Raw genomic sequence first — 55751 nt, 5'->3', positions numbered from 1 at the left:
CCTGCTTGTAAGCGCAGGGTGACGAGACGTTGGGCTAGGTCAAAGGTCGATCGAATGTGGTGAATGGCGGCGTTGCGCTTGCCGTTAATGAACTTGCCTTGGGTATCGAGCAAGGCAAATTCCCGATCGCCCACTAAGGATCCAGCCGCCGTCAGGGCGACCCGATCGACCGCGACACCATCCAAGGACTTGATCGGAAACAGGGTGATGCGGGCCAGCCTCGGGTAGGTGGACATGGGGGAGTAGAGGGGTGATCGATGGGGCAACTGGCACTAGCTGGCCTGGGCAGACTGCTGATCGTAGCCGTAAAAATCGATCCGATAGTCAGCGATCTTGACCCCCGTTTGGGCCTCGATTTGGGCAATCAGCTCCGGTGGCAGGGTCACATGCACATCGACAATTCGGCCGCTGTCTAGGCAGTTGATGTGGCTGTGGGGGTCGCTGATGTTGCCGTACAGACGACCATCAGCCCGATCGATACATTCCACGATGCCGTTACGGGCCAAGGCTTCCAGGTTTTGGTAAACCGAGGTGTGGCCAATGTCTTTGCCCCGCCGATTCAGTCGGTCATAAATTTCCCGTGCCGATAGGTGCTCCTGATCGTCCCATAGCAGTTCCAAGATGAAGCGGCGCTGGCGACTGACGCGCATTCCCAGGGTTTGGCAGCGTTCTAGGGCATCATCAAGCGATCGAATGGGTTTCACGGGCGGCTTCTCAGCAGAACGGGTTAAACAACTGGGTTTGAGGGCAGGTTCAGGGACGGGCGAGAGCGCGGACGGTCTCTTGACAGCGGCGGGCCGTTCGATGCCGGGGGTGGCTGTCAGGGGTGTAAACCGCTGGGAGATGGGCGATCGGGGCTGGCGTTGTTGCGAGCTTCTACCACATCAGGGGGCTATCTCATACCCGGACTGATTTGATTTTAGCGCACCTCTTGGAAACAAGGGTTTGGTGCGAATGGAATGCTCCCATGGACTGTCTGGGCGGTTCAGTCGATCGCGCTGCTGATTAAACCGCCCATTGAGCCAAATCACTGGTGGTTAAGACTCCAGGGCACTGCCTGCGGGGCCGATCGCCGCCACGGCCGTTTCCAGGGCGATCGCCGCGTGGGTCCAGTGGGTTCCCCCTTGGAAATAGGCCACATAGGGCGCGCGCAAGGGCCCATCAGCCGACAGCTCTGAGGTGCTGCCTTCAATGAATGTGCCCCCAGCCATCACCACTTGGTCTTCATAACCGGGCATCACGGCCGGCACGGGATCCACGTAGGAATCGATCGGGGAAGCCTGTTGCACTGCCCGGCAAAAGGCAATGACCTTTTCGGCACTGCCCAGCTTCAGGGCCTGGATGATGTCGCTTTGGGCTGCGTCCGGAGCCGGATTCACCGGATAGCCCAGGTTGGCAAACACCCGCGCTGCTAGGTAATTGCACTTGAGCGCTTCTCCCACCATTTGGGGAGCCAAGAACAAACCCTGATAGAGCAGTCGGTGTTGGTCGAAGGCCGCCCCGCCCTCGGAACCAATGCCGGGAGCCGTTAACCGACAGGCCGCTTGCTCCACAAGATCAGCCCGGCCGGCCACATAGCCGCCAGCGGTGACGATTGTGCCGCCGGGATTTTTGATCAAGGAGCCGGCCATCAGGTCTGCGCCCACGGCGGTCGGTTCGTTGTCTTCCACAAATTCGCCGTAGCAGTTGTCCACAAAGCAGATCGTGCTTGGGTTCTGAGCCTTCACGATCGCCACGATCCGGCCAATGTCAGCAACGGAGAGGCTGGGTCGCCAGTCATAGCCACAGGATCGCTGGATCGTGACCATCTTTGTTTCTGGACGGATTGCTTGGGCCAGGGCTTCCCAATCGATCGTCCCGGCCGGAGTCAAATCCAATTCCCGGTAGGTGATCCCAAAATCCATCAGGGATCCCTGACCGCTGCCCCGCTTGCCAATCACCTCTTCCAGGGTGTCGTAGGGTTTGCCGGCCACGGACAGCAGCTCATCGCCGGGCCGCAGCACCCCAAAGAGGGCACAGGCGATCGCGTGGGTTCCCGACACAATTTGCACTCGCACGATCGCGGCTTCGGCCTGGAGGGCCCGGGCCATGACTCGATCGAGCGTGTCCCGACCTAAATCATCGTGGCCATAGCCCGAAACCCCCGCAAAATGGTGGGCCCCCACTCGTTCCGCCCGAAACGCATCCAGCACACGCTTCAGCTTGGCCTGCACCGCGCGATCGATTTGCCCGAATCGGGGCCCCAACTCCTCCACCGCTTGTTGCACCACCGCTGCCGCATCCACCGTGACACCGCCCTTGGTGGCCTGATTCATCTGAATCCCCATGACCGAACTAACCCCAAATGGCTTGAATTTTCGTAATTGCGCCCAAAAAATTGCCAAAATTAGGCAAGCTTTCCAAAATACCGCTTCGGTGCTCAATCAAGATCACCAACAACCCAAAATTGAGGGGCAAGGATGCGCTGATTAAGGTCAAAACACAACCAATCTGAGCCGGCCGATCGCCCCTGATCCCCAATGTTTTCAGGGATTCCTGACTTAGACTGGCGTTGATCCCCGGCTTGATCGCGATCAAAAGGTTTCGCGATCCCAAAAATTCCCTAAACCCCTGATCGCGATCGAGCCGCCCCTCTGCGGCTGCTGCCGATTCCTAGATTTCGCAGCGCCAACCCACACCACCGCTGAATTTCGGTCAACCTGGATGCTCAGTCCATTGTGAAGAAATTCAAATAGGAAATGATACGCTGATTTAGCGCATCGATGACATAGGTAATTGAATGACTGCCGCAACGTCCGCACAGAACTTGCGCCCAGACTGGGGCGTAATTATCTTTATGACGGCGATGCACATCGCAGCCGTCGTGGCATTTCTGCCGCAAAACTTTAGCTGGGCAGCCGTTGGCCTGATGATCTTCCTCCACTGGGTGACGGGCGGCCTCGGAATTACCCTTGGGTGGCATCGCCTCGTCACCCACCGCAGTTTCGAGGTTCCCAAGTGGTTGGAGTACTTCTTCGTGTTCTGTGGAACGCTCTCCTGCCAAGGTGGCCCCATTTGGTGGGTTGGTTTGCACCGCCACCACCACCTGCATTCGGACACGGATCCGGATCATCATGATTCGACCAAGGGTTTCCTCTGGAGCCACATCGGTTGGATGATGTACGAAGTGCCCGCCGAAAGCGAAATTCCCCGCTTCACCAAGGATATCGGCGACGATCCCTTCTATAAATTCCTCGATCGTTACTTCCTGCTGCTGCAAATTCCCCTCGCCGCCATTCTGTACCTGATGGGTGGATGGTCGTTTGTGCTCTGGGGCATCTGCGTGCGGATGGTTTCCCTGTGGCATTGCACTTGGCTGGTGAACAGCGCCACCCACAAGTTTGGCTATCGCACCTTTGAAGACTCAGGCGATCGCTCCACCAACTGCTGGTGGGTGGCGCTCCTGACCTACGGCGAAGGCTGGCACAACAACCACCATGCCCATCAATACTCCGCTCGCCATGGTTTGGCTTGGTGGGAAATTGATGCCACTTGGATGACGATCCAACTGTTGCAGTTCTTGGGCTTGGCGAAGAACGTCAAGTTGGTGAAGGCGGAATCGTAACTTGGGGTGAGCGGCCGTTCAGCCCCGATCGCTTGACAACGGTTTGAGGAAAATTCTGATTCAATCCCAGCTTGGCCCCAAAAGCTTCAAAGCTTGATTCAAGAATTGTCTTTAGTCGTTTCAACTCAACGATCTTTAAAACCAGTTGATTAGCCCTCTTTCGCTGTACGGTTGAAAATCCCTACCATTCAATTGCAAATTGATCGACGGGTTGGTTGATTTCTGTCGAACTCAACCCGCGATTAAGCTTTCAGTCTTAAAGCAGTACCCATGGGAGTGCTGCTTTTTTGTTGCCCATGAATTGGGTTGACATGAATTGGGTTGATGGGTTGTTCATGAAGCCATCCTCAAAGGAACTCAACCAGCCGCCATGAGATCGCCGGAGATTAATAGCCGCTGCCGGGCGCACCCGTGCCCCTATTTGATCCGCCTGTTCGCCAATTGGCAAAAAAATCCCGCCTCAAGGGCGGGATCTAATCTTTTGCGGATCTAATTTTGAGTGAAGATTAGATCCAGGTTTGAATGCGCGGCTACAACGATTCCCTGAACCATGCCCGGGACAAGGGTTGTGGGCGAGACTTAGTAGTCGAAGTCGCCGCCGCCCATGCCAGCGCCAGCGCCAGCAGCTTCCTTCGGTTCGGGCTTGTCAACCACAATGCACTCGGTGGTCAGCACCATCGCCGCGATCGAGGCAGCGTTTTGCAGGGCCGATCGGGTCACCTTGGCGGGGTCAACGATCCCAGCTTCAAACATGTCTACGTATTCGCCGCTCGAAGCGTTGTAGCCCACGTTGAAGTCTTTTTCCATCACGCGCTCAGCGATCACCGCGCCGTTTTGACCGGCGTTTTCAGCAATCCGCTTCAGGGGAGCCGTCAGGGCACGAGCCACGATCAGTGCGCCGGTTAGCTCTTCGTCCTTCAGGTTGGCATTTGCCCAGTCGGTCAGGCTGGGAGCCAAGTGCGCCAGGGTCGTACCACCACCGGGCACGATGCCTTCTTCAACGGCCGCCTTGGTGGCGTTGATCGCATCTTCCAGACGCAGCTTGCGATCCTTCATTTCGGTTTCGGTGGCCGCGCCAACCTTCACCACTGCCACACCGCCGGCCAGCTTGGCCAGACGCTCTTGCAGTTTTTCCTTGTCGTAGGAAGATTCAGTTTCTTCCATTTGACGGCGGATTTGCTCGCAACGGGCCTTCACTTCGGCTTCGTTGCCATCGGCCACGATCGTGGTGGTGTCCTTGGTGATCGTGATCCGGCGGGCTTGACCCAGTTGCTCCAGCTTGGTGCTGTCGATCTTCAAGCCAGCATCTTCGGTGATCAGTTGACCGCCGGTCAGGATGGCGATGTCTTCCAGCATGGCCTTGCGGCGATCGCCGAAGCCAGGAGCCTTCACAGCAGCCACGTTCAGCACGCCGCGCAGACGGTTCACCACCAAGGTAGCCAGGGCTTCCTTCTCGATGTCTTCAGCGATGATCAGCAGGGGCTTGCCAGCGCGAGCGGCTTGCTCCAGGATCGGCACCAGGTCTTGCACCAGGGTGATCTTCTTGTCAGTCAGCAGGATGAAGGGGTTATCCAGCACTGCTTCCATCCGCTCGGTGTCGGTGGCAAAGTAGGGCGAGATATAACCCTTGTCGAAGCGCATCCCTTCGGTAACTTCCAGCTCAGTCGTCATCGACTTGCCTTCTTCCAGGGAGATCACGCCTTCTTTGCCCACTTTGCTCATGGCATCGGCGATCATTTGGCCAACTTCTTCGTCGTTGCCGGCGGAGATGGCTGCCACTTGCGAGATGGCTTTGGAGTCGTTTTCGGGGACTTGGCGAGCGTGGGCCTTGATTTGATCCACCAGGTAAGCGACGGCCTTTTCAGTACCGCGCTTCAGGGTGATGGCATTAGCGCCAGCGGCCACGTTGCGCAGACCTTCTTTAACGATCGCGTGGGCCAACACGGTGGCGGTGGTGGTTCCGTCGCCCGCTGCATCGTTGGTTTTGGAAGCGGCTTGGCGAATCAGGGCCACGCCGGTGTTTTCCACGTGATCTTCCAGTTCAATTTCTTTGGCGATCGTCACACCATCGTTGATGATTTGAGGTGCGCCAAATTTCTTTTCGAGCACGACGTTGCGACCCTTGGGACCCAAGGTGACGGCCACGGCTTCCGCCAGGATGTCCATACCGCGCTCAAGGGCACGACGGGCGTTTTCGTTGTAGATAATCTTCTTAGCCATGATCTGCCTGTTGGAGGTTGAAGAATGAGGAGTTTTGCGAAACCCAGGATTGGGCTGGTTAGTCCGGTTTGACGATGGCTGGTTTGGCGATCGGCTTAACCGGGGCGATCGAGCCGAGGAACCGTCAACCCTTGAAGAGCAGCCCTTAAAGAGCAGCGGTCGATCGGGACGGCTCGGGCCATGGCTTAATTAGCCAACAACCGCCAGGATGTCTTTTTCAGAGAGCAGGACGTAATCTTCGCCGCCCAGCTTGATATCCGTGCCAGCGTACTTGGAGTAGAGAACTTTGTTACCAGTGCTGACTTCGGGAGCTTGGCGGCTACCATCATCGTTGCGCTTGCCAGGGCCCACAGCGACGACTTCGCCAACTTGGGGCTTTTCTTTGGCGTTATCGGGCAGGAGAATACCGCCAGCGGTCTTTTCTTCAGCGGCGGCGACTTTGACCAATACGCGATCGCCCAAAGGAGTCACGGTCGATACGCTCAACGATACGGCTGCCATACAGAATCTGTCTCCAGAGGTTTGAAGTGAAAAGCTAGACCAATGGTGAAGCGGATAGGCGAAAGGCTGAAAACCCGTGGTTACGCAGTGCTGACTGCGCGGTGCTGACAGGGTGTCTGTCGCAGCCTGACCAACGGCTTTTAGCACTCTCTCCATCCGAGTGCTAATTTACTGGAGACCATGGGGCCTGACAACAGACCCCTCTGTACGGGTTTCCGAACTGGCAACCAGGGCGTAACTTGGAAAGATCTCGATCGCCCCGCCCAGTACGTCACCCGCCGCCCGACACACCTTGCCAACCACCCTCAGCCCCACCGCATTGCCCCATGGCAACCCCATTGCATTCTTCCCTTGCGAACCCAGAGGCCGATCGACCCGATCCCGATCTCGATCCCGATGCCTTAACCCCTTGCCCCGTCGAGGCCCAAACCAATTCCCCAACCGAGGAGGCCCGATCGCTCCTGCCCGTGGTGCGGACATTGGGAATCGATCGCATCGAACGCCACGTTTTCATTTGCGCCGACCAAACCAAACCCCTTTGCTGCCCCAAGGATGCCAGCCTGGAATCCTGGGACTATCTGAAGCGGCGATTGCGAGAACTGGGTCTTGACGGAACCGGCCCAGGCAACCCCTCCGGTGCAGAATTTTCCCCATCCTCCGTGGTTTTTCGGACAAAAGCGAACTGTTTGCGGGTTTGCACGGAAGGGCCAATTCTGCTGGTTTATCCCGAAGGCGTGTGGTATCGACGCGCCACCCCAGCCGCGATTGAGCAGATCATTCAGGAACATCTCATTGGTGGGCGTGTTGTGCAGTCCTTGGCTTTCTTTGAGCGATCTTTGCCCCAAATGGCTCCCTGAGCGGCGGAACTGGGCAGCCGTTGCACTCGGGAATCAGGACTGCCTAGCGAAATTACTGGTAGCACTCAACACCAGCATTGCCCTAAACTAGGAGGCAGGTTAAAAAAATACCCATCAATCCTGTCCGTAGCTGGTTAACTTGTCCAGCCGTGGTTGGTTTTTCGGATTTCCTGCCCGTGGCCCAACGACCACGACCCTAAGTTCATCCTAGTCGTATGATTACGGCGCATTCCTGCGGCGGATTGCGACAAAGTTTTGGTGAAATGTTGGTGAAATGGCAGTGAAGTGGTTGTGAACAATTGCGGTGAATTTAATTTTCCCCTTAAATTCCCGACCCGTAGGCTATGCAGTTCCTTGGGCTATGCAGCTCCTTGAGCAGCTCATTCAACGGGACTGAAATTAACCTGAGTGATTAAAAAGGTAGGCGATCGCACTCGATCGTGCTAACTTCCGCTCTTCCTAAAGATCTTTTCGCTTCCTATGAGAAGAAGCAATCTTGGTATTCAAAAACGAATCTTACTCATCGATGACGATCCAAATCTGATTTTGCTCGTCAAAGATTATTTGGAATTTCACGGATATGTGGTGATTCCGGCGAGCAACGGTCGCGAGGCCCTGGAACAGCTTGAGCAAGATTTGCCGGATATGATCATCTGCGATGTGATGATGCCGGAAATGGATGGCTACAGCTTGGTGAAATCCGTGCGCCAAGACCCGCGAACGAACTGGATTCCGGTGCTGTTGCTGTCGGCAAAGGGCCAAAGCCAGGATCGAATTAAGGGGCTGACCACGGGGGCCGATATCTACATGACCAAGCCCTTTGAACCGGAAGAATTGGTGGCCCAAGTTGAGTCTTCCTTAAAACAGGCTTCCCGGTTAATTCGTTACCAAGCCAAGGGAGATCGATCGCCCAAATTCAAAGTGCCAAAAGATGTGGAACTGACCCCCACGGAGTCGCGGGTGGTGCAGTTGGTGGCGCGGGGCATGGCAAATCGAGAAATTGCTGAATTGATGAGCGTCAGCCAACGCACGATCGAAAGTCACGTTAGCAATATGTTGGGCAAAACGGGACTCAGCAACCGCACAGAACTGGCACGCTGGGCGATCGAAACTCGAATGGCGTTATAACCAAAAACTTAAGGAAAACACTAAGCAAAAAAATAGATCAGCGATAGACAAAATGCTTAAGCAAAAAATAAGTGAACAGCTTAAGCCAACAACTCAAAAGCAAAACCTCAAACAGAAAATCAAACGAAACCTTAATAAAAAAAGATGGGCGATCGCCTGAATTGGCTAAGATCGCTCATCGCAATTGATATTGATTGAGTGGTGAGTGATGGTCTAGCTACAGCAATCTTGATTGATGGCTTTGGGCGGGCGGTCAATCTGCGATGATCGAATAATCGCCAGCCCATTGGCCACCCGAAAAATCCTAGACCGCAGCCAGCTCGCGAGTGGCGGGGTTCTTGCTGTTGCGGATCCCTTCGATCGCGGTGGCATAATCCGGGGCGTTGAACACCGCCGAACCGGCCACAATCGCGTTTGCACCCGCTTCGAGCACTTGCCAGGTGTTGTCCACCTTCAGGCCGCCATCCACCTCAATCCAAGGATCGAGACCGCGCTCATCGCACATTTGACGCAGCTTGCGAATCTTCGGCAACACACCGGGGATGAACTTCTGGCCGCCAAAACCGGGGTTGACGCTCATGATCAACACCAGGTCGCACAGTTCCAGCGTGTATTCAATCAATTCCAGCGGGGTCGAAGGATTCAACACCACGCCAGCCTTGGCACCCGCTTCCTTGATTTGGGCGAGGGTGCGGTGCAGGTGGGGCGAGGCGTTGTGCTCTGCGTGAACCGTGATGTGGTCAGCGCCGGCCTTGGCGAACGCATCCACATATTTTTCCGGCTCGACGATCATCAGGTGGACATCGAGGGGCTTTTGGGTGTGAGGACGCACGGCTTCAACGATCAGCGGGCCGATCGTGATGTTCGGCACGAAGCGACCATCCATGACATCAACGTGGATCCAATCAGCACCGGCAGCATCTACGGCCCGAATTTCTTCACCCAGGCGGCTGAAATCGGCGGATAGAATGGAAGGGGCGACGACGATGGGCTTTTGGCTCATGGTGGGTGCGTCCTCTGGGGGCGGGCAAGGGTAGAAATTGTATTTGTTTTAACAGAATATGAACAATATTTGTTAAAACTTGCAGGTTTTTCAGGGTTTCTTGACGAGCGATCGCGCTACAACCCAAACAGCATCCCCGATCTATCCACGATCAAGACAGGATCAGGATCTGTTCGCCCAAGATTTGCCCAAGATTCGTCCAAAATTCGCCCAAAATCTGTTCGTCGCCTTAATTGAGCCAGCAATTTGGTCAGCTTTCATCAGCTATCAGTGAGGAGTTATGGGTCGATCGCGCCATTTGTTTTCCCTCCGATTCGATCGCCTCGGCCAAGCCCTGATTCGGACTGGGCGCTTGGTGTTGTTAGGGGCGATCGGCTGCTCGATCGCCACGACCGCCAGCGCCACTTTGCCCGCCGTGTTGTTGCCGCTGTCCACAGGGCCCGATGGCATCGATTCTGATCGACTGCACCAAGCGCCCTACAACATCACCGGCCGCAAAATTGGCATTGGCCAAGTGGAAATTGGTCGGCCCGGTCGTTTTGGCTACGACAAAGCGGCGGGGAATGCGGATGATTTTCGAACTGCGGGCCTGTTCGTTTTGGAAGAGCGGCCAGGGCCCGATGAATATGTGGATGGCCATGCCCACAGTGTGGCGGGGGTGATGATTGGGCGATCGGGGAAATTGGCGCGGGGCGTGGCTCCTGGGGCCATGCTTTATTCCGCAGCCACGGGCCCATCCGAAGGCAATGGCCAAATTGGGGAATGTTTAGCTAGCCAGTCCGTGGCCCTGCAAAACCATGGCGATGTGCGAGCCATTAACTTCAGCTTTGGCGAACCTCTCAGCCAGGATCAGCGACTGAACGCCATGTTGGATGGCAATTCCCTGCTCACCCTTTGTGTGGATTGGTCGGCGCGGGCCCATGACGTGCTGTATCTGATTGCGGGCAATCAGGGCGATGGGGGCATTTCAATTCCCACGGACACCTTCAACGGCATCAATGTGGCCTTTACCCGGCGGTTTCGGGGGCAGTTTTCCAAGTTGGATTTTGCCAACCTGGGGAACGTGGTCACGGGGGTTGGTCGGCATTTGGTGGGCTTCGAAAGCAATGCAGGGTTGCGGCGGTCGATCGGGCTGGTGGCTCCGGGGGCCGATGTGGGGCTGTATGAACTGAGCGGCCAGGTGATCTATGCCAGCGGCACGAGTTTTGCCACCCCCCATGTCACCGCCACCGTGGCCCTGCTTCAGGAATGGGCCGAGCGGCAAATTGCCGGAAAGCAAGCCCGTTGGAGCAAAGATGCCCGTCGCCACCAGGTGATGAAAGCGGTGTTGATGAATTCCGCAGACAAGGCCAAGGACGCGGGAGATGGCAACCGGTTGGGCATGACGCGGGATGTGTGGCGCGAAGACGAAAAAACCTGGCTCGATTCCGATGCCGCCAGCGATCCGACGATTCCGCTCGATGAGCAAATTGGCGCGGGCCAACTGAATGCCTACCGGGCCTATCAACAGTTTGCACCGGGTCAATGGCAGCCGGGCGAGGCTGTGCCCTTGGTGGGCTGGGCGTTCCAGTCCTTGGCCCTGAAGGACGACCAACCGGCCGTTCACGACTACCCGATCGCCCAACCGCTCCAGGGCGGCAGCTTTGCGGCCTTGACCCTCACTTGGAGCCGCCATGTGGAATTGCTCGATCGCAATAACAATGGCCGGTTCGATCGGGGTGAAGGTTTTGTGAACAAAGGCCTGAGCGATTTTGATCTGTACCTGATTCCGGAAGGGGAAACCGTGGCCATCACCACTAACCCCTGTCGATCGATCAGCTCCGTGGACAGCGTGGAGCATGTGTTTTGTGAAGTGCCCAAAACCGGCCGCTATCGGGTGCGCGTGGCCCTGAAGGAGGCGGCTGTGGGCCAAAGTGATGAGTATGCCCTCGCTTGGTGGACGAAGGGAGCCAACTAGATGCACCAGCCGCCCGAGGATGTGCCGCCCCTGATCGATCGCACCGAGCTGGGGGTGCGCGATCGGGATCTCGACCCGATCGGCTCCCGGCTGCGGCTTTATCTCTACTACGCACCGATCGCCGGTTGGTTGCCGGCCTTGCTGGCCCTGCGGCGATCGGGTTTGGATGAGCGGGAATTTGTGGCGGCCAAGCGATCGGTGCAGTTGGCGATCGGCTGGGCGATCGGGCTGGCCGTGGGCAGCACGGTCAGCGAACAGCTCGCTAACCCCAGCCTCAGTTTTTTGTTGCTGCAAAGCGCCTGGACAAGCACCTATTGCCTAATTTGTGTGGGGCTGATGGTGTCCGTGTGGCGGCGACGCTCCTGGGCGATCGGGCCGGGCCGGGGGCGATCGGGCGATCGGCCGGATTCTGGCTGAGATCGATTGGGTTGATGTGCAAAAAACGGTAGCCCAACTTCTGCCAACTTGACGATTTTTCGTACCTCTCAACCTGATGCAGCCACTTAAAGTTTAGGATGTTAATTAAGGTTCACAAAAACCGTATTGTGCGACCCCATCAATGGGATAAGTATTGTTTTGCGCTATCCTAATCTCAGCCACTTGCGAGAACAAAGGCTCACTCAAGCAGCAGCCTTTGTTCTCGCAAGTATTCTCTGAATCTTTAAACCGATCTCAATTGGTTGGAAATACCATGGCTCAATTGGATAGCAATCAGATCGCAGCTTGTCAGAATCTCCAGGAATCCGTTGAAGCCATTGTGCATCTGGTTGAGCAAGAGTCAACACTCCAAAATCAAGATATTACGTCAGTTCATACGTCTCTGCGTAAGGCGATCGCCCCGACTTTTGAAGTGGCCTTTGTGGGGGCTTTCAGCGCTGGCAAATCAATGCTAATTAATGCCCTATTGGGTCGGGAATTGCTCTATAGCGCTGAAGGCCATGCCACCGGAATTGAATGCTACATCGCCTATGCACCAAGCGATCGGGAACGGGTTGTATTGACCTTTGCTAGTGCGGCTGAAGTTCACGAAGAAGTGCAGGTCTTGCTGGAGCGGCTGGGGGTTTCTTCGGCAATTGATCTGAGCCGAGAAGAGACCGTTTCAACGATTCTCACCGCCTGCGAAAAAATGATCGAAAAAGAAGGCGGCGAGTCCAAATCTGAACGGGCTAAACAAGCAAAAGCTCTCAAGTTGCTGATTGAAGGCTGGTGGACTAATCGCGATCGCATCCATCCCACCAGCAACACCACCTACTCAATGGAGCAATTTAATTTCACCAACCTCAAAGATGCAGCAGCCTATGCTCGCCGGGGCAGCAACAGCGCTGTGCTCAAACGGGTGGAATATTATTGCTGTCATCCGTTGCTGGAAGATGGCAATGTTCTGGTTGATTTGCCAGGAATTGATGCCCCGATCAAAAAGGATGCTGCCCTCACCTATAGCAAAATTAGCAATGAAGATACATCGGCTGTGGTGGCAGTGCTGAAGCCAGCCGCAGCGGGTGACATGACGAAAGAGGAAACCGAACTCCTGGAAGCGATGCGCAGCAATTCGGGAATTCGCGATCGGGTCTTTTTCGTCTTCAATCGTATTGATGAAACTTGGTACAACGTTCAACTGCGGCAACGCCTAGAGTCTCTGATTTCCAGTCAGTTTCGAGATGGACAGCGGCTCTATAAAACCAGTGGGCTGTTGGGGTTCTATGGCAGCCAGCTCCGAGAAACCAGTGCGGGCGATCGCTTCGGTCTCGATAGTATTTTTGCTAGCAGCATTAAAAGTGCAGAAATTGCCGAAGAAACGCCGCAGTTTGTCTATGAATTCAATCGCTATTGCTCTAGTTCTGGCAAATTACCGGCTAATCGGTTTCGGATCTCGGTTAATAACTATGAAAGCCAAAACGAAAACTATGTTCGAATTTTGAGCGAATATGGTTCACCCCTGGTGGATCAACTGATTCATGACAGCGGCATTGAAGTATTTCGAGAGGGCATCACGCGCTATTTAACGGAAGAAAAGCGGCCGCAACTCTTCTCGACTTTGGCCAATGATTTACAGCCCCTTTGCGTGGCCCTGCGTCGGTTGTATAGCGATCGCTACCGAGAACTCGATAGCCAGCCCACGGAACTCGAAGGCATTAAAAGCAATCGGCTCGATCGCCTCAACACCGATCTCAAGCGCCTAGCTGAAAACTTTGCAGATCATTTGAAGCGCGAAATCAACGAGATTGTTACTAATCAATGTGTCAGCTTTGAAGATGATTTCCGCAATTTGCAGGTGCGGATGCAGGGCCGGATGGGTGAGCTGCTGAATGGATTTTCCGTCAAGCAAGCCTATCAGCGGGCTACGTTAGCTCATCCACGCAATTCCACCGCTCCTTTGTTGGCGATTTTGGTTGAGGCATTCTATTACTTAGCCAATGAATTGGAAGAAGTGCTAACTGCGGAAATTGAGCGGGTGATTCGGCGGCTCTTTTCATTGTTGATGGATCGAATTCGCCATCAGGATTATTATCGGGAGCTATGCCGATTGGTGGGAGATGATGCGGGGCTAGAAGATCGATTGAAGGCGATCGAACAATCCGTGCAATTAGCCCTCCGCAGCGAGGCGAGCACTGAGTGCGATCGCTATGTGCGCGAAAGTCCCGATTTCTATCAAGAAGGCTCAGTTTCGCTCTATCAGTTTCGGGAAGTGTTGCGCCAAACTTCTGTGGGCTATGACTTTTTGCCGATGGTGGAAGCGGAACCCGCCATTCGCCAATTGCTAGAACTCGACTTTGCACCCAAGGTTAAGCGCACCGTGACAAGCACCTTTCGCCAAGCGGTGAGCCAAACTCTGAAGTCGCAACTGTTGCCCATAGCGGTGGAATACGAAGAGGTGATTTTGCAGCAATACACGATTGCCCGTAACCACCTAGAAAAAACGATCGAGAAGGAAGCCCAGGAGCAACTGGAGCAACTGGCTGAACAAAAGTCTGCTTTGCAGGAGCAAATTGCGACTTATAACCAGGCAGTGGAGGCGATCGATTCCTGTTTGCAATCCATGGGGTGCGATCGCTACCAACTCCCGATCGTTGAGCTAGTGACTTAACCCCAACCGTGTTTGGCAGCAAGGGGCTTGAGCATCTTGTCTAGGGACAGAAACCAAGATTTTTGAGGCATTTTTGAATGACTGAGCCAATTGTTTATCGTCTTGATGCCGAGGATGTCATTCGATCGGATGATGGCAACTTGCCCTTTGTGGAAATTTCGACTTGCTTGGCTACGGATATGACTGCCAACTTGGAAGAAACCTACGATGAGGACTTAGAAAAGGCTGCTTTTTCGGATGGTTTTCCCTGTAGGGTTTTGCGTCCTGGTCAAAAACAATGGCTGTCAGGGAAGGTGCGTTTCTTTCTGGAAATTGAGCTTGATCCAGATCAAGAAGAAGAGATTACTAACCCCGAAGGATCCAACTCGACGTTGGATGAGCTACGTAAGCTGGCTGGGGAATAGGGTAGAAGTAGAACTGTAATCTTCAAGAGGTTATTCATCATGGATTTTTCTAAAATGCAAGAACTTTTGCCCAACGAAGTGGTCACGATGGAGTATGGCTACTATATCAATAATCGTCCCACTAGCCAGATCTCAGAAATTCAAAAAATTATCAATGATCGCCTTGGTGGGGATCTTAGAATTTTGTTCTCAGAAGAAGGACTGAAATGCCAAGTTTTAAGACTAGGCGCACCAAAATGGAAATCTGGACGACTGCGGCTAACATTGCTTTTTGAGACAGATGAACCAGACGAAGTAGAGTCCTTGACTGGTAACCCTGATCAGCCTCTAGATGAAATTCGTAGATTGGCGGATGGATAAAGTTGATCCGGAGTCTTATCCTTAGTCAGGACTTGTTAAAACCATGCCCCAGGAATTTACATCTCTCAAACCACATGAAGTGATCTCATGCGAAATGAGATATCAAATTGGCTTAAAAAACCCAACCTCTACAGTTCAAGAATTCCTACAGGTTATTGCCAATGCACTGCAACACTATTCCGGCTATAACATATCCACTATTGAGTGGAACTCCAACCGCCGTTTATGGTTTTCTACAGAAGGCATCAGGGGAGAAGCTCTGCGATATGGAAAAAAAGGGTGGCAGTCGGGGCGGTTGAGGTTGTCGATCGAGTTTTGTCCTGATGAACCGGAGCCAGAACCAGAACCAGAAACGCCAGAATTGCCCTTATTAGAAGCCAGCATTGAACCGGCTGATTCTCCGTTAGATGAAATTCGGCGATTGGCAGAGGAATAGCAATGGCCAAAACACCTCGCACTAAAATTGACTCGTAGCGTGACAGTTACGAATTTGATTAATCTGTAAGTTGAGTTGTGGTGCAAAATTCAGCGCCAAAAAGATTCGTAAGAATCTAATTCTCTTGGCACTATATTTGGAGGTAGTCAGAGTGGAGAATCATCAATTAATGAAGCTAGGTGAGGTGATCTCCATCTCTACTGCTCAACACATCAGTATAACCAATGAAACCTGCACAGTTAAAGAGTTCATGAGAGGACTCTCTAGTGTGGTTGAGAATTATGTAAGGGGTTATGGCAACTATCGTTGGACTGAAGGGCGGGGGCAGTGGTTCACTGAAGAAGGCGTTGAAGGACAAGTGTTGAGGTTTGGGCAAAATGAGTGGGAGTCAGGAACTTTGCGATTAAGGATCGAGTTTTGTCCCGATGAACCAGAGCCAGAACTAGAAGCGCCAGAATTGCCCTTATTAGAAGCCAGCATTGAACCGGCTGATTCTCCGTTAGATGAAATTCGGCGATTGGCAGAGGAATAGCAAATGGCTAAAACTCCCCGCATCAAAATCGATCCAGCCGTTCGACAATTTGTACTCGATCGCGACAATCACCAATGCCAAAGTTGTGGCAGCCGCGATCGCCTAGAAATTGACCACATCAAATCCCTTGCCGCTGGTGGCTCCAACGACATTAGTAACTTGCAAACCCTTTGTCGCAGTTGCAATGCCCGCAAGCGCGATCGCTTCGATTCGCGGTTCGATCGCCGGTTTAATTGGTAATAATCGCCCTATTGCAATCACGGCGATCGGGCCCAGAGGATTGATCACAGGTCATGCGGATTTTGCTTGTGGAGGATGACGATCGGATCTTGCAGCCCCTGGCCGAGGCCCTGCGCGATCGCCACTACACCGTAGATCTGGCCAGCGATGGGCGATCGGGGCTGGAGTTGGCCCAATCCCTGGACTACGACTTGCTGATTTTGGATTGGATGTTGCCCCAACTCAGCGGGGTGGAACTCTGTCGGCAACTGCGAGCCGCTGGGCAAACCGTGCCGATCGTGCTGCTGACCGGGCGCGACACCAGCCGCGACAAGGTGGATGGTCTGGATGCGGGGGCCGATGATTATGTGGTGAAGCCCTTTGATTTGTCGGAGTTTTTGGCGCGGGTGCGGGCCCTGTTGCGGCGGGGAACCGTGGCCACCAATCCGGTGCTGAGTTGGGGGGCGTTGGCGCTGGATCCGCGATCGTGCGAAGTCACCTACCGCCACCAGCCGATCGCCCTGTCACCGAAGGAATATGCCCTGTTGGAATTGTTCTTGCGCCATCCGGGCCGGACGTTCGATCGCGCCAGCATCCTCGATAACCTGTGGAATTTTGACGAGCCACCCACCGAAGAAGCGATCACTGCCCACATCCGCCGCCTGCGCCAAAAACTGACCGAAGCAGGCGCACCCAAAACAGCAATCGAAACACGCTATGGCATGGGCTACCGACTTCATCCACAACTGCCGGAACTGGACGCGGGTTCTTAAGCGATCGCGCCCTGGAACGGCCCTGGCGGCCACGGAAGCCACCCAGTTTCGGGCCTTGCGGCGGCGGTTGTTGCTGTCGTTTCTGGCGGTGATGACGACGGTGGTGGGGCTGGGGTCGATCGTGGCGATCGAGTTTTTGATCTATAGCCTCTATCAGCAGGTCGATCGACAGCTTTTGGTGTTGGCTCAAGCGGCCGGCCACAGTTTGGAAGCGATCGAGGAAGCCCACGAAGAGCAATTTGACGACGACGGCGACGAGGACGATCGGCAGCAAGCAAAAGAGCGAGCAAAGCAGGAAAGAAAAGCCAAAAAAGAGCAAGAAAAGCAAGCGAAAAAAGAGCGAGCCAGGGAACAAGAATCAGACGATGAGGACGACGATAAGGATGAAGATCAGGACAAAGATCAAGCGAATCAAAATCAGGCAAGAACCCTCAATACCGATCGCCCCAATGCTGCCAACTTTTTAGACGATCGCTTTTTTGAAGAACGGGAAGAACTGCGGCCGCGCCTGGATAACGATGGGGACTTGGATATTCCCTGGCAAAGTTTGCAGCAACCAGATCAGGGGGTGGAGTGGTTTAATGCGCGGGGCAAGTTGTTGGCTCGCCAAGGTCGGATCTTTCCTGCCTGGCCCCTGGCCCCGATCGCCCAACCCCAAGGTGCGATCGCCCAAGATCAACAACTCCGCACTCTGACCACGCCGTTCTATGACGGGGAAAAGCAGCCCCCCAAACTCCGGGGCTATGTGCGGGTGACGGAATCGATCGACCCGATCAACAACGCCATCCAGCAATTGGGAACGGGCCTGGCGATCGGCTCGGGCCTGGCGATCGGGCTGAGTACGATCGGGGGTCTGTGGCTGACGCGGCAATCTTTGCGGCCGATCGAAGCCAGCTTTCGGAAACTGCGGCAGTTCACCGCCGATGCCTCCCATGAGTTGCGCGGGCCGCTGACCGCCATTCGCACCTCCGTGGAAGTGATGCAATCGCACCCTGAGCGGATTGACCCGACGGATGTGGCCAAGCTGGCGGCAATTCACAACGCCACCGGCCAAATGACCCAACTGGTGGAAGACCTGTTGCTGTTGGCACGTCAGGACACCCCCGGAGCCGCCGCCCACCCGCGCCAATCGATCGACCTGCCCGAATTGCTGGAATCCTTGATTGAGACCTACGCCGATCGGGCCGCCGTGCAGCAACTGGAGCTGACCGGTGAGCTGGACCCCGCCGTTGTGTTGGGCGAGCCGCTGCTGCTGTGGCGGCTGTTTGGCAACCTTTTGGATAACGCCCTCAAATACACGCCAGCGGGCGGCCGGGTGCAGGTGGTGATTCTCCCGATCGGGCGCGATCGGCAAGTGCGGGTCGAAATTCACGACACGGGCATCGGCATCGCCCCGGCGGATTTGCCCCAAGTGTTCGATCGGCTCTGGCGGGCCGATCGGGTGCGATCACACCGGGAAGGTGGCTCGGGGCTGGGCCTGTCGATCGCCCAGGCGATCGCCCGATCGCACCAGGGCCAAATCACCGTTCGCAGCCAACTGAACCAAGGCAGTTGCTTCACTGTCACCTTGCCGGTTGTTGCACCGAGCGGCAAAGTCTCCACCCCGTGAGTGGATGTCTGAAAAGGGTTTCCCGCAAAAAGTCGATCGCCGTTGTGTGACCCCAGTGGACAGATTTTCAAGCGGTCGCTGGATGGTTGATCGTCATTTTTTTGTCATTTTTTCTACCTAGCCTGAAAGGGGCAATGCTTCAGCAACTTCCGCCCCCTAATCAGGTTGGTTGTCCTTGAAATTTCTTGAGCATGGTGATGAATAACCTCAAACAATTACAGTTTTTTGCCGTTGGTGCGCTCACAACCTTGATGGTTTTGCCAGAAGCGGCCCTGGCTCGATCGCTGGCGGAATCTTCCCTGGAGCAACGGCAATCTTTCCAGAATTCAGCTATGGGGCAACGGCCTGCCGAACGCTTCACGAGTGGGCAAGATCGAACCAAAGATGATGACGATGACGACTGGGACGACGACAAAGATGATGATGACGACGACGACAAAGACGACGATGACGATCGGGTCATTCGCATTTCGGGCCGGGTCATTCGCTTTGGTGAGCGGGACGAAAATGAGTGGATTGTGGAAGCCAACAGCCGACGATATCGAGTAGATGCGGGGCCGCGTTGGTGGCGCGATTTACCTGTTTCCGTGGGCGATCAGCTCACCGTTGAAGGCGAGTTGGATGATGGCGAATTGGATGCATTTTGGGTGCAATTAGCCAACGGAGAAACGGTGCAATTGCGAGGGCGATCGGGGCCGCCGCCTTGGTCGGGGGGTCGCCGTCGATCACGCTAATAACCTTCTTCAAGAGAGACCCACAATCCCAACTCTGTGGCTGTCATGAGTTTGTCATTTTTGTTGGTTACGGTTTAGGTAATCGCTGAAAACGCGAGTTTTGCAATCCCGATCGCCCGACCGCTACCTCTCTTGGAGAATGTTCATGTCCTTGCTTCCCTTGGCTCGCTCATCTTCTGCACCGGCAAGAGTCCTGACCCGGGGACGTTTGGCCCTGGCCTTGGTCGCCGCCCTCAGCATTGTGACCAGCGCCGGTTGCAGTTCCCAAACCGCTGCCAACCCTGCGGCCAGCCCCGCCGAGTCGGCCGCCGCTAGCCCCGTTGAACCGGCCGCCAGCCCTGCCGCTAGTCCGGCGGCCGGCGGTGACCTCAGCGCATTGACCGCCGTGGTAACCAAAACCCGGGCGGCGGTGGAAGCGGGAGACGCAGCCAAGGCCAAAACGGAATTTGAGCAATTTGAAGCCGCTTGGAAACCCGTTGAAGATGGAATTAAGGAAAAAAATCCCAAGGCCTATGAGGCGATCGAGGAAGCGATGGACGGTGTGAGCGGGCAACTGGGCGGCAATTTGGATAAAGCCAAAGCCCTGACGGCTCTGAGCAGTTTGGAAGGGGCGATCGGGCAGGCGAAATAGGGCAAAATCAGCCAATTTCCTTGATTCTGATTGCTGGTGTTGTTGCTTGCGGATCAAGCCTGAACCGATCGCGTGATTTGCCAGGTTCAGGCAACTTGTTTCTAGAGGCTCGATCGCCCATGTTCAAAAATTTCCAAACATTCCAGAAATACCAACGCAAATATCATCGATTTCTGGCTCCCATTTTGCTGTTGCCCCTGATCTTGACGGTGATTACGGGCATGTTGGCCACCTTGGTGGAAGAATGGCATCTGCCCGGAATTAAGCGCAGCCTTTTGATGGATATTCATACGGGTGAAATTTTCCATCTGGAAGCGATTTATCCCCTCTTGGATGGGTTGGGTTTGTTGGCTTTAATCCTGACGGGTATCTCGATGTTGGGATGGTTTAAACCAAAGCGCAGCCCAAAGCCGTTGGAATAGGCTAAGGGATCGTCGGGTTGCTTCTTGATGTCAGCACCCATCACCCGAAATTTATGACCGATCGCTCTCCTCAACAGCTTCCTAGCCTCAATCTAGATCACCTGCTGAATCGTCGATTTCACGGCACACCCTGGCAAGCTTTCTGGCAGGAATTTTTGGGCAACAGTGGCCATTTCCTGATTCTGAAAATTTTGTCTGATATCGCCAAAGATGGCTGGTATGCCTCCATCAATGACATTGCAGATTGGTCTTTGATTGGGGCTTTTACTGTGCAATCTTGGTTTCTCAGCCAACGAAAAATTCATCCATTTTGGGGCAACTTAATTGGCCCTAGTTGCTACACGTTGGTTGATTTGCCGTTGGATGGTTGGGAATTTTTTGAAAACCCCAGTCATTGGATGCTTTGGGGGTTTTGCTCGTTGGTGGCCATTGCCCAGGGACTCAGGTTGGCCTGGAAGCCTGCTATCACTCGATATCTATTGCCCCTGGAAAGCATTGCCCGCACGGTGATGGTGTGGGTTGCCTATTTGATTACGACGGCGGCGTTGCACCAAGAGCCGGTGACGTTGACTTATATTCAAATCTTTTTTACGGGCGCAAGCCACGAATTTCTATTTTCAGCGCTGGTGTTTTTGGGGGTGTTGTTGGGGTTGCAATCGCTGCAACTGGCTCAGCAACAGCAACAAACTCAGGAAACTGCGGCCATTTTGCGCAATTTGGCCCAATGGGGTATGGGCAATCATGTGGTGACTTCAGCGATCGCCAATCCGTCGGCCCTGACCTTTCAGCGGGTGGAACGGGCGATCGTGTTTATGGATATTCGAGGGTTCACGACTTGGTGTGAGGCGGCGCGGCCGGAGCGGGTGGCGCAGGTGCTGAATTGTTACTACCAAGTGGTGGAACCGGTGGCGACGGTGCATCGGCCGCTGCGGGTCACGTTCACGGCGGATGAGGTGATGGTGATTTATGCGGATTTGCCCCAGGCGATGCGAGCGGCGGTGGCGATGCAGCGGGCGGCGCGATCGGTGCTGTCGGCGGAAGGGTTGGGGGCGGGCTGCGGATTGCACTACGGCCCGGTGGTGGAAGGGTTGTTTGGTAGCGACGGGGTGCGCACTTACACGGCGATCGGGGACACGGTGAACACGGCCAAGCGGATTGAGGGAGCCACGCCTGCCCATCAACTCTACCTATCGGATGCGGCCTATCAACAACTCCCGATCGAGCTACAGATTCACTGCCAAGCATTGCCGTCGATTCAGGCGAAGGGCAAGCGTGTTCCTGTGGCGTTGTGGCACTGGCAGGGCGATCGCGGTCAGGTAGCGATTCCCTAGGCCTTGGGGCGAAACAGGGCAAAAACGGAGGTGTAACCGTGAATAAAGGTTGTGCCACCCACGGGGCCAATTTCACCGTTGCAGAAAAAGCCCGCCACGGGCATCAGACCCAAATATTTTTGCAACAGGCAGGAATCAAAATTGGCTTTGTTATACAGCCCTTGGCCACGACCCACACAGGCAAACATCAAGGCCCCGATCGGGTCGGGCTGTTCCGATGGGCGATCGCGCAAATACCGTTCCAACAGGGCGCGTAGGTCTTCGGCGGAGGTGTCCGCGTCTCGCAAATGAAACTGAATCCGTTGGCCCCGGCGGATTCGATCGCCGATCGCGATCGCGCCGCCGCTGGGATCCACCCCCAACAGGTTGCGAATTAGGAAATCGCCGGGTTCCAGGGTTTGGCGAAAGGCATCGCGGGCCAAACCCACAAAAAGGGAATATTGCGCCAGTTCGCGATCCTTGTCGCTGAGTTCTTCAATTAGTTGCCGCAGGGCCTTGAGGGGGGCTTGGGGTTTGTCGGCGATCGTGTCTTTGTCCATCTGAATCGACACTTGCATCACGATGTTGCGCTCGCATTCCGTGACCCACAGGGGCTGACCGATCGGGCGGCAGCCTTGGGCCACAATCGGCTCAATCACCACATCGCCGCTGAGGGCCACCCCCACCGCGCCCGATCGATAGGCCCGATAGTCCGCAAAGAGTTGCTTGGTTTCCCGAAAGGAGTCCCCGCTGGCCAAGCCGCCCACGGTCACGGAGCCGGGATAGGCATAGTCCAGCCCTTGCAGCAGGTCGTTCATTTGCACCAACCCCGGATCCGCAAAGACCAAAAAGTTAGGGTTCGTGGCGGGATCTGCCCCGATCGCCTCAATCCAGGGTTGGGGCGGCCCATCCAAATCGGGCAGGGCCTCGCGATCGATGTGAAAGGTTTGGATGGTGACGTTGGGTAACCGAGCGGCCATCACGCAGAGGGCCGGATCATCTTCCACCTCTTCCACCTGTTGCGGATCCAGGTTGCCCACAACGCCGCTGCCCCCACAGCCCGCCATGGCCCGAGCAGGCAGGCGATCGCGCAGCAGGGGCATCAGCCGCGCATATTCGCTGCTAAAGGCCGATGAAATGAAGACCAGCAACAAATCTGGCGGTTGCCCCAAGGTGGCCAAAACACGCTGGCTGACCTCATCAATGGCCGCTTCTAGGGATGGTTGCTTGGAAACGGCGCTGACCCATTTCATTTGGTCACTCATGGGGGTTGTCCTCCTGCGGGCGCGGGTCGATCGCTCGGATCGAGTCGGATCAAGATCCTAACCCGGGAGCCTCTGGCCAAGGGCGATCGTGCAGCGAACTGTTGCAAATGAAGTGAGGAGCCGTTTGGATTTACACGGAGGTGGTTTCCCGGACTAATTTGTCCCAACCCAACTCCTTCAGTGCGCCGTTACGACGCAAGGGGCGCGTCACCAATTCCAAAATGTCGCGGGTGCTGCCAAAGCCGTGAATTTGGGCAAAGGTAAACTCCACCGACCACTTGGTATTAATGCCGCGTGCTTCCAAGGGATTGGCGTGGGCCATGCCGGTAATCACCAAATCCGGCTGCAAATCATAGATGCGCTGAATTTGATTGTAGTTGTCCGGCTTTTCAACAATTCGGGGCAATTCCACCCCCATTTCCTGACAGGTTTTGGTTAACAAATCCAGCTCGGCCCCTTGGTAGCGTTTGTCCATGTAGGGAATGCCAATTTCCGGCACGGTTGCTCCACAACGAATCAGGAACCGCGCCATGGAAACTTCGAGCAAATTGTCACCCATGAAGAAAATCGACTTGCCGCGAATTAGTTGCACATAGTCTTCCACGCTCTGCCAAATTTGTGCTTCCCGCTCGGCCAGTCCTTGGGGTTCAATGCCCAACACAGCACAGATTTTTTCGATCCAAGCGCGAGTGCCATCGGGCCCGATCGGGAAGGGTGCGCCAATCAATTTGCACTTGCGCCGCCGCATGAAGGCTGTGGCCGTGCGCGAGAGGAATGGATTCACCCCGGATGCGTAGTAGCCTTCGGCCAAAGCGGGCAATTCTGTGTAGCGTTTGGCGGGCAACCAGCCGGCTAATTTAATCCCTTGGCGCTTCAGTTCGAGGGTCAATTGCGTGACGATCGGGTCAGGCACTGAGCCAAACAACACCAGCGGTTGATGGTTCACATAGCCCGCTTCGTCTTCCTGGATTTCTTCTTTCTTTTTGCCAAAGTTCAGCAACTTTTGAATGGCGTTGCGATCGTCTGCGGCGGCGGGCGTTTGTTGGGTGGCATCGGGACAGCGCTGCACCATGGCCGCCAGCACCGTATCTTCCCCTTGGGTAAAGGCATAATCCAGCCCATTGGCGCGGGCCACCACGATCGGGATGCCGATTTCTGCTTCCAGTTTGGGGGCGATTCCTTCCAGATCCATCTTGATGATTTCGGTGGTGCAAGTGCCAATCCAAACAATCACCGACGGGTTGCGATCGCGCTTGATATCTTCACAGAGTCGCTTCAGTTCTGCGTAGTCATTCAACTGAGCAGAAATATCCCCTTCTTCGAGTTCCGCCATGGCATAGCGTGGCTCGGCAAAAATCATCACACCCATGGCATTTTGCAAGAAATAGCCACAAGTTTTCGTGCCAATCACTAAGAAGAAACTATCTTCAATTTTTTGATAGAGCCAAGCGACGCAACTGATCGGGCAAAAAGTGTGATAATTGCCCGTTTCGCAGTCGAATTGGAGGGCGGGGGTGTTGGGTTCGATCGTGGCGGTCATTGGCTGTTCCTCACAGGTAAAACGGTTGAGTTTTGGGGGATGAATCGGAGGGGCGTATGGCCGTACGTCCTGATCCAGAAGTTTGACTGCAACCCGCTACCCTGACCGCGATCGAACCCTGAATTTCGCGGAATTTCGCTGAACTTAAAAGGTCGATCGCTCCCAAATGGGAATCAGCTCAGCATCGCGGGTGCGGCCATTGCAGTCGGTTTCCTCAAGCTGTTCGATCGGGGGTTGGGCAAACTCGATCGGCGCAGGATCGCTGGCGGGTAACAGGATGGCGGGACGGTTGCGGCGTTCGCGGGCGGCGGCCTTGGCGGCTAACTCCAATTCCTGATCGGGGTCAAAGTCCAGCCCCAGCGCTTCGATTACCCGATCGGGATCGCTGCTGAGATCCACCAACAGCGGCATCAACTCCGTCACTCGTGGTTCCAGCACCGTCGCCGTCGCCAACAAAAAACTCGACAGGGGGCGGCGGTGGCCCAACTCGCTTTCTGTCCAAATGGCCATGCGGGCCAACCAGGAACGGTTATCGCGGTAATAGTCCAGCCACTTTTGACGGAGCGATCGGCGCAACTGTTCAACGTTCATAGGGCGGAAGATCGGTGGACTTTGGAGATATCAAACCTCGATCGAGCCTACCTGATTAATCCCTATCCGGGCGCAGCGGTTGCAGGGGAATTGTGGGGCCTTGGGCGGAGGGCGCACAGCGGTGCGCCCCTACGTTTTGCCTTGGTTTTGTCGATCGCCCAACCGATCGCCCGTCGCTGGGGGCAAGGGGCTTAAGCCCCTTGTCTGGACGCGGATTCAGCCCTTACACCATCATCAATTCGGGTTCGGGTTCCGTTGTCTTCGGTTCTTGCGGGTTCAGATAGAAGTCCGACAGCATCGAGAACAACTCCCGATCGGGCGATCCATCGGGAACCACGCCCTCCGGCATCGCCAACAGTTGATCGGCAATGTTCAAGTAATAGTCACAAACCGGCAGCAACGACGGGTCAGACTCCGCCATCTCAAACAGCGTTTTGCCCTTCACCCGCGACACGCGAATATCTTCAATCAGCGGCAAAATTTCCAGCACCGGCATCGGCACGGCGCTGACATATTTATCAATCAGATCCCGCTTGGAAGTCCGGTTGCCAATCAAGCCCGCCAGCCGCAGCTTGTGCGTCCGGGCCTTTTCGCGCACCGAAGCCGCAATCCGATTGGCCGCAAACAGCGCATCAAAGCCGTTGTCCGTGACGATCACGCAGTAGTCCGCATAGTTCAAGGGAGCCGCAAAGCCGCCGCAAACCACGTCGCCCAGCACGTCAAACAAAATCACGTCGTACTCATCAAAGGCGTTCAGCTCCCGCAGCAGCTTCACCGTTTCGCCCACCACGTAGCCCCCACAGCCCGCGCCGGCCGGCGGCCCGCCCGCTTCCACGCAATGCACGCCGCCATAGCCCTTGTGGATCACGTCATCGGGCCAAACGTCTTCGTAGTGATAGCTCTTGGCTTGCAGGGTGTCGATGATCGTGGGGATCAGGTAGCCCGTGAGCGTGAAGGTGCTGTCGTGTTTCGGATCGCAGCCAATTTGCAGCACTTTTTTGCCACGACGGGCGAGGGCTACGGAGATGTTGCAACTGGTGGTGGATTTGCCGATGCCACCTTTGCCATAGACAGCGAGTTTCACGGGGGAGTCCTCTGGGGAAATCTGGTTGGAACAGGACTGGAGCAGGAATGCAACGGGGATTTAGTCTCGGTCAAGCTCAATCAATCTCGGTCAACCTCGATCAAGCTCAGTCAGGTGGGGTCAATCTCGCTTAGTCTTCGCCAATCTCGGTGAGCTGCCCGAGTCCTGAACCGGCAGACCGAGCGCGATCGAAATGAGCGAGATGGCAAAAATTAAAACCGGAGCATTGAAGCCTGAGCAGAGGGGCCGATCGGGAATGGGATTAATCGCGAATGAAGCTCAGCGGTAACGAAAATCGGGAATGCAGCCAAAAAACTGAGTTGGGGGTGGGCAGCCCTGGAGCGATCGCGGTTGGTTGCCCCACCGATGGCATTATCAGCAGATTTTTCCCGAAAGGAAAGCAAGGCTAATTTTGTCCGGCCGCGCCAGAAGCCTAAGGGCTGATCCTAAACTCAAAAAATGGTTTTAAAGCTGATTAAAATCAAAAAAATGCGTTTTTAAGCTAAATTAAACAAATTTAGGGTCTAATTTTTATAAAAATAAAAACAAAACCAAAACACAACTTCTTAGACCAGCCCAGCCCTTAATTCAGAGCCTGCTCGACTCCCTCATCAGTTTGGGCTTTCCCAAAGGCGGATCCGAGGGCGATCGCACCCCCAAACAGCCGGGCGATCGAGAAATTTGGCGCTGTTTGTTAAGAATTCAATCAAAGCGGGGAGGGTTGGCAGAAAACCAGGCGGCGGGATCGATCGATCAGCTCACCCTTGGCAGCGATCCCCGATCGGGAGTTGCACCCACTCGTCAAGGAAGCCAGAATCGATCGGCCGCTGGCGAGTGGTTTGTGGCAAATTGGTGGCAGCATCGAGCCAGTTGTGTTACGCCATCTGGTGTTGCCCAATGGTGCAACGGCCCAAAACGCCTGCTGTTTTTGAAATCTCTCCGAGTCCTGTTGTTGCCGAGGGTTGCCCGTTATGTCTTTTGAGGTGTTGTTGATCTTGATCCTGGCGCTGATTTTTCTGTTGCAGTGGCTTGATGGACTCGATCGCGATCGACGCAAGGCAATTGAAGTGCGCCAAAAGGCTGAAGCGGATCTCCTCAATATGTTGATGTTGCGTAAATCCTTGGCAGATTTGTTGAAAAAATTGGCGGCGAACCCTGGCGACATGGGCTTGCAACAACAGGTTTTGGCCTCGATGCGAGTGCAGGAGGATGCCAAAGGAACCGGCCTGGGTTATGGCTCCCTGTTGGCGCTTTTTGAGGCGAACTCCGGTGATAAAACCCTGCGCAAAACGGTGCTAGAGGCGGGCCGGATTCACTACGGCAAGATTGCGGGCGGGGTGGCTTCGTTGGATGATGAACGCCGGGTCATGAACGATATTGCCGTTCGATCGTAGGAATGATCGCACGGGTGCTGAAGGTTGCTCCTCCGGGCGATCGCGGGGTGAGTTTTCCCCTTGGAGGTCAAAGCTTTTGGCAGTAATGTTTTTAAAGCTAGTAGGGTGGGCATCGCCCACCACCCTCTAGTCCAAGTAGCTAGTAGGGTGGGCATCGCCCACCACCCTCTAGTCCAAGTGGTATCCAGCCCCAAAGTCACAACTCCCCTCTCCCCAGTAGTGACCGGATTCATTGGGTGATGCGTCGTAGGTGGGCACTGCCCACCCTACAGGCTGAACTCATTCTTGGAACTGCCTCGGGCATCAGCCTCGAAAGTTTTGTTTGGGAAACTGTTTCTTCGATTCGCAAGCCGGGAAACCTGGTCTGAGCTGTTTATGGTTTTGTCAAACCCTGCCCTTAAATTGCCCGCTGCGATCGCCCTTGTCTGTGTCTTGACCGGTTGCGCCCAAAGCAAAGTAGCCCAGTGCAAACAATTGGTGACCATTGCCAACTTGGCCAACGAAACGGCCCGGGAAGCCGCCACCGGTAAACCGGAGGCCATGCGCCGTGCCGCTGAATCGTTCGATCGAGCTGCCCAGGATTTGGGCAAGTTGCCGCTCAGTGACACGCAATTAAAAGACCATCGATCGCGCTTGGCGGATATCTACACCGACACCAGCCGCAGCACCCGTGAATTTTTGAACGCCATTCAGCAAAAGGATCGCAACCTGGCTGAAATTGCGGTGCAATCGCTGGAGCAGTCCGCCAACAATGAGCGCAACCTGATCCAAACCATTAATCAAACCTGTCAGGTGGCTGAATCTGCCGCCAGCAATCCGACCCAGCCGAATCCCCCAGCGCCGTGAGATCCGTTCACCGCTGATTACTGCTGATTACCGCTAATTCCCGCTGAGACAACCCACGAAGCGCGGTTTTCTGGAGGCCGATCGCGAGACTCATGGCCCCGCGATCGACCTTTGCATTAGAACCAGTCGTCCTCATCGTCCCAATTGTCGTTGTAGGTCGATCGCCGATCGCGCGGTTGACTGCTGCCGCCAAGGTTGTTGTTGCGGGCTTCTCGTCGATCGCCCGATCGCCCTGACCCATCCCGAGGGGCCGGCCGGCTTGGGCGATCGCTGGGGCCGCCGTAGCCGCCGCCATAGCCCAAATCATAGGGATCGCGCGATGCCGGGCGGCTGGGTTCCCGGCGGCGATCGCCCTGGCCGTTCGGTTCATTCCAACCCCGATCGCCTCGGCCCGGGTCGCCGCCTCGGCCCAAGTCGCTGCCCCGGCCGTAATCGTTGCGGCCATAGTCGTTGCGCCCGTAATCATTCCGGCCGTAGTTGTAGTCCCGATCGTAGCGATCGCCGCCACCCAGTACCGCATCGCGCCCATCCTGGAAGGTGCGCCGAATGGAACCAAAGAAGTTGTCGTCATCTTCTTCGGCATAGCGATCGCGCACGTCCCGATTCAGGTTGTAGATCGCGTCTTGCAAGTCGGCCTGGGTGCGATCGATTTCGATGTCGTCGCTGGCGGCGATCGCCTCGCGCAGGGCCTTGACGGTTTTCTCGATCGCCCGCCGATGCACCTCCACAAACTGCATCCCAAAGTCGAGGGTCGCCTCCCGCAGTTGCCGCTCGGCCTGGAAGGTGAGCGCTTCGGCGCGGTTGCGCTTGTCCACCCGATCTCGCTGCGATCGATCCTGGTCGGCAAACTGCTGGGCCTCCTCGATCGCCTGGCGCACCTCCGCTTCGTTCAGGGTCGAAGCGTCTTGGATGATCACGCTTTGCTCGCGGCCCGTGGTCATGTCCAGCGCCGTCACCTGCAAAATACCGTTCGCATCGATGTCAAAGGCCACCCGCACTTGGGGCACACCACGCGGCGCGGGCGGCAAGCCCTTGAGGATAAATTTCCCGAGGGATTTGTTGTTGGCGGCCATTTCCCGCTCCCCTTGCAGGATGTGGATTTCCACCTGGGTTTGGTTGTTTTCGCTGGTAGAAAACATGTCCGATCGCCGCACGGGAATCGTCGTGTTGCGCGGAATCAGCTTTTTCATCACGCCGCCGGAAGTTTCCAGCCCCAAGGACAGGGGAGTCACGTCCAGCAGCAAAATATCTTTCACCTCGCCGCCCAGGATGCCTGCCTGGATTGCCGCGCCCACGGCCACCACCTCATCGGGGTTGACGTTTTGGCTCGGTTCCTTGCCCACGAGCGATCGCACCACGTCCTGCACAAAGGGAATTCGTGTGGAGCCGCCCACCAACACCACTTCATCGATCTGCGATGGCCGCAACCCCGCATCCACAAAAGCCCGCTTCAGGGGCGCGCGAATCCGTTCGATCAAGTCCGTGCAAAGGCCCTCAAACTGCGATCGGGTCAGGCGGGTTTCCAAATGCTTCGGCCCGTCCTCCGTGGCGGTGATGAAGGGCAAATTAATTTCCGTCGCGCCCACGCCGGACAGCTCGATTTTGGCCTTTTCCGCTGCTTCCGTCAGCCGTTGCAGGGATTGGCGATCGCGCCGCAAGTCCAGCCCCTCAGTTTCCAGGAACTGCTCCGCCAGCCAATCCACAATTTTGCGATCGAAATCATTCCCGCCCAACTGCGTATCGCCGCTGGTGGCCTTCACCTCAAAGACCCCATCACCCACTTCCAGCAGGGACACATCAAACGTGCCGCCCCCCAGGTCAAACACCAACACCGTTTGGCTACTGGCGCGATCGAGACCATAGGCCAAAGCCGCCGCCGTCGGTTCATTAATAATCCGCTTCACATCCAGCCCGGCAATCCGCCCCGCATCCCGCGTGGCCTGCCGCTGGGAATCGTTGAAATAGGCCGGAACCGTAATCACCGCGCCGGTCACGGGCTGGCCCAAATAGCGCTCGGCTTCATCGGCCAGCTTCCGCAAAATCATCGCTGACAGTTCTTCCGCCGGAAAGTCGCGCTGCAACTTGGGGCACACCACCCGCACATTGCCCTCCTCATTGCGCCGAATCGTGTAGGGGACGCGCTTTGAAGAAGGCGACAGCTCATCGTATTTGCGGCCAATAAACCGCTTCAGACCATAAAAAGTGTTTTGCGGATTCAACACCGTTTGGCGGCGAGCCAGTTGCCCCACCACCTTTTCGCCATCTTTGTTGAACCCAACGACGGACGGGGTGGTTCTCATCCCTTCGGCATTGGCAATGACGACGGGTTTCCCGCCTTCCATGACGGCCACGACGGAGTTGGTCGTACCGAGATCGATGCCAACGACTTTTCCCATTGCTTGGTTGCTTGTCTCTTGTTGCGGCTGCGAGTGGCTGAGGGGGCGATCGGGAAGGCCGTTCAGCCGAGTTGGATGAATGAACCAGCCCAATGACTGGCGCTTGAGATTGAGGGGCCCAGACAAGGGGCTTAAGCCCCCTGCCCCCCGGATCTCAAGGAATTTGCGGGGGACAGACTCAGCGCCCGATCGCGCGTTAAGAATCTTGTCGGCTTCATTCTATCCTGTGGCTTCCCATCCACCGAACCGAGGCGCGATCGAAACCGGGATCAACCTTGGCCAAAATCCTTTGCCAGAATGGAGACTGTTAGGCCGCAATGCCAGGAGCGTCGCCCCATGCTGCCATCCTTCCTAGAATCATTGCCCAACGCTGACGAACTCCCCGATTCTTGCGATATTCCCGTGGATAACGAAGACCAGAATTTTATTCCCAACGTCCTCTTGTTCCTGCTGGAATACATTTGGAAGCATCGGGAAGACTGGTTTTTTGCGGTTGATATGGGGGTTTACCACGCCACGGGGCCTCATCCGAAAGTGCCGGTGATTCCCGATGGCTTTTTGAGCCTGGGGGTCGATCGCCGCAAGAATGGTAAACCGCGCCGTAGCTACATCACCTGGACGGAAAACAACATCCCACCGATTTTGACTTTGGAGGTGGTTTCCTACACACCGGGTGAAGAATATGACGAAAAAATGGCAATTTACGCCCGACTGGGGGTGTTGTATTACGTGATCTACAATCCCGAATTTTGGCGGCGGGATGGTCACTTGCCCTTAGAGGTTTACAAGCTGGTGGAGGGAACCTATCAACTTCAGGTGGGTGAACCCTGCTGGATGCCGGAAATCGGCTTAGGGATTGGGCGCGATCGGCTGGTGGATGACCCGTTCGATCGAGAAGTCCTCACCTGGTACGACGCTCAGGGCCGACGCTATCGCAGTGAGGCTGAGGTGGAGCGCGATCGAGCCGCCGCCGAACGCCAACGGGCCGCAACCGAGGCCCAGCGAGCGGAACAGGCCGAGCAACGGGCTGACGAGGCCCAACAACGGGCCGATCGCCTGGCGGAGCAGTTGCGGGAGTTGGGCATTGATCCGGAGGCGATCGAGTCGGATTGATGGGGTTATGGCGGGTCTGGGGTGATCCAATCCGTGAGCGATCGCCCCAGGTAGGCTTCCAAAAAGGCTCGGGCGGCGGCGGGTTCGATCGCCTCTAGGGCTGCCACGATGGCTGGAATTGCGTCGGCTTGGGGGTCTTGGGTTTCGTTGAACCAATAATGCACGGTCGATCGGGCAATGCCCATGGTGACGGCGAGCCGGTTTTGGCTGATGCCGTAGTCTTGCAAGGTTTGTTTGAGTGCTTTTCCTGCTCGCGCCATGCCCCCAATGGTCTCAAAGGGGGGCTGATGGGCGCAATGATGAGATGGTTGCGAAACGGTTGATTTGTTCTCCCATGCACCGTGTGGATTGATCGCCACCCAACCGATGGTTATCGTTTGATTGAAACGCGATCGGTACGGCAATTTCACGAAAAACCGTAGGGTGCATGGGAGCAATCTCAAATTGTCATGAAATGTGCGGCTTGATCTCCCATGCACCGTGGATTGTGGCAACACAACCGATCGAAGATTCTCGGTTTGTTGCGGTTATTTGCGGTGCATGGGAGGGGTGGGGGAAATGATCGTTTCACGCCAAACGTTCTCCCATGCACCCTACGGTTCTTGGATTAGGGCTTGGAAGCGGGGATCTTGGCGGATAGGGGCGAAGGCGCTGTCGGTTTTGGCCCAATCCCGAGCTTGGGAGTTTAGCTTGATTGCTTGTCGTAGGTGGTCGATCGCTTTATCCACTTGACCTTGTTTGACATAACAGACAGCTTTGCCATACCAAGGGTAGTGGTAGTCGGGTTTGAATTGGATGGCTTTGTCGAAGCTGGCGATCGCCTCTTCATACCGCCCAATCCCTTTTAGCGCATTGCCTCGGTTGTTCCAGGTTCCGTGGCAGCCGGGTTTGAATTGGATGGCTTTGTCGTAGCTGGCGATCGCCTCTTCATACCGCCCGAGATTACCCAGCGCAACGCCTCGGTTGTACCAGGCTTCGTGTTTGTCGGGTTTGCATTGGAGGGCTTGGTCGAAGCTGGCGATCGCCTCTTCATACCGCCCGAGACTAAGCAGCGCATTGCCTCGGTTGTTCCAGGCTTCGTGGTAGTCGGGTTTGAATTGGATGGCTTTGTCGTAGCTGGCGATCGCCTCTTCATACCGCCCGAGATCATCATACCGCCCGAGATCATCCAGCGCAATGCCTCGGTTGTTCCAGGCAACGTGGTAGTCGGGTTTGAATTGGAGGGCTTGGTCGAAGCTGGCGATCGCCTCTTCATACCGCCCAATCCCTTTTAGCGCATTGCCTCGGTTGTTCCAGGCTTCGTGGTAGTCGGGTTTGAATTGGATGGCTTTGTCGTAGCTGGCGATCGCCTCTTCATACCGCCCGAGATTAAACAGTGCATTGCCTCGGTTGTACCAGGCTTCGTGTTTGTCGGGTTTGAATTGGATGGCTTTGTCGTAGCTGGCGATCGCCTCTTCATCCCGCCCAAGCTCGTTTAGCGCAACGCCTCGGTTGTGCCAGGCTTCGTGGTCGTCGGGTTTGAATTGGATGGCTTTAGAGATCGCTTTGCAATCGGGCCTCTCCAATGGACTGCTCCGGGGCAATATAACCCTTTGAACCCAAAAACAAACTGCGGGGATCTTGAATCAGTTGTGCTTGGCTATATTCCCCCGTTGCGACCTCTTTCACACCCCCAAAATCAATCAACACCAACTGGTCATCCGATCGCCGTCGAAGGATGTTATCGGGCTTGATATTTCGGTGAATCAAAGGATGCTGATGGACTACGGCTAATACCGACAGCAGATCAACCAAAAGTTGCACCACCGCCATTTCATCCCAGCGTTCTCCCTGGCCAATCTCCAAGCTGAGGGGTCGCCCATTGATGTGTTCCATCACAATAAAAAATTCGCCCCCTTCCTCAAACTTGGCAAACAAGGAGGGAATTCGATCATGGCGACCCAGGATCATCAGCTTGTCTGCTTCGCGATCAAAGTATTGTTTGGCAATCAATAAATCATCGGGCAGAATTCGGGAACCGTCGCGATCGAACTTGGGTTTGAAATGCTTCACCACACAATCTGGATGGCCGGGCAATTGCAAATCCTGGGCAATGTAGGTGTCACTAAAACCACCTTGCTTGCTCAGGAGTCGGTTAATCAGATAGCGATTTTGGAGGGTGCGGCCAATCATGAGGGGCAGTGAGCAGCGCTGGGAAAATGGTGGTCAGCCGCCTCTAATTTAGCCCCTAGTGTCAATGAAGCACCGATCGCCCCCGACGGCCGCCAGGGCTTGGCTACAATCCGATCGAGCTGATCGATCGCCCTGCTGATGGCTGCCTCATTTCTCTGCTGTGATCACCTGTAAATTTAGAGCCGCAACCGGGGGCGATCGCCACGAGGCGATCGGGTAAGACCCAAGGGCTTGAATTTTCTTAAGGGATGGCTGATCAGCGCGATCGCGTGGCTAGACTGAGCGGTGAGGATTTGGCTGGTTTGGACGAGGGAACCCCATGAGTGCGTTTGATTTTCAGCGATCGGGCGATCGCCCCCCCAGATTCAGCAAAGCGCCCAAGCCTCGGGAGTTGGGGTGGTCGGTGTTGGCTCCCTTGGATGATCGCGATCAGCACCCCTGTCCCATTTGTCGCCACGGACAAATTCAGCCGATGCCGATGATGGAGGATGCCTGGTCCTGCGATTTTTGTCGGCATCTATTCACGCTGGATTTGCAATCCCGGATTTTGCGGGTGGAAGACAGCACCCAGCCCTTGCAGTGGCGTTGGTTGGGGCGATCGTGGCAACCGGTGCGCTACAGCAATGAAGCGCTCACACCGACCATTTGGCTGCTGGCCGTGATTTTGGCGATCGGGCCGGTGGGGTTGATTGGTTTTTCGCAATACCTCTTTCCCCCTTTGCCCAGCTCCCGATCGGTGGGATTTGGCCAAGGGTGGTTAATTTCAGCGGCGATCGGGCATTTCATTTTGGCCGCCTGGTTGGTGCTGGAACATTACCAGTGGCCGCTCTATGTGTCGTTGAAGTTGCGCTGGCAAGATTGGCGATCGAACCGCTGATTGTCCTGATTAATCATCCCAATTTGACTCAATTGGACTTGATCTAAGTTGATCTGAATCATGCGGATCGAATCGGCGCGATCGGCTGAAGCGCGATGCATAGGAGCGATTAACCAGGCTGGCCCCACCCGCGACCTAGGCCACCAATGATCCGTGACAGGTTTGGTCTGCCAATTCCCGTTCCCACTGCTGGGCCTCTTGAATCGCCTGGGCTACCACCGCTTGGCAACTGTGGCCCGTTTCCACCTGCTGGAGCCACTGCTGGGCGGCATTGCCTTCCCGCAAAATGCGCTGCAAGGGTGACAAGAAGCAGCTAAACCCGCGCTCTTTGGCGATCGGGCGTAATTCTGCATAGAGTTGAGCGATCCAATCCCTGGCCTTGATGGTGCGGCCATCCTGCCAATGGCGTAGGGATGCATCCAAGCTGTGGCGAGCGACGGCCATTTCGTTGGCCAGAGTCAACGACAATAAATCGTCATTGCGGGTGGCGGCCGGCAACAGGCTCGCAGTGAGTGGATCTAAGCTGGGATCGTCCATCAATTGGCACAGCCGAGCCTCCAGTAGGGCCGTGATCGCCAGCAGGGCCAATGGATCAATCACCGGGTCACAAATCCGCATTTCCAATCGATTCAGGTTATAGGGTCGGCAATCGCCGTTGGGCCGCACGGAACTCCAGAGGTGGCGGACATTTTGCATGGTTCCCAGTTCTAATTGCTCTTCCGTCCAGCGAATGAAGTGCGCGTGGCTTTCAAACAGGGGCACTCGATCGGGCGTTTGGGGAAACAGATGCCAGCGGGTGGAATGGAATCCGGTTGGTTCGCCATCCAAGAAAGGAGAGGAAGCACTCAGGGCCAAGTAAAGCGGCGCTTCCACCCGCACCAGCCGACAGGCCCGCATCAACAGTTCTGGATCGGCAATGCCAATGTTGATGTGAACGCTGGCGGTGACGACTTTGGTTCCGTAGGTGCGTTCAATGTAGGCGTGGTAAGGGTTGGCCGGGTCAGATCGGTAGAAGCGATCGCTCCCGCCGAGGGCTAATGTGCCGCCGGGCACTAGGGTGTAGGGGCCCAGGGTTTTCAGGTATTGGCGCAGGCGCAACCGAGGAACGAGCAAATCGCACAGCAACCGCTCATAGCTGCACAGGGGAGCGGTGGTGTATTCCACGTTGCGGCTGTCGGGTTCACGCACAAAGCCATCTAGGTTGGCGGTAATTCGATCGGACAGGCCCACAATTTGCCCATCGTGGGTTCCGGTATAGATTTCAATTTCAAAGCCTTTGGACAGCATCATAGGGAGTTGTGAAGCAATTGTGCGCGTCGGTCTGCTCTGCCAGCCCGATTTCTATTGTCGCCTGCGGCGCGATCGCCCGAGGGCTGTTCTGCTGTTGCTGGGATTTTTTGGGTCTTGAAAGGGGCGATCGCCCGGCGGCTGTTCTGTCGGGTTCTGGCCTGGTTTTGTTGGATCTAGTTTTTGTTGGATCTGGTTTTGCCTGGCCGGTGGGCAATATGTTGCGCGATCGCCCTTGTGGCGCATCAGTGGCCCAGAAACCGTAGCAGCTCAGAGACCGTAGCACTGGGCGACCTGAGCCGCTGCTCGGTGGATGAGGGCATGGCGATCGACCAGGGCCGCCAAATCATCGCAGTAGCCGCCGCCGATCGTGCAGGCCACGGGATAGCCCGCCGCTACACAGGTGGTCAGAACCTGCATATCCCGCCGAAACAAGCCAGAATCGGTGAGGGCGAGCTTGCCCAGCCGATCGCCTCCGTGGGGATCCACCCCCGCATCGTAAATCACCAGATCGGGCCGCACTTGGGCGAGCAAATCTGGCAGGAAGCGATCGAGCGTTTGTAAATAGTCATCATCTTCCATGCCTTCTGGCAATGCCACATCCAAATCGCTGGCCTGTTTGCGGGCGGGAAAATTTGCCTCGCAATGCATGGAAAAGGTGAAGACCTGCGGTTCGTTGCGAAAAATCCAGGCGGTTCCATCCCCTTGATGCACATCCAAGTCCACAATCAAGACCCGATCGACCAGGCCTTCGGCCTGCAAAACCCTGGTGGCGATCGCCAAATCGTTGAAGATGCAAAACCCGGAGCCAAAATCGGGGAAGGCGTGGTGCGTGCCGCCCGCCAAATTGCAAGCCAGCCCATGGCGCAGGGCCAACCGAGCCGTCAGCACCGTGCCACCAGCCGCCACGCAGGTGCGATTGGCCAAGGCTGGCGACCAGGGCAACCCGATTCGGCGCTGGGCTTTTGGATCCAAAGTACCTTGGCAATAGGCTTCCACATAGGCGCGATCGTGCACCAGCTCAATCCAGTCCTGGGGCGGTCGATCGGGTTGGTGAAACTGTTCTGGGGTTGCCGTGCCATCGCTGCGTAACCGGTCATAGAGCCTTGCAAACTTTTGCATCGGGAACCGGTGGCCGGGTGGCAACGGCGCGACATAATCGGGGTGATAAACTAGCGGCACATTCATCGCAATCTTGGCTCCGCAATTTTGGCTCCTGGGGCCGACCTGCGGTGGGTCGCCGGTTCATCGCTGGTTCAAGTTGGGTTAACAAGCCTGGGATGGCGGGGCGATCGACCCGGTTCCCAACTTGGGGCTATGGGGCTAATCAACGGTTGATTGCTCCGGTTGATGATTCCCCCATGATTGTCCCCAAACGTCTTCCTAGGGTAACGCTCTCGCCTTCGTTGTGTGATTTGGGCGATTCGGATGATTTGACGATTTGGGTAATCTGGGCGATCGCCCCCCAACGGTTTAATGAACTGAAAATAATGAATTGAAAATAATTGAAAGATTAATTGTTCAATTAGTTCATGGGATTTTGAAACGGGATTTTGTCCGTGCAACCTTTCAGCGCAACTTGGCTTTACGGCAGCAACGATCCGGAGAATGCTGCTTATTTTGAAACGATCCGCCAATGGTGGGTGAGCTTGGCGGGCAAGTCCGTGACCTGGCGACAGCGCTTGCTCGATCGCGCCACGGATCCCCAGACCCTCGATTGGGACGCGGAGCGCTTCGACGATGAATTCACCATCCAAGGGCCAGAAGTGCGGGGCATCACGTTCTATTACAAAAAGCTGGGCAGCGACTTGGAACGCAACAGCACGCCCCAATCCTTGAAGCTGTCAGCCAATGGGCAATATCTCTACATCTATCCCCAATCTCAAAATGATGTGGTGATTCGGGTGGGGCAGCCGGAAGCTCGCTTGGAAACGATCGCCCTCAACAATCCCACCGCCACGGTCAAAACCGGTGGTGGCCAATGCATTCTCACGTTGATCGATCGCCCAGCGGGCCAAGCTGTGGAAGTGACGCTGAATGCAGAATCCCTGCTGGCCCTCAAAAAGCTGTTGCCCTAGATCTTGTGCCGAGATCTTGATCAGCGAGGGGCCCGTGCCATGAGCCAATGCCGCCGAGGGCGATCGCCCCTGCAACAGCTTTGGATCGCCAGTTGGGCGATCGGGTTAGTGGGTTGCGCCAGTGGTCGCACCCTCAGTTTCCCGTTCGATGCGGCCGGAGCCAACCCCAACAGCCTCAACAGCGCCTTTTCGGAAACCAGCCCGGCCGTGGCGGGGCGCTTTTTGGTGTTTGTGTCCGATCGTCGGGGCAGCCAGGATGTGTTGCTCTATGACCTCCAGGAACGACGGGCGATCGAGCTGCCAGAGCTAAACGCCTTTGACACGATCGCCGCCAGCCCCAGCATTTCCAGCGATGGCCGTTGGATTGCCTTTTCTGCCAGTCGCCAAGGTCGCACCGACATTTACCTGTACGATCGCACCACTAACCAGCTCCGCAACCTGACCCAAGCCCTGCAACTGGAAACCCGCAACCCGCAACTGAGCGCCGACGGCAGCCGCATCGCCTTTGAAATTGAACGGAGTGGCCAGTGGGATATCGCAATTTACACCCGTGACGGCCAGCCCATTAATATTCCCTAACTAATTTCCTCTCCCCTAATCTCCTAATAGTCAGCCCATTAATATTCCCTAACTAAGTTCCTCTGTCCTGATCTCCTGATCTCTTGATCGCGTAATCTTACCCTGGACTAGAACCAAGCTTCGATGATTGGTTTTTATGAATTCTGATCATGTGATAATTTCTTTTGATTCAAAGAATTTCGTGCCTTATTTTTATAATTTCAAGTCTCTAATTGATTTTTCTAGACTAAAAAATGAATCGATTAGCTCTTTGATTAAGAACTATTGAAAGAAATTTCAGTCTCTATCAAAAATATAAAGCTGATGTTTTGATTGCTCCATGAACTGACGAGCAAACTTATAACTGAAATAGTACTGACGAATTATATAGTTCCTTTATTTTATTCGGAGAAATGGCAATGACGAATGAGAACCAAAGAGTTTACAAGGTGGTGGTTAACCATGAGCAGCATTATTCCATCTGGCCTGTGGAGCGAGGAAATCCCTGGGGATGGCGGGATGCAGGCAAAGAAGGGCTGAAGAGTGAATGCCTGAAATATATTCAAGAAGTATGGACTTAATGGACTTATTAGTGTCTTGTTGCATGGACGCAATCAGGATGCTGGGATGCATAGGCAGTCAAGGGGCGGCCATTGGATAGGCGGCCATTTTGGGTTGCGGCCATTTTGGGTTGCGGCCATTGGGTATGCAGTCATTTGGGGTTCGCCATGTGGTGGTGCCATTCCGTGGAGGGGTTTGCCAGTCGATCTGGTCTGGTCGATCTGGTCTGATCGAGAGGTTTCAAGCCTCTGATCTGTCCTAGCTCCGTATTTTTGCGGTACGGGCTAAATCGGCGGTCGGGGGACGATCGTTGATAGCATGGTGGTAGTATTTTGCTCCCTTCATTCGATTTCACGATCGCCCTGCGACCCGATGGCTGAACAATATTTGCTCGATAAGCTGCAATCCGTTGAGCAAACCTTTAATGAGTTAACCCGCCGCCTTGCGGATCCTGATGTGGCCACGGATCCGACGGAATTTCAGCGAGTGGCCAAGGCGCGATCGTCCTTGGAAGAAACGGTGGCGACCTATGACGCATGGAAAACGGCCGTCAGCGACCTGGAAGGGGCCCGCGAAATCCTGAAGGAGTCGGGCGATGACCCGGAGTTGCGGGAAATGGCGCAACTGGAAGTTGAAGAGCTGAACGATCGGGTCGCCCAGTTGGAATATCAACTGAAAATTTTGCTGTTGCCCCGCGACCCCAACGACGACAAAAACATCATGTTGGAAATTCGGGCCGGCACGGGTGGCGATGAGGCCTGTATTTGGGCGGGCGATTTGCTGCGGATGTATTCCCGCTATGCCACCACTCAGGGTTGGAAGGTGGCGTTGGCGAGCGAGTCGCTGTCGGAGGCGGGCGGTTTTAAGGAAGTGATCCTGGAAGTGCAGGGCGATCGGGTTTACAGCAAGCTGAAGTATGAAGCGGGTGTTCACCGGGTGCAGCGCGTGCCGGCCACGGAAGCGGGCGGCCGGGTACATACTTCCACCGCCACGGTGGCGATTATGCCGGAGGTGGATGAAGTGGAAGTTCACATTGACCCGAAGGACATTGAGCTAACCACGGCGCGATCGGGCGGGGCTGGTGGCCAAAACGTGAACAAGGTGGAAACCGCCGCCGACCTGTACCACAAACCGACGGGCATTCGGGTGTTTTGTACGGAGGAGCGATCGCAGCTCAAGAACAAGGAGCGGGCGATGCAAATTTTGCGGGCCAAGCTCTACGAAATGAAGATGCGAGAGCAACAGGAGGCGGTGACTTCTGCCCGGCGATCGCAGGTGGGGAGCGGTTCCCGATCAGAAAAAATTCGCACCTATAACTACAAAGACAATCGCGTGACCGATCACCGTTTGGGCCAAAACTTCACCCTCACGGCGGCCCTCGAAGGTGACATTGACGAGATGATTCAGTCTTGCATCACCCAAGATCAACAGGCCCAATTGGAAGAACTGGCAGCCCAGGTTGGTTAACGTTATCCGTTGTTTGCACCCCTAACCATGTCCTGGCAACGTCCCGACGGTCGATCGCCCGACCAGCTCCGCCCCGTTCAGTTTCAGCGAAATTTCACCAAATATTCTGCCGGGTCTGTGTTGGCCTGTTGTGGTGATACGCAGGTGATTTGCACCGTGTCTGTGCAGTCCGGTGTGCCGCGCTGGCTGGCTGATTCGGGTCAGGGCTGGCTGACGGCAGAATATCGGATGATGCCGGGGGCCACACCCGATCGGCAGTCGCGAGAAACCTTCAAGCTGTCCGGGCGCACCCAGGAAATTCAACGGCTAATTGGCCGGAGTTTGCGGGCGGCGGTGGATTTGCGGGGCTTGGGGGAGCGTACCCTGACGATCGATGCGGATGTGTTGCAGGCCGACGCGGGCACACGCACCACGGCGATCACGGGTTGCTATGTGGCGCTGGTGGATGCGTTGCAATCGCTGGTGGCCGCTGGGGAGTTGACAACGTTGCCGATCGCCTCGCCAGTCGCTGCTGTTTCCGTGGGGTTGATTGAGGGGGCCGCCTACCTGGATTTGAACTACCCCGAAGATGTGGCCGCCGATGTGGACTTCAACGTGGTGATGAACGGCGAGGGTAATTTAATTGAAGTGCAGGGGACGGCGGAATCGGGCAGCTATAGCCGATCGCAACTGAATGCACTGCTGGATTTAGCCGAAAAAGGCATCGGTGAATTGATGGCGGCCCAAGCGGCTGCCCTTGCCGACTCCAATGATTAGAAATCGCAGTTCTTAGGCGATCGCATAGCCTGAAAAACGACGGAAATGAGGTGGATGAAACCCAATCACAATATCTTCTTTGGGAATACCTCGTTCAACCAAATTTTGAGCAATATCCAGTTCGGTATTGTTGACCTGAATCCAGATTTTTCCTTGCTTTAGGTCAAGGTGCATTGAGCAACCATAAATTCTTTGTTTGTTGTACCAGCCGATCGCCAAAACCTGATAGTGGTCATGCTCGCTGTCGAATAAGGTTTGAACTTCAATATCACCATAGGATGGTTTGTAAGCTGCATAATCTGTCAGAAGCTGCTTAATCACAGCTCGATAGGCTTGCAGTTTTTCTGTTTCCGAATTCAAGGCTGTCATCGGGTAATTAACCTCACTCAAAATGATTGAGATTCCATGGCAAATTACTTAAAAACCAGAATTAATTAACAGCAAATCCGTTATATTGACGCATAAATGGTGAGTGATACGCCAATACAATATCTGTTTTGGGAATGCCTTTTTCTAAGAGTTCATTGGCCACGCCCACTTCTGTTCCATCATATTGAATCCAAATCTTTTCCCCCTTGAGATCGATATGAATTAAAACGCCGTAGACTCGCTGTTTCTGAAGCCAACCTGACCGCATGACTTGATAGTGATCACGTTCATGGTCAAATATGGCTGCCATTTCAATCTCGCCATAGGCTGGCTGAATTTGGCTGTGCTCAAGCAAAATTTCTTGAATGACTTGGCGATATTGATTTAGTTTTTCCATGACAGCCACTCTCTCATCTTTAACATTTTAGATCCTCCAACACTGTCGTTAATGATCGTCCGGTGGTGGGGGCAAGGGGTTTAAACCCCTTGTCTGTTGATGGTGTCGCGGGGCGTGGGTGGATGCTGTGGCTGGCTGGTCAGTGGAACAATAGAAACCTGTTCGCGATCGCTGAGGACTTATGGCGCAGGTTTTGGTGCTGACGAATGATGACGGGTACGATGCGCCGGGGATTGCCGCGCTCGATCGCGCCGTTACGGAATTGCAGTTGGGTTCAGTGCGGTGGGTTGCGCCCGCAGCGGAACAGTCGGGCTGTGGCCACCAGATTACTAACCATCGGGTGCTGGCGGTGCAGGAGCGCGATCGCGGGTTCTCCGTGGCGGGCACACCGGCTGACTGTGTGCGGTTGGCCGTCAGTGAGCTGGTTCCCGAAGTGGGCCCGGTGCTGTCAGGCATCAACGCGGGCGGCAACTTGGGCACGGATGTCTATAACTCGGGTACGGTGGCGGCCGCTCGGGAAGCAACGCTGCAAGGCCGACGGGCGATCGCCCTATCGCACTGGATTCGACGGCCCTTGGAAATCGATTGGGACTGGGCAGCTCAACAGGCAGCGCGGGTGTTGCCCCTGTTGCTCGATCGCCCCTGGGAACCGGGCAGTTTTTGGAATGTGAATTTCCCGCACCTTGACCCCGGCGCTCCCGATCCCGAAATCGTGTTTTGTGAGCTGTCCCGTGACCCGGTTCCACCGATCTATCGGCGTACAGAGGAGGGCTATCAGTACAACGGCATCTATGGGGGTCGTCCCTACAAACCCGGAACCGATGTGGCCATTTGCTTTGGTGGCGCGATCGCTGTTACGCAGTTGCGAGTTTAGGGAGCCGATCGCGGGCGATCGCTAGAATTGAATCAGTTTGTCTCCCTCGTAAGGCTGGTTATGGTGCTTGCTGTCTCCCGCGATCGGGCCCTGTCGCTGGCTGAGTTTCTCGCATTGCCTGAAACTCAACCGGCCAGCGAATACATCAACAGCCAGGCTCATCAGAAGCCAATGCCACTTTGAAGTGAAATGGCTCAGGCAATCCATTGAAAATTAATAGGAAAACGACCTAATTCTTGGATGCTTCTAATTCTGCCTTCATGCGCTCCAAGGTGATGTGCATCTGATCAAACATCATTTGAGGAGTCATCCCAAATTGCGAGAGGTGGGTTTTCAGTTGCTCCACCTGCATTTTGGCCATGAAATCATCTGACAATTCAAATCGCTTCATGAAAATTCGATAGCGATCGAGCACGGTTTCCATCTGTTCGATGTAAAGTCGCTTCCCTTCGCGATCAAACTTGCCGTAGTCACCCCCAAGCTGCACTAGGGATTGATAAGTGCCAAAAATTTCCTTGGCTTCCTGTTGGACAATTTCAGAATCAAAAATGCTCATGTTTTATGCCTGGGTCATTGTTAACACCCATTTGTCTTTGATCTTAGCCGATTCTCCTCTGAGGCAAAACGCCCACCCAGTCGGGAGATCCGAACTTGAACGATCGGACTTTGCGCAGAGAAATTAGGGCAATGAACAGGGGCGATCAATGGCTGGTTTGCTCGGTCTGCGGTTCAATGGGTGTTCAATGGGTGTAACCGATGTTGCTTTGGCGCACGCCGCCCCTCGACCCGCCAATTTGCCAACTATCATGAACAATGGGCGCAACATCGCTGCCACCAACTCAGCCAAGGGAGTTCCAGACCGGTGCTGAGTCCCCAGAGTAGCCGAGGCTTGGTAACGGTCAACGCTCTATTGTGCGCCTGTTTTTCCTTGCTTTTTCTATGTTTCGTTGCTGAATCCGTTGTCTAACGAGTAACTTCCATTGCCAGCCAGTTAACTGAGGAGAGAACCATGACGGAAGTGGCAGGAACCTTAACCCGACCACGCAAGCGAACGATGGCCGTGGCCCTGGCCCTCACCTGTTTTGTGGTTCCCTTTGCATCGGGGTTGCACAAGTTTTATTTGCGGCAACGATGGTGGGGCGTGGCTTATTTTCTGTTTTTTTGGACAATGATTCCGCAAATTGCCAGTGCGATCGAGGCAATTTGGTATCTTTCCCAAGACCAAGAAGAGTTCGATCGCAACTTTAATAAAGAGCTACCGGCCGCCCAACGAACTGTCACGGTTACTGTGCAACCGGAGCGGGTAAATGCGGTGGGGGATGCCCTGCGAGAATTGGATCGACTTCGCCAAGAGGGATTAATTTCTGAGGCAGAGTTTGAACAAAAGCGCCGTCTGCTACTCGACCAAATTTAGATTGGCTGTCATCAATCTAAGTTTAAAAGATTAAAAAATTTGACCTTGGTTGCTGGGCGAACCATGACCTGATCTCAACTTTTGAGCACTGATTCAGATCTTGATCTAAGTTTGATCACAATCTAGTAGTCACTCAGGTTTAGCTTAACCGAAATTCAGTTAGCTAGAAGTTTCCAGTTAGTTAAATCACCATAATTTTTGTTGACTTCTGTGCCTCAGTTCTCTTCTCAAAATCCGTTATTAAGTTGGCTTCAAGCTCCCTTTCAGCCTGTGAACCCGGCTTTGAAAGCAGCTCGCAGCAAAATTGCGCGTGATCCATTTTGTCGGCTCAATTCTGCGTTGGAAGTGGCGGTGGCGGCCGAAATGGGCATTGCAATTGATGCTAATCGCGCCAGCATTGATGATTGGTTACGATTGCCAGGGTTATCGATTCGGCAAGCCACCTTGCTGACTCAATTGAGTGCGAGTGGAGTGGTGTTTTATGGATTAGAAGATTTGGCTGCTGCTTTAGGGGTAACAGTGGCACAGTTGGAGCCTTGGACACCGGTTTTACGGTTTTATTTTTACGATCCGGAGGCGGCTTCTTTTCAACGAACCTTGGATGCTAATCACGCCACGGTTGATGAACTGGAGCGGCTGCCGGGGGTTGATCGCGCCTTAGCAGAAAGAATGATTCGCGATCGCCAAGAGCGGGGTGCTTTCCGCAGTTTAATTGATTTAAAACGCCGCTTGAATTTATCTGGTGAGCTGCTTGGAGAATTAATGCACTATTTGCGATTCCCAACGTCTTAGATGATACGCATTGCAGGAAATTTAATAAAAATGTTATTGATATCAAATCTTTAAAAGAAAAATGTAACAGATGAGATTGATGAAATGAACTTAATTGATGATTGGCCAAAAACGACGGAAGCCGCCAAAAAAATTCAAAATCAACTGCGCGATCAAGTGATCTTGCAGGATCAATTTTCTGCCCCAAAATTGATTGGGGGAGCTGATGTGGGGTTTGAAGAAAATGGCGCGATCGCCCGTGCAGCCGTTGTGGTTTTGAGCTTTCCTGGCTTGGAGCGACTCGAATTTGCGATCGCTCGAATTCCCACTCCTTTTCCCTATGTGCCAGGATTTTTATCCTTTCGAGAAGTGCCAGTGATTTTGCAAGCTTTTGATCAACTTCAACAAAAACCAGATCTGATTTTATGTGATGGTCAAGGCTATGCTCACCCGCGCCGGTTTGGGTTAGCTTGTCACTTGGGATTGTTGTTGAACCTGCCGACCATTGGTGTGGCAAAATCCCACTTGATTGGAACCCACGAGCCGCTAGATTTGGCGAAGGGAAGTTGGCAACCTTTGATCGATCGCGAAGAAACCATTGGTGCAATTGTCCGATCTCGCCACAATTGTCGGCCGCTTTATGTTTCCTCGGGGCATCGAGTGAGTTTGCCCACGGCGATCGAGTTGGTTTTGAATTGCACCCCGCGCTACAGACTGCCAGAAACCACCCGCTGGGCCGACGCGATCGCCTCTCAACGGGGGGCTTTCAAGAACACTGAGCCTGGTAAGGTCAACCCATAGCTCAGCAATGGTCAATCAACCCTGATTCGATCCTGACTCAAGATATTGCTGCGATGCCAATCTGTTGCTTAGGTGTTGTTTTAGGCGCTTTTGCAGTGATGGACTGGCGATGAACGCAAGGGGCTTGCTTAGCGCTTTTTGAATTTCTGAGTCTAAACTTCAAACTAAACCTCAAACTAAACTTCAAACTAAATCTCGAATTTCAGTTCTCGTAAAGTTTGGCGAATTCGCTCCGCTTCCGGTGACTGCTGTTGATCATATAATTCAACGGCTGTCTTGAAGGCTTTCAGGCTTTCGGGCACATTGCCACCTTTCAAGAAAGCTGCGCCTAAATTTTGGTGAAATTCGGGCTTCGCCGGATCGAGTTCAATGGCTTTTTGATAATGCTCGATCGCCTCCAAAGTACGGTTCATTGCTCGCAGGTTTGAACCTAAATTGTAATGGGCGATCGCAAAGTTGGGATCAATGATCACTGCTTGGCGATAGCTCTCATAGGCCGCCTGTAGGTTTCCTTTTTGGCGATAAAGATTACCTAAATTGATCAAAGAACCTAATTTCAAAATTGGCAGAACTGGTTGGCGCAAAGCCGCACGATAATGGGCTTGGGCTAAATCGAGGTTCTGTTGTTGATTATAAAAAATTGCCAAATGATAGTGTAGCTCATATAAAACTTCGGTCATTTTCTCTTGTTCTGCCCGCTTGAGACCGGTTTTCAAGAGTGCGATCCCTTGTTCTGGTTCTCCTAAGTCGATCAGAAGGGCCCCCAACTTGCTACAGACGTAGGGATCCTCTGGATTTGCTTTCCAAAAAACTTCCATAGCAGCCTTGGCTCGATCGGCTTTGGAAGCACTGGCAATTCGATCGAGCCGATAACCATCATGATCGATGGCCGGCATTGAAAGAGACACAATTTTCCAGTGGGATTCCTGTTGCAAAAGCCTCACCACACTGTCATCAATAATGGCGTGGTAGGGGCGATCGAACTGAATTTCAGGATGCCGCCGAAACAAACGCGAGACCAAAGAATAGGGAGATTGCACTGCGCCCAATTCTCGACGCACCAAATTCACCACCAAATGCTCTGGATAGCTAACCGCTTCGCGAATCGGTTCGATCGCTTCCGGCAGCAACCACTCATCCGCATCCAACACCAACACCCAATCGCTCTCGATTTGGGCCAAAGCTGCGTTTCGAGCGGCCGCAAAATCATTGCACCAATCGAAAAAAGCCACCCGCGCCCCATGCGATCGGGCCCGCTCAACGGTGTCATCGGTGGAACCCGTATCTAACACTAAAATTTCATCCACACAGTCGCGCACACTGTTGAGGCAGCGATCGATCTGATGGGCTTCATTTTTGACAATGAGCGATAAACAGATACTCATGGCCGAAACACCGAGTGTAAATCTGAAGGGTAGATAATGCCGTTAAAATAACGAGATGATCGTTTGATCTTCGTCAATCTGAGCGCTGATCTGATGCTGATCTGATATTGATCGATTCCGGCTTGAACCAGATCTTAATCAGTCCTTAAATTGCGGTTTGTGCGCAATTCCCAATCACAACCTCCCGCTTTCATACTGGCTAAATCGTTTCCTAAATTGTCTCATCCTATGCCCCAAGACGTTCCACTCGGCTCAGTCATTCAAGGTTCCCTTAGCGAAGGGCTGGAGGTGCGGCTCCATGCCGATGTTTCTGTGGAAGAGATGCGAGTGGGCAAATTTTTGGTGGTGCGGGGGCGGCGATCGCACTTTTTTTGCATGTTAACCGATGTGGCTTTGGGAACCTCCAGCCAACGAATTACGATCGATCCGCCCCATCCCGATGATGATTTTTTGCGCGATGTGCTGGCCGGCAGTGGCACGTTTGGGACGATCGAACTCGCTCCCATGCTGATGTTTGTGCCCCAGGCAGAGATGGACTGGGAAAACCTGCCTTTACCCGATCGCTTGGCTCCAGAACCTGCCCGATCGGCCCGCAAAAACGGCAAAGCCAAGGACAAAAACGGCAACCAAGCATCCAGTAATTTAGCCTCCTTTGCTGCTAACCGCGATGCCAATTTGGAATTGTTACCCGTGAAAACCATTCCTAGTCACTTTTCGCAGGTCTATGAAGCGAGCGATCGGGACTTTCGGATCGTGTTTGGTTGGGAAGACGATCCCCAGCGACGCAATTTTGCGATTGGAATGCCGATCGATACCGATGTGCCCGTTTGCATTGACCTCGATCGGTTCGTGGAGCGCAGTAACGGCGTTTTTGGGAAATCGGGAACCGGCAAATCATTTCTCACCCGTCTGCTGTTGGCGGGCACAATTCGCAAGCAAGTGGCGGTGAACTTAATCTTTGATATGCATTCGGAATATGGCTGGGAAGCCATGCGCGAAGGCAAAGGAATCAACACCGTCAAAGGGTTGCGACAACTTTTCCCGGGGCAAGTGGAAATTTACACCCTGGATGCGGAGTCCACCAAGCGCCGAGGCGTGCGCGATGCCCGAGAACTCTACATCAGTTATGACCAAATTGATGTGGAAGATTTGATGCTGGTGAGTGCGGAGCTGAATCTTTCCGAAGCCAGCGTTGAAAATGCAATTATTTTGCAAAATGAATTTGGTAAATCTTGGATTTCACGGCTCCTCAGCATGACGAATGAGGAAATTCAGGATTTTTGCGAAACCAAAATGGGCAGCAAATCTTCGATCATGGCGCTGCAACGAAAGTTAAATCGTCTTGATCAAATCAAATATATGAGAAATGCTGGCTCGGATTATATCAAGCAAATTTTGGACTCCCTGGAAGCTGGAAAACACGTCATTATCGAGTTCGGTTCCCAATCAAACATGTTGGCTTATATGCTGGCCACCAATATTATTTCTCGTCGGATTCATGGCATTTACGTGCGCAAAGCTGAGCGCTTTTTGCAAACCAAGGATCCCAACGATAAGCCCCGCCAATTGATGATCACGATTGAGGAAGCACATCGATTCCTGGATCCCGCCACCGCCAAGCAAACTATTTTCGGCACGATCGCCCGTGAAATGCGGAAATATTTTGTCACCTTGCTGGTGGTTGATCAGCGTCCCTCGGGGATTGATAACGAGGTCATGTCGCAAATTGGGACTAGAATTACAGCCCTGTTGAATGACGAAAAAGATATTGAAGCTATCTTTACCGGTGTGGCAGGAGGACAAAGCCTGCGATCGGTTTTGGCCAAGCTGGATTCCAAGCAACAGGCCCTAGTTTTGGGCCATGCTGTGCCCATGCCTGTAGTGGTTAGAACTCGTCCCTATGACGAGAAGTTCTATGCGGAAATTGGCGACACCTTTTGGGAAGAACTGCCCGATGAAATCGCGATCGCGGAAGGGGACAAAGCCAAGGCCGATTTGGGATTTTAAAACGTGCTAATGAGACCTTGATGGGATGTTGATGGGATGTGGGGGGCGAAGGATTGATGTGATGGGCCGGACGCTTGATCGGGCGATCGCCCCCAGGATCCTGAGCACCTGAAACTTGAGTGTCCAAACTCTCTACAACAGCCGTGATTTTTCCTCAACCCCCAAGCGACCAGTTATGGCAATGTCCATGGTTGCGACTACGGCGATCAGGGGCGATCGCGCGGGCCCGCAAGGCTTAACAGTGGTGTGACAAAAACTTCGTATGACTGCCATGGCAATGTCGCACCCGCTGGCTATACCTAGACCATGATGCTGATCCTCGGAAGCGGCTGAAGGGGTTTCCAAAACCCCAACCCAGCGCACCAACCAAGTGCAGGGCGGGATACCAATCTTTCAGGTTCGGTTATTGCTCCCCAGTCTGTCGTACCCAATTCCAACTTTTGCGATCACTATGGAAAAAGAGTCGCGCTCAGAAACCTGAAAAAGCCTGATTCTTCATTCAAGTTTGTGGAGTGAATAACAGCCCAATTTCAGTGCTTCGGTATCTGTTTTGACTCTTAACGTTACCGATCGAGCTGAGATCTTGCTTCCGGGAGATTCACCAATGAACTTCAAGGAAACTGAATGCCCATAACTCCCTTCGTGATCACACTCCAATCCTTCTTGAATGGCTGATTTCCAGTGCATTTCTGGCTGATTCTGAACTGGTTTTGATGGATTCTGGCTGATTTTCGGTTGATTTTTGATGGATTTCCGGTTGATTTCTGGTTGGTTGCTGAATTTTCAGTTGTGACCGACTTTGACTAACTGAGTTTTGGCTGACTTTGGTTGCGTTTTTCGTGGTTTTGCGAAATTGTCGCCTAATGGCTCGCCGTAACTCTGCTGGGAACTGTTGCCCAAGGTTAATTTAATGAACTTTTTGCAATCCAAGACCGTCTAATTCTTTGTCCCTTTGAGTGTTGCCAGGTGGGTTTTGGCCGCTCTTGGTTTGTGGACTCTTGACCTTTGGATCTTCAGTGTAGATCCGAATTTGGAATTTGTGGGACTCGTTTCCCAGGGCGTTTTTTGAAACAGACTTGCTCATCAATGAACGCCGATAACGCTGACGAATAACGCCGACCCGCAAGCTCTTGTGCTCGCGTCTTTGTGATTGAAAATAGGATGCTGACCATGCCGACCGCTATGATTCGCCCCCAAACGCAGCGATCCAAGTCGCGAGAAGGTGACAGTGCCGATTTGGTTCGCGCCTATTTGCACGAAATTGGCCGAGTTCCGTTGCTGACTGATGAACAGGAAATTATTCTGGGCAAACAAGTGCAGCAAATGATGCGGCTCTTGGACATCCAGGAGAAGCTGATGGGCGAGTTGGATCGATCGCCCACGGAGCAGGAATGGGCCGCTGCCGCCCAGCTTTCGGTGGAAGATCTGCGCCAGCAGTTGCGGGTGGGCGATCGGGCAAAGAAAAAAATGATTGAAGCCAACCTGCGTCTTGTGGTTTCGATCGCCAAGAAATACCAAAAACGCAACCTAGAACTCTTAGACCTGATCCAAGAAGGCAGCTTGGGTTTGGAGCGCGGGGTGGAAAAGTTTGACCCCATGATGGGCTACAAATTTTCAACCTATGCCTACTGGTGGATTCGCCAAGCGATCACGCGGGCGATCGCCCAACAATCACGCGCCATTCGCCTGCCGATTCACATCACCGAAAAGCTGAATAAGGTGAAGCGGGTGCAGCGGGAGTTAACCCAAAAACTGGGTCGATCGCCCAAGCTCTCGGAAGTGGCGGCCGAGCTGGAATTGGAACCGGCCCAAGTGCGGGAATTCATGCTGATTTCGCGGCAACCGGTTTCCCTGGAGTTGCGAGTGGGCGACAACCAAGACACGGAACTTCAGGACTTGCTGGAAGATGAAGGCGATCTGCCGGAAGATTACGCCAGCCGCGAGGCCCTGCGCTTGGATTTGCAAGCCCTGTTGGCGGAGCTGACTCCTCAACAACGGGATGTGATTACCCTGCGTTTTGGCCTCGAAGATGGTCGGGAACTATCTTTGGCTAAGGTGGGCGATCGACTCAACATCAGCCGTGAGCGGGTGCGTCAGTTGGAACACCAAGCCCTGAAGCAACTGCGCCGTCGCACCGATGTGCGGGAATATTTGGCGAGCTAACGGCCGCCTTAATCCGCCTGCAACAAACCGATTGTGATCGACTAATTTCAACAAACCGATTGCGACCGACTGATTTCGACAAACGAATTGCAACAAAAAGCGGCGTTCCCGATCGGGTCGCCGCTTTCCAGTTCTAGTTGCGTCGTTTTAGTGCATCCGAGGAAACGGAAAATCTGTCGTGAGGCAAGCCGCGTCTCCCAAAACGCGATTGCATCAGGAATTCAATCTTCGCAGTGTGGTATCCGGTCGGATTTGCTTCGACCTGATTGTAGCTGAAGATACGAAAAATTTTGTAACATTTTTTTGCAAAATCTGGCAAAGATTCTGTAAAGAATTTGCAAAATCTCAAAATACCTGCCCCATCCCTCGTGTCTCCCAAAGCACCGGTAACGGCGATGGCTTTTGCAAGATGACTCTCCAACTCTCCCGATCGCTCCTGGAGCAACTGTGTCGAGCAGCGGAAGCAGCTTTGCCCTATGAATGTTGCGGCCTGTTGCTGGGCCGGCAAGTGCGCACCCCAGTTGAATTACCGATTGAATTACCAGCTGAATCACCGGTTAAATTACCGATTGAGTCACCAGTCGGCCCAAGGGATCCAGCCCCCGCAGGTTCCATGGGGGCGATCGAGGCGATCGCGGCGATTGTCTATGAGCTGTGGCCCGCCAATAACGATTGGGAGCAACTCACCGATGAACCCTTTCGCACCTTGGATCCAATCCCCGCTGGCGAAACCAGTCCTGAGCGTCGCTATGCGATCGCCCCGGCCACGATGTTGGCGGCCATGCGGGCCGGTCGTGCCCGTAACCTTGATATCATTGGGGTTTATCATTCACACCCGCAACATCCGGCCGTTCCATCCGAGTTCGATCGCGCCTGTGCTTGGCCTGACTACTCGTACCTGATCCTGTCGGTAAAAGGCGATCAAACCGTGGACTGGCAAAGCTGGCGACTCAATCTCGATCGCCGGTTTCAGCCCGAGTCGATCGTTCTTTGTGGATCCTGATTGTTGATCTCAACTGCCCCTGGCGCGCCCGGTTGCTTAGCCACTGCGATTCGTTGATTCCCCCCAAGGCCGATCGCCCCCCAAGGCGATGCCTGGACGGGAAACCCCTCACAGCGATCGAAGGCGCGATCGCCCCCCCGCGATCGGGCATCGAACCCAAACCACCTCGCAACCTATGCTGAATATCGATACCAGCAACACACAACTCCTAAAAGAAGAGTACGAACGCTACTCTCGACACCTCATCCTGCCCGAAGTGGGACTGGAAGGCCAAAAGCGCCTGAAAGCCGCCAGCGTGCTCTGCATTGGCAGCGGCGGTTTGGGTTCGCCCCTGCTGCTCTACCTCGCCGCCGCCGGCATTGGCCGGATTGGCTTGGTGGACTTTGACGTGGTGGACTACTCCAACCTGCAACGCCAAGTCATCCACGGCACATCCTGGGTTGGCAAACCCAAAATCGAATCCGCCAAAAATCGGATCCTCGAAATTAACCCCTACTGCCAAGTGGATCTGTACGAGGCGCGGCTCAGTTCTGAAAACGCCCTCGACATCTTCCGCCCCTACGACATCGTGGTAGACGGAACGGACAACTTCCCCACCCGCTACCTGGTGAACGACGCTTGCGTTCTGCTCGACAAGCCCAACGTTTACGGTTCCATCTTCCGGTTCGAGGGCCAAGCCACTGTCTTTAATTACGAAGGCGGCCCCAACTATCGCGACCTCTATCCCGAACCCCCGCCGCCGGGCATGGTTCCCTCCTGCGCCGAAGGTGGCGTGTTGGGAATTTTGCCGGGGATCATTGGCGTAATCCAAGCCACGGAAACCGTCAAAATCATCTTGGGCAAGGGCACGACCCTGAATGGTCGCCTGTTGCTGTACAACGCCTTGGATATGAAGTTCCGGGAACTGAAGTTGCGGCCCAACCCCGAACGTCCCGTCATTGAAAAGTTGATTGACTATCAACAATTCTGTGGGTTACCGCCCGTGGGCCAAGCCGAAGAAAAACCCGACGTGGCCGAAATGAGCGTCACGGACTTGAAATCGTTGATCGACAGCGGCGAAGACTTCCTGCTGTTGGATGTGCGCAACCCCAATGAGTTTGAAATTGGCCGCATTCCGGGATCGGTGTTGGTGCCGTTGCCGGATATCGAAAGTGGCAGCGGGGTTGGGAAGGTGAAAGACCTGCTCAAGGGCCGCAAGTTGGTGGTTCACTGCAAGATGGGCGGGCGATCGGCCAAGGCCCTCGGGATCCTGCAAAAGTCTGGCATTGACGGCATCAACGTCAAGGGCGGGATCAATGCTTGGAGCCAAGAAGTGGATCCTTCGGTTCCCCAATACTAGTTCTTGATCCCAGCTCAAAATCCCAGCTTGAAATCCCACTGAGTTGTGCGAATCTGGTTGGCGCAGATCTGGTTGGCGCAAACTTGGTTGGTGAAAATCTGGTTGGTGCAAAGCGGCGGTTAATCTTCATGAAGAGGGCCGCCGCTTTTGCATGGCTCAGTTTCCTGAGATCCTTGGGCAGAGGGCGATCGCCCGTTCCGGGACATGGGGTCGCCTAGACTTTTCAACCCCTTTGGATACAATGGAAATTGAACGGTTCAGTAAAAATTCCTAACTTCCATCGCTCGATTCGTCCATCGAGGGTGCGATCGTTCGGTGCTTTGGCCCTCCGGTCAGCATTGCCCAATCCCTTAACTTTCTTGGGCTAATTGGCTGTCCCTGCCTCAGTTCCGCTCGGTATTTCTGGTCGTCCAAATGCTCTGTCTCCAGTTGTGATGGCCCCCACAGTTCGCCAAGAAAAACATCAGTGGCGCAAGCTGAGTTTCCCTTCAACGCTGCATTTGTGCCCTGTTCTGGATTTGTTAGTGGAAGATGTCCCGGAGCCTTGGCGCTTTGAAGTGCGCCTTGGGTTACAGGAGGCTTTGGTCAATGCGGTGAAGCATGGTAATGGCCTTGATCCGGGAAAACGAGTGTGTGTTCACTTTTCTGCTCGCAGCCACCGCTACTGGTGGATGATTGCCGATCGGGGGGGAGGATTTAAGCCCCCTTGTTGTTGCCATGCGCCGCCGTTGCCACCTGTGGCCATGGATGCGGATCTGGATGATGTGACCATGGATTTGGATGCGGTGGAAGACCTGCTGCCGGGTAACGAGGGGGAATGCGGCCGCGGTTTGTTCATCCTGCATCAAGTGTTCGATCGGGTGGAGTGGCAAGAAGGCGGCCGCGTGTTGCATCTGTACAAGGAAACGGATCCGATCCGGGTCTCGAAACGGCAGCGATTGGCCCAAGCGGCCCAAGGTTTGCGGGCCAGTTTGCGAGAACGCTACGTGGCGCTAGTGCGTTAGCGGCCATGATCCGGGCAGGGCGGGGCGCTCACGGTGCGATCGAGCCATCCCGCCGCCTGCTGCAAATGCTCTAGGGCCATTTGGGGTTGGTCGCGCAACAGGGCCACCAAGGCCGCCGCCGCCTGTTCCCGGGCCCGGATCGATCGATTGCCCTTTTGTCGATGCCAATCCCCGTTGCCCAGCGCCAAACGCGATGCGAGCACCTGCGCCAGTTCTAAATCGGTCAGCTCTTGACAGGACTTGGCTTCCAGGGGGTTGGTAATCGGCTGGTGGGCAAAAAGGGAAGGTTTCATGGGTTGCTCGATCGCCCAATTGAAGCTGGGGGCAAGAAATCAAGAAATATTGCCTTCAGTGTGGCGACCTTTCCCAAAAAAATCAAATCTAATTACTGATCCCAACTATTGGATCCAAACCATTTGTCCAAGCTACCAGAGACAAGGGGCTTAGGGCCTGT

Annotated in this window: 61 protein-coding genes and 2 pseudogenes (1 of these 63 running past the window's edge); 40 read left to right on the top strand and 23 right to left on the bottom strand. The window is 54.5% G+C overall.

Annotated elements, in window-relative coordinates; all coding sequences use genetic code 11:
* The 3 genes from AMR42_RS11990 to AMR42_RS11975 form a co-directional block, all read right to left on the bottom strand.
* Nucleotides 1–236: the beginning of an MOSC domain-containing protein gene (locus tag AMR42_RS11990; protein WP_099533730.1), read on the bottom strand. The gene continues 586 nt to the left of window position 1, outside the view; the window shows 236 of its 822 coding nt (coding positions 1–236); it begins with the start codon at nt 234–236; the stop codon falls past the left edge of the window.
* Between the two features lie 36 nt (nt 237–272).
* Complete coding sequence (locus AMR42_RS11985) at nt 273–704, bottom strand: Fur family transcriptional regulator (protein WP_347278305.1); 432 nt, start codon at nt 702–704, stop codon at nt 273–275.
* 333 nt (nt 705–1037) lie between these two features.
* On the bottom strand, nt 1038–2285 hold the full coding sequence (locus AMR42_RS11975) for a methionine gamma-lyase family protein (RefSeq protein ID WP_099533754.1): 1248 nt from the start codon (nt 2283–2285) through the stop codon (nt 1038–1040).
* A gap of 494 nt (nt 2286–2779) precedes the next feature.
* On the opposite strand from AMR42_RS11975, the gene AMR42_RS11965 reads away from it, so the two are divergent.
* Nucleotides 2780–3604: an acyl-CoA desaturase gene (locus AMR42_RS11965; RefSeq protein WP_099533726.1), complete on the top strand. Its 825-nt coding sequence runs from the start codon at nt 2780–2782 to the stop codon at nt 3602–3604.
* A 579-nt stretch (nt 3605–4183) separates the two neighbouring features.
* Here the strand turns inward: AMR42_RS11965 and groL are convergent.
* The gene (gene groL, locus AMR42_RS11960; protein WP_099533724.1) at nt 4184–5824 is read right to left on the bottom strand and encodes a chaperonin GroEL; all 1641 of its coding nucleotides are present in this window, start codon (nt 5822–5824) and stop codon (nt 4184–4186) included.
* Nucleotides 5825–5858: 34 nt separating this feature from the next.
* Between groL and AMR42_RS20485 the strand changes: the two genes are divergently transcribed.
* A complete protein-coding gene (locus AMR42_RS20485; RefSeq protein WP_158234460.1) occupies nt 5859–6017 on the top strand; it encodes a hypothetical protein in 159 nt (52 codons plus the stop codon).
* On the opposite strand, the gene groES is transcribed toward AMR42_RS20485, so the two are convergent.
* Both groES and AMR42_RS21190 read right to left on the bottom strand, forming a co-directional pair.
* Nucleotides 6014–6325, bottom strand: coding sequence for a co-chaperone GroES (groES, locus tag AMR42_RS11955; protein ID WP_099533722.1), 312 nt, complete (start codon nt 6323–6325; stop codon nt 6014–6016). The genes AMR42_RS20485 and groES overlap by 4 nt on opposite strands.
* 168 nt (nt 6326–6493) lie before the next feature.
* On the bottom strand, nt 6494–6664 hold the full coding sequence (locus AMR42_RS21190; RefSeq protein ID WP_190404994.1) for a hypothetical protein: 171 nt from the start codon (nt 6662–6664) through the stop codon (nt 6494–6496).
* Between AMR42_RS21190 and AMR42_RS11950 the strand changes: the two genes are divergently transcribed.
* On the top strand, nt 6652–7182 hold the full coding sequence (locus AMR42_RS11950) for a ferredoxin (RefSeq protein WP_234406965.1): 531 nt from the start codon (nt 6652–6654) through the stop codon (nt 7180–7182). The genes AMR42_RS21190 and AMR42_RS11950 overlap by 13 nt on opposite strands.
* Nucleotides 7183–7662: 480 nt before the next feature.
* Nucleotides 7663–8310 (top strand): response regulator transcription factor, encoded by a 648-nt coding sequence (locus AMR42_RS11945; protein WP_099533721.1) that lies wholly within the window; start codon nt 7663–7665, stop codon nt 8308–8310.
* Between the two features lie 304 nt (nt 8311–8614).
* Here the strand turns inward: AMR42_RS11945 and rpe are convergent, their stop codons facing one another.
* Nucleotides 8615–9313 carry a ribulose-phosphate 3-epimerase gene (gene rpe, locus AMR42_RS11940; RefSeq protein WP_099533719.1) on the bottom strand — a complete coding sequence of 233 codons (699 nt, stop codon included), beginning with the start codon at nt 9311–9313 and terminating at the stop codon, nt 8615–8617.
* A gap of 280 nt (nt 9314–9593) precedes the next feature.
* Between rpe and AMR42_RS11930 the strand changes: the two genes are divergently transcribed.
* The 14 genes from AMR42_RS11930 (at nt 9594) to AMR42_RS11860 (ending at nt 21806) form a co-directional block, all read left to right on the top strand.
* On the top strand, nt 9594–11270 hold the full coding sequence (locus tag AMR42_RS11930) for a S8 family serine peptidase (protein WP_099533716.1): 1677 nt from the start codon (nt 9594–9596) through the stop codon (nt 11268–11270).
* Entirely contained in the window at nt 11271–11687 is a 417-nt protein-coding gene (locus AMR42_RS11925; RefSeq protein ID WP_099533714.1) for a hypothetical protein, read from the top strand. It abuts the gene before it with no gap.
* Nucleotides 11688–11961: 274 nt separating this feature from the next.
* On the top strand, nt 11962–14355 hold the full coding sequence (locus tag AMR42_RS11920) for a dynamin-like GTPase family protein (RefSeq protein ID WP_099533712.1): 2394 nt from the start codon (nt 11962–11964) through the stop codon (nt 14353–14355).
* Between the two features lie 77 nt (nt 14356–14432).
* Nucleotides 14433–14759: a KGK domain-containing protein gene (locus AMR42_RS11915; protein ID WP_099533710.1), complete on the top strand. Its 327-nt coding sequence runs from the start codon at nt 14433–14435 to the stop codon at nt 14757–14759.
* Nucleotides 14760–14798: 39 nt separating this feature from the next.
* The gene (locus AMR42_RS11910; RefSeq protein WP_099533709.1) at nt 14799–15119 is read left to right on the top strand and encodes a KGK domain-containing protein; all 321 of its coding nucleotides are present in this window, start codon (nt 14799–14801) and stop codon (nt 15117–15119) included.
* Between the two features lie 43 nt (nt 15120–15162).
* Entirely contained in the window at nt 15163–15555 is a 393-nt protein-coding gene (locus AMR42_RS11905; protein ID WP_099533707.1) for a KGK domain-containing protein, read from the top strand.
* Nucleotides 15556–15706: 151 nt separating this feature from the next.
* Nucleotides 15707–16087 (top strand): KGK domain-containing protein, encoded by a 381-nt coding sequence (locus tag AMR42_RS11900; RefSeq protein WP_143473048.1) that lies wholly within the window; start codon nt 15707–15709, stop codon nt 16085–16087.
* Between the two features lie 3 nt (nt 16088–16090).
* Complete coding sequence (locus AMR42_RS11895; protein WP_099533703.1) at nt 16091–16327, top strand: HNH endonuclease; 237 nt, start codon at nt 16091–16093, stop codon at nt 16325–16327.
* A 53-nt stretch (nt 16328–16380) separates the two neighbouring features.
* Nucleotides 16381–17079, top strand: coding sequence for a response regulator transcription factor (locus tag AMR42_RS11890; protein WP_099533701.1), 699 nt, complete (start codon nt 16381–16383; stop codon nt 17077–17079).
* Nucleotides 17024–18688: a cell wall metabolism sensor histidine kinase WalK gene (locus tag AMR42_RS11885; protein WP_199858168.1), complete on the top strand. Its 1665-nt coding sequence runs from the start codon at nt 17024–17026 to the stop codon at nt 18686–18688. Before AMR42_RS11890 ends, AMR42_RS11885 begins: the two co-directional genes overlap by 56 nt.
* 197 nt (nt 18689–18885) lie before the next feature.
* Nucleotides 18886–19422 carry a hypothetical protein gene (locus AMR42_RS11880; protein WP_143473047.1) on the top strand — a complete coding sequence of 179 codons (537 nt, stop codon included), beginning with the start codon at nt 18886–18888 and terminating at the stop codon, nt 19420–19422.
* Nucleotides 19423–19567: 145 nt separating this feature from the next.
* Nucleotides 19568–20053, top strand: a complete 486-nt coding sequence (locus AMR42_RS20480; RefSeq protein ID WP_158234459.1) for a DUF4363 domain-containing protein — start codon at nt 19568–19570, stop codon at nt 20051–20053.
* A gap of 119 nt (nt 20054–20172) precedes the next feature.
* Nucleotides 20173–20475, top strand: a complete 303-nt coding sequence (locus AMR42_RS11865) for a peptidase (RefSeq protein WP_099533749.1) — start codon at nt 20173–20175, stop codon at nt 20473–20475.
* A 53-nt stretch (nt 20476–20528) separates the two neighbouring features.
* Nucleotides 20529–21806, top strand: a complete 1278-nt coding sequence (locus AMR42_RS11860; RefSeq protein ID WP_099533693.1) for an adenylate/guanylate cyclase domain-containing protein — start codon at nt 20529–20531, stop codon at nt 21804–21806.
* Here the strand turns inward: AMR42_RS11860 and AMR42_RS11855 are convergent.
* The 3 genes from AMR42_RS11855 to AMR42_RS11845 all read right to left on the bottom strand — a co-directional run bounded on the left by AMR42_RS11855 (nt 21803) and on the right by AMR42_RS11845 (nt 25181).
* Nucleotides 21803–23050: an FIST N-terminal domain-containing protein gene (locus tag AMR42_RS11855; RefSeq protein ID WP_234406964.1), complete on the bottom strand. Its 1248-nt coding sequence runs from the start codon at nt 23048–23050 to the stop codon at nt 21803–21805. The genes AMR42_RS11860 and AMR42_RS11855 overlap by 4 nt on opposite strands.
* 130 nt (nt 23051–23180) lie before the next feature.
* Nucleotides 23181–24590, bottom strand: a complete 1410-nt coding sequence (locus AMR42_RS11850) for a ferredoxin:protochlorophyllide reductase (ATP-dependent) subunit N (protein WP_099533691.1) — start codon at nt 24588–24590, stop codon at nt 23181–23183.
* 144 nt (nt 24591–24734) lie between these two features.
* The gene (locus AMR42_RS11845; RefSeq protein ID WP_099533690.1) at nt 24735–25181 is read right to left on the bottom strand and encodes a DUF5331 domain-containing protein; all 447 of its coding nucleotides are present in this window, start codon (nt 25179–25181) and stop codon (nt 24735–24737) included.
* Between the two features lie 21 nt (nt 25182–25202).
* Between AMR42_RS11845 and AMR42_RS20475 the strand changes: the two genes are divergently transcribed.
* Nucleotides 25203–25376, top strand: a complete 174-nt coding sequence (locus AMR42_RS20475; RefSeq protein WP_158234458.1) for a hypothetical protein — start codon at nt 25203–25205, stop codon at nt 25374–25376.
* Between the two features lie 28 nt (nt 25377–25404).
* Here AMR42_RS20475 and bchL read toward each other — a convergent pair whose 3' ends face one another.
* Complete coding sequence (bchL, locus tag AMR42_RS11840) at nt 25405–26265, bottom strand: ferredoxin:protochlorophyllide reductase (ATP-dependent) iron-sulfur ATP-binding protein (RefSeq protein ID WP_099533688.1); 861 nt, start codon at nt 26263–26265, stop codon at nt 25405–25407.
* A gap of 616 nt (nt 26266–26881) precedes the next feature.
* Here bchL and AMR42_RS11835 point away from each other — a divergent pair.
* The 3 genes from AMR42_RS11835 (at nt 26882) to AMR42_RS11825 (ending at nt 28505) form a co-directional block, all read left to right on the top strand.
* On the top strand, nt 26882–27247 hold the full coding sequence (locus AMR42_RS11835) for a hypothetical protein (RefSeq protein WP_099533686.1): 366 nt from the start codon (nt 26882–26884) through the stop codon (nt 27245–27247).
* Nucleotides 27228–27659, top strand: a complete 432-nt coding sequence (locus tag AMR42_RS11830; RefSeq protein WP_158234457.1) for a hypothetical protein — start codon at nt 27228–27230, stop codon at nt 27657–27659. The genes AMR42_RS11835 and AMR42_RS11830 overlap by 20 nt, the downstream gene beginning before the upstream one ends.
* 375 nt (nt 27660–28034) lie before the next feature.
* Entirely contained in the window at nt 28035–28505 is a 471-nt protein-coding gene (locus tag AMR42_RS11825; RefSeq protein WP_099533683.1) for a hypothetical protein, read from the top strand.
* Between the two features lie 116 nt (nt 28506–28621).
* Here the strand turns inward: AMR42_RS11825 and dnaK are convergent, their stop codons facing one another.
* Nucleotides 28622–30901 (bottom strand): molecular chaperone DnaK, encoded by a 2280-nt coding sequence (gene dnaK / locus AMR42_RS11820; protein WP_099533745.1) that lies wholly within the window; start codon nt 30899–30901, stop codon nt 28622–28624.
* Between the two features lie 336 nt (nt 30902–31237).
* Between dnaK and AMR42_RS11815 the strand changes: the two genes are divergently transcribed.
* A complete protein-coding gene (locus AMR42_RS11815) occupies nt 31238–32014 on the top strand; it encodes a Uma2 family endonuclease (RefSeq protein ID WP_099533681.1) in 777 nt (258 codons plus the stop codon).
* Between the two features lie 5 nt (nt 32015–32019).
* Here the strand turns inward: AMR42_RS11815 and AMR42_RS11810 are convergent, their stop codons facing one another.
* The 3 genes and pseudogenes from AMR42_RS11810 to AMR42_RS11800 all read right to left on the bottom strand — a co-directional run bounded on the left by AMR42_RS11810 (nt 32020) and on the right by AMR42_RS11800 (nt 34186).
* On the bottom strand, nt 32020–32274 hold the full coding sequence (locus tag AMR42_RS11810) for a helix-turn-helix transcriptional regulator (protein ID WP_099533679.1): 255 nt from the start codon (nt 32272–32274) through the stop codon (nt 32020–32022).
* A 333-nt stretch (nt 32275–32607) separates the two neighbouring features.
* Nucleotides 32608–33549 (bottom strand): annotated as a pseudogene (locus tag AMR42_RS11805) (tetratricopeptide repeat protein); the annotation flags it as partial.
* Nucleotides 33548–34186, bottom strand: coding sequence for a protein kinase (locus AMR42_RS11800; protein ID WP_099533676.1), 639 nt, complete (start codon nt 34184–34186; stop codon nt 33548–33550). The gene AMR42_RS11800 and the pseudogene AMR42_RS11805, both read right to left, overlap by 2 nt.
* Before the next feature lie 319 nt (nt 34187–34505).
* Between AMR42_RS11800 and AMR42_RS11795 the strand changes: the two genes are divergently transcribed.
* Nucleotides 34506–35063 carry a hypothetical protein gene (locus AMR42_RS11795; RefSeq protein ID WP_099533674.1) on the top strand — a complete coding sequence of 186 codons (558 nt, stop codon included), beginning with the start codon at nt 34506–34508 and terminating at the stop codon, nt 35061–35063.
* A 135-nt stretch (nt 35064–35198) separates the two neighbouring features.
* On the opposite strand, the gene gshA is transcribed toward AMR42_RS11795, so the two are convergent.
* Complete coding sequence (gshA, locus tag AMR42_RS11790; protein ID WP_099533673.1) at nt 35199–36353, bottom strand: glutamate--cysteine ligase; 1155 nt, start codon at nt 36351–36353, stop codon at nt 35199–35201.
* An 8-nt stretch (nt 36354–36361) separates the two neighbouring features.
* On the opposite strand from gshA, the gene AMR42_RS19890 reads away from it, so the two are divergent.
* On the top strand, nt 36362–36616 hold the full coding sequence (locus AMR42_RS19890; protein ID WP_143473046.1) for a hypothetical protein: 255 nt from the start codon (nt 36362–36364) through the stop codon (nt 36614–36616).
* A gap of 4 nt (nt 36617–36620) precedes the next feature.
* Here AMR42_RS19890 and AMR42_RS11785 read toward each other — a convergent pair whose 3' ends face one another.
* Nucleotides 36621–37538, bottom strand: coding sequence for a histone deacetylase (locus tag AMR42_RS11785; protein WP_099533671.1), 918 nt, complete (start codon nt 37536–37538; stop codon nt 36621–36623).
* 371 nt (nt 37539–37909) lie between these two features.
* Between AMR42_RS11785 and AMR42_RS11775 the strand changes: the two genes are divergently transcribed.
* From AMR42_RS11775 to rph, 5 genes are all read left to right on the top strand, one after another.
* Nucleotides 37910–38428: a hypothetical protein gene (locus AMR42_RS11775; protein ID WP_099533668.1), complete on the top strand. Its 519-nt coding sequence runs from the start codon at nt 37910–37912 to the stop codon at nt 38426–38428.
* 39 nt (nt 38429–38467) lie between these two features.
* Entirely contained in the window at nt 38468–39007 is a 540-nt protein-coding gene (locus tag AMR42_RS11770) for a TolB family protein (RefSeq protein ID WP_099533666.1), read from the top strand.
* 398 nt (nt 39008–39405) lie between these two features.
* Nucleotides 39406–39567, top strand: a complete 162-nt coding sequence (locus AMR42_RS21610; protein ID WP_099533744.1) for an MbtH family protein — start codon at nt 39406–39408, stop codon at nt 39565–39567.
* Between the two features lie 352 nt (nt 39568–39919).
* Nucleotides 39920–41014: a peptide chain release factor 1 gene (prfA, locus tag AMR42_RS11760; protein ID WP_099533664.1), complete on the top strand. Its 1095-nt coding sequence runs from the start codon at nt 39920–39922 to the stop codon at nt 41012–41014.
* Nucleotides 41015–41041: 27 nt separating this feature from the next.
* Nucleotides 41042–41770, top strand: coding sequence for a ribonuclease PH (rph, locus tag AMR42_RS11755; RefSeq protein WP_099533662.1), 729 nt, complete (start codon nt 41042–41044; stop codon nt 41768–41770).
* A 12-nt stretch (nt 41771–41782) separates the two neighbouring features.
* Here the strand turns inward: rph and AMR42_RS11750 are convergent, their stop codons facing one another.
* Both AMR42_RS11750 and AMR42_RS11745 read right to left on the bottom strand, forming a co-directional pair.
* Nucleotides 41783–42139, bottom strand: coding sequence for a XisI protein (locus tag AMR42_RS11750; protein ID WP_099533661.1), 357 nt, complete (start codon nt 42137–42139; stop codon nt 41783–41785).
* Between the two features lie 61 nt (nt 42140–42200).
* Nucleotides 42201–42536: a XisI protein gene (locus AMR42_RS11745; protein ID WP_099533659.1), complete on the bottom strand. Its 336-nt coding sequence runs from the start codon at nt 42534–42536 to the stop codon at nt 42201–42203.
* Nucleotides 42537–42717: 181 nt separating this feature from the next.
* On the opposite strand from AMR42_RS11745, the gene surE reads away from it, so the two are divergent.
* Nucleotides 42718–43410 (top strand): 5'/3'-nucleotidase SurE, encoded by a 693-nt coding sequence (surE, locus tag AMR42_RS11740; RefSeq protein ID WP_099533657.1) that lies wholly within the window; start codon nt 42718–42720, stop codon nt 43408–43410.
* A 60-nt stretch (nt 43411–43470) separates the two neighbouring features.
* A pseudogene (locus tag AMR42_RS21605) lies at nt 43471–43587 on the top strand (Uma2 family endonuclease); the annotation flags it as partial.
* A 52-nt stretch (nt 43588–43639) separates the two neighbouring features.
* Here the strand turns inward: AMR42_RS21605 and AMR42_RS11735 are convergent.
* Nucleotides 43640–43966: a DUF1825 family protein gene (locus AMR42_RS11735; protein WP_099533655.1), complete on the bottom strand. Its 327-nt coding sequence runs from the start codon at nt 43964–43966 to the stop codon at nt 43640–43642.
* A gap of 453 nt (nt 43967–44419) precedes the next feature.
* On the opposite strand from AMR42_RS11735, the gene AMR42_RS11730 reads away from it, so the two are divergent.
* The 3 genes from AMR42_RS11730 to nfi all read left to right on the top strand — a co-directional run bounded on the left by AMR42_RS11730 (nt 44420) and on the right by nfi (nt 46396).
* A complete protein-coding gene (locus AMR42_RS11730) occupies nt 44420–44824 on the top strand; it encodes an NINE protein (protein ID WP_099533653.1) in 405 nt (134 codons plus the stop codon).
* 270 nt (nt 44825–45094) lie between these two features.
* Entirely contained in the window at nt 45095–45616 is a 522-nt protein-coding gene (locus tag AMR42_RS11725; protein WP_234406962.1) for a ComEA family DNA-binding protein, read from the top strand.
* A gap of 84 nt (nt 45617–45700) precedes the next feature.
* Nucleotides 45701–46396 carry a deoxyribonuclease V gene (gene nfi / locus AMR42_RS11720; protein ID WP_099533652.1) on the top strand — a complete coding sequence of 232 codons (696 nt, stop codon included), beginning with the start codon at nt 45701–45703 and terminating at the stop codon, nt 46394–46396.
* A gap of 188 nt (nt 46397–46584) precedes the next feature.
* On the opposite strand, the gene AMR42_RS11715 is transcribed toward nfi, so the two are convergent.
* On the bottom strand, nt 46585–47781 hold the full coding sequence (locus tag AMR42_RS11715) for a tetratricopeptide repeat protein (protein ID WP_099533650.1): 1197 nt from the start codon (nt 47779–47781) through the stop codon (nt 46585–46587).
* A 228-nt stretch (nt 47782–48009) separates the two neighbouring features.
* Here AMR42_RS11715 and AMR42_RS11710 point away from each other — a divergent pair, with 228 nt between their 5' ends.
* A complete protein-coding gene (locus AMR42_RS11710; RefSeq protein ID WP_099533648.1) occupies nt 48010–49788 on the top strand; it encodes a DUF87 domain-containing protein in 1779 nt (592 codons plus the stop codon).
* A 132-nt stretch (nt 49789–49920) separates the two neighbouring features.
* On the opposite strand, the gene AMR42_RS20470 is transcribed toward AMR42_RS11710, so the two are convergent.
* Nucleotides 49921–50061: a hypothetical protein gene (locus tag AMR42_RS20470; protein WP_158234456.1), complete on the bottom strand. Its 141-nt coding sequence runs from the start codon at nt 50059–50061 to the stop codon at nt 49921–49923.
* Nucleotides 50062–50958: 897 nt separating this feature from the next.
* Here AMR42_RS20470 and AMR42_RS11705 point away from each other — a divergent pair.
* The 4 genes from AMR42_RS11705 to AMR42_RS11685 all read left to right on the top strand — a co-directional run bounded on the left by AMR42_RS11705 (nt 50959) and on the right by AMR42_RS11685 (nt 55297).
* Nucleotides 50959–51951 (top strand): RNA polymerase sigma factor, RpoD/SigA family, encoded by a 993-nt coding sequence (locus tag AMR42_RS11705; RefSeq protein WP_099533740.1) that lies wholly within the window; start codon nt 50959–50961, stop codon nt 51949–51951.
* A gap of 409 nt (nt 51952–52360) precedes the next feature.
* Entirely contained in the window at nt 52361–52954 is a 594-nt protein-coding gene (locus AMR42_RS11700) for a M67 family metallopeptidase (protein ID WP_143473045.1), read from the top strand.
* Between the two features lie 175 nt (nt 52955–53129).
* Nucleotides 53130–54293: a molybdopterin-synthase adenylyltransferase MoeB gene (gene moeB, locus AMR42_RS11690; protein WP_099533643.1), complete on the top strand. Its 1164-nt coding sequence runs from the start codon at nt 53130–53132 to the stop codon at nt 54291–54293.
* A gap of 434 nt (nt 54294–54727) precedes the next feature.
* The gene (locus AMR42_RS11685; RefSeq protein WP_099533641.1) at nt 54728–55297 is read left to right on the top strand and encodes an ATP-binding protein; all 570 of its coding nucleotides are present in this window, start codon (nt 54728–54730) and stop codon (nt 55295–55297) included.
* On the opposite strand, the gene AMR42_RS11680 is transcribed toward AMR42_RS11685, so the two are convergent.
* The gene (locus AMR42_RS11680; protein ID WP_199291485.1) at nt 55294–55590 is read right to left on the bottom strand and encodes a DUF6439 family protein; all 297 of its coding nucleotides are present in this window, start codon (nt 55588–55590) and stop codon (nt 55294–55296) included. The genes AMR42_RS11685 and AMR42_RS11680 overlap by 4 nt on opposite strands.
* Nucleotides 55591–55751 lie beyond the last annotated feature (161 nt).

The sequence above is a fragment of the Limnothrix sp. PR1529 genome (genome assembly GCF_002742025.1).
Lineage (GTDB): Bacteria > Cyanobacteriota > Cyanobacteriia > CACIAM-69d > CACIAM-69d > CACIAM-69d.
This window is presented reverse-complemented; position numbering and strand designations above follow the sequence as displayed.

Bases quoted from the DNA above. Each gene is read 5' to 3' on its own strand.
- AMR42_RS11735 (WP_099533655.1), bottom strand. From the start codon at position 43,966: ATGAGCATTTTTGATTCTGAAATTGTCCAACAGGAAGCCAAGGAAATT.
- AMR42_RS11855 (WP_234406964.1), bottom strand. From the start codon at position 23,050: ATGAGTGACCAAATGAAATGGGTCAGCGCCGTTTCCAAGCAACCATCC.
- prfA (WP_099533664.1), top strand. From the start codon at position 39,920: ATGGCTGAACAATATTTGCTCGATAAGCTGCAATCCGTTGAGCAAACC.
- AMR42_RS11930 (WP_099533716.1), top strand. From the start codon at position 9,594: ATGGGTCGATCGCGCCATTTGTTTTCCCTCCGATTCGATCGCCTCGGC.
- AMR42_RS11915 (WP_099533710.1), top strand. From the start codon at position 14,433: ATGACTGAGCCAATTGTTTATCGTCTTGATGCCGAGGATGTCATTCGA.
- AMR42_RS11705 (WP_099533740.1), top strand. From the start codon at position 50,959: ATGCCGACCGCTATGATTCGCCCCCAAACGCAGCGATCCAAGTCGCGA.
- rpe (WP_099533719.1), bottom strand. From the start codon at position 9,313: ATGAGCCAAAAGCCCATCGTCGTCGCCCCTTCCATTCTATCCGCCGAT.
- AMR42_RS11865 (WP_099533749.1), top strand. From the start codon at position 20,173: ATGTTCAAAAATTTCCAAACATTCCAGAAATACCAACGCAAATATCAT.
- AMR42_RS11810 (WP_099533679.1), bottom strand. From the start codon at position 32,274: ATGGCGCGAGCAGGAAAAGCACTCAAACAAACCTTGCAAGACTACGGC.
- AMR42_RS11785 (WP_099533671.1), bottom strand. From the start codon at position 37,538: ATGAATGTGCCGCTAGTTTATCACCCCGATTATGTCGCGCCGTTGCCA.
- AMR42_RS11890 (WP_099533701.1), top strand. From the start codon at position 16,381: ATGCGGATTTTGCTTGTGGAGGATGACGATCGGATCTTGCAGCCCCTG.
- AMR42_RS11680 (WP_199291485.1), bottom strand. From the start codon at position 55,590: ATGAAACCTTCCCTTTTTGCCCACCAGCCGATTACCAACCCCCTGGAA.
- AMR42_RS20470 (WP_158234456.1), bottom strand. From the start codon at position 50,061: ATGGCAGTCATACGAAGTTTTTGTCACACCACTGTTAAGCCTTGCGGG.
- AMR42_RS11850 (WP_099533691.1), bottom strand. From the start codon at position 24,590: ATGACCGCCACGATCGAACCCAACACCCCCGCCCTCCAATTCGACTGC.
- AMR42_RS11745 (WP_099533659.1), bottom strand. From the start codon at position 42,536: ATGGAAAAACTAAATCAATATCGCCAAGTCATTCAAGAAATTTTGCTT.
- AMR42_RS11710 (WP_099533648.1), top strand. From the start codon at position 48,010: ATGCCCCAAGACGTTCCACTCGGCTCAGTCATTCAAGGTTCCCTTAGC.
- AMR42_RS11965 (WP_099533726.1), top strand. From the start codon at position 2,780: ATGACTGCCGCAACGTCCGCACAGAACTTGCGCCCAGACTGGGGCGTA.
- AMR42_RS11845 (WP_099533690.1), bottom strand. From the start codon at position 25,181: ATGAACGTTGAACAGTTGCGCCGATCGCTCCGTCAAAAGTGGCTGGAC.
- AMR42_RS11905 (WP_099533707.1), top strand. From the start codon at position 15,163: ATGCCCCAGGAATTTACATCTCTCAAACCACATGAAGTGATCTCATGC.
- groL (WP_099533724.1), bottom strand. From the start codon at position 5,824: ATGGCTAAGAAGATTATCTACAACGAAAACGCCCGTCGTGCCCTTGAG.
- AMR42_RS11685 (WP_099533641.1), top strand. From the start codon at position 54,728: ATGGCCCCCACAGTTCGCCAAGAAAAACATCAGTGGCGCAAGCTGAGT.
- surE (WP_099533657.1), top strand. From the start codon at position 42,718: ATGGCGCAGGTTTTGGTGCTGACGAATGATGACGGGTACGATGCGCCG.
- AMR42_RS11770 (WP_099533666.1), top strand. From the start codon at position 38,468: ATGAGCCAATGCCGCCGAGGGCGATCGCCCCTGCAACAGCTTTGGATC.
- AMR42_RS11950 (WP_234406965.1), top strand. From the start codon at position 6,652: ATGGCAACCCCATTGCATTCTTCCCTTGCGAACCCAGAGGCCGATCGA.
- groES (WP_099533722.1), bottom strand. From the start codon at position 6,325: ATGGCAGCCGTATCGTTGAGCGTATCGACCGTGACTCCTTTGGGCGAT.
- AMR42_RS11825 (WP_099533683.1), top strand. From the start codon at position 28,035: ATGGTTTTGTCAAACCCTGCCCTTAAATTGCCCGCTGCGATCGCCCTT.
- AMR42_RS11730 (WP_099533653.1), top strand. From the start codon at position 44,420: ATGACGGAAGTGGCAGGAACCTTAACCCGACCACGCAAGCGAACGATG.
- AMR42_RS11750 (WP_099533661.1), bottom strand. From the start codon at position 42,139: ATGACAGCCTTGAATTCGGAAACAGAAAAACTGCAAGCCTATCGAGCT.
- AMR42_RS11715 (WP_099533650.1), bottom strand. From the start codon at position 47,781: ATGAGTATCTGTTTATCGCTCATTGTCAAAAATGAAGCCCATCAGATC.
- AMR42_RS11795 (WP_099533674.1), top strand. From the start codon at position 34,506: ATGAGTGCGTTTGATTTTCAGCGATCGGGCGATCGCCCCCCCAGATTC.
- AMR42_RS20480 (WP_158234459.1), top strand. From the start codon at position 19,568: ATGTCCTTGCTTCCCTTGGCTCGCTCATCTTCTGCACCGGCAAGAGTC.
- AMR42_RS11895 (WP_099533703.1), top strand. From the start codon at position 16,091: ATGGCTAAAACTCCCCGCATCAAAATCGATCCAGCCGTTCGACAATTT.
- AMR42_RS11910 (WP_099533709.1), top strand. From the start codon at position 14,799: ATGGATTTTTCTAAAATGCAAGAACTTTTGCCCAACGAAGTGGTCACG.
- moeB (WP_099533643.1), top strand. From the start codon at position 53,130: ATGCTGAATATCGATACCAGCAACACACAACTCCTAAAAGAAGAGTAC.
- AMR42_RS11860 (WP_099533693.1), top strand. From the start codon at position 20,529: ATGACCGATCGCTCTCCTCAACAGCTTCCTAGCCTCAATCTAGATCAC.
- AMR42_RS11700 (WP_143473045.1), top strand. From the start codon at position 52,361: ATGACTCTCCAACTCTCCCGATCGCTCCTGGAGCAACTGTGTCGAGCA.
- AMR42_RS11920 (WP_099533712.1), top strand. From the start codon at position 11,962: ATGGCTCAATTGGATAGCAATCAGATCGCAGCTTGTCAGAATCTCCAG.
- AMR42_RS21190 (WP_190404994.1), bottom strand. From the start codon at position 6,664: ATGGGGTTGCCATGGGGCAATGCGGTGGGGCTGAGGGTGGTTGGCAAG.
- AMR42_RS11815 (WP_099533681.1), top strand. From the start codon at position 31,238: ATGCTGCCATCCTTCCTAGAATCATTGCCCAACGCTGACGAACTCCCC.
- AMR42_RS11885 (WP_199858168.1), top strand. From the start codon at position 17,024: ATGGCATGGGCTACCGACTTCATCCACAACTGCCGGAACTGGACGCGG.
- AMR42_RS11925 (WP_099533714.1), top strand. From the start codon at position 11,271: ATGCACCAGCCGCCCGAGGATGTGCCGCCCCTGATCGATCGCACCGAG.
- nfi (WP_099533652.1), top strand. From the start codon at position 45,701: ATGAACTTAATTGATGATTGGCCAAAAACGACGGAAGCCGCCAAAAAA.
- gshA (WP_099533673.1), bottom strand. From the start codon at position 36,353: ATGATGCTGTCCAAAGGCTTTGAAATTGAAATCTATACCGGAACCCAC.
- dnaK (WP_099533745.1), bottom strand. From the start codon at position 30,901: ATGGGAAAAGTCGTTGGCATCGATCTCGGTACGACCAACTCCGTCGTG.
- rph (WP_099533662.1), top strand. From the start codon at position 41,042: ATGTCCTGGCAACGTCCCGACGGTCGATCGCCCGACCAGCTCCGCCCC.
- AMR42_RS11880 (WP_143473047.1), top strand. From the start codon at position 18,886: ATGAATAACCTCAAACAATTACAGTTTTTTGCCGTTGGTGCGCTCACA.
- AMR42_RS11800 (WP_099533676.1), bottom strand. From the start codon at position 34,186: ATGATTGGCCGCACCCTCCAAAATCGCTATCTGATTAACCGACTCCTG.
- AMR42_RS21610 (WP_099533744.1), top strand. From the start codon at position 39,406: ATGACGAATGAGAACCAAAGAGTTTACAAGGTGGTGGTTAACCATGAG.
- AMR42_RS11945 (WP_099533721.1), top strand. From the start codon at position 7,663: ATGAGAAGAAGCAATCTTGGTATTCAAAAACGAATCTTACTCATCGAT.